Origin of the sequence: Pseudomonas defluvii (genome assembly GCF_001695625.1) — a bacterium.
In the GTDB taxonomy this organism is placed as follows: Bacteria; Pseudomonadota; Gammaproteobacteria; order Pseudomonadales; family Pseudomonadaceae; genus Aquipseudomonas; species Aquipseudomonas defluvii.
Map to the genome: position 1 here is coordinate 1 of NZ_MBPN01000029.1, position 55,210 is coordinate 55,210.

Genomic DNA, 55,210 nt, shown 5'->3' on the forward strand with positions numbered 1-55,210 from the left:
ACTTCGACGACTGAAGTCGACAGCCACGCATAAAAAAACCGGCCACTGGGGCCGGTTTTTTTATGCGTGGCGCTTACAGCTTGCCAGCATTCTCGCTCAGGTAAGCAGCAACGCCTTCTGGCGAAGCGGTCATGCCCTTGTCGCCTTTTTTCCAGTTGGCAGGGCAGACTTCGCCGTGCTCTTCGTGGAATTGCAGGGCGTCGACCAGACGCAGCAGCTCGTCCATGTTACGGCCCAGCGGCAGGTCGTTGACGATTTGCGAACGGACCACACCGTTGGTGTCGATCAGGAACGCGCCACGGAAGGCTACGCCGCCTTCGGACTCAACGTCATAGGCCTTGCAGATCTCGTGGGAGATGTCAGCGGCCAGGGTGTATTTGACCGGGCCGATACCGCCGTTGTTGACGGGGGTATTACGCCAGGCATTGTGGGTGAAATGCGAGTCGATCGAAACACCGATGACTTCGACGTTACGCGCCTGGAAGTCAGGAATACGGTGGTCCAGGGCGATCAGCTCGGACGGGCAGACGAAAGTGAAGTCCAGTGGGTAGAAGAACACCAGGCCGTACTTGCCCTTGATGGCCGAAGCCAGGTTGAAGCTGTCGACGATCTCGCCATTGCCGAGTACGGCTGGAACCGTGAAATCCGGGGCTTTTTTGCCTACGAGCACGCTCATTCGATATCTCCTGATGTAGTGGAATGGTATACACAGCAGGGCACATGGCCCACCTGGCATCGCATGGACTAACCATCATACACCGCCCAACGTGTACCGCCGAATTTAAGGACGGTGACTGACCAGGCTGCCGTCCGTCGCGGCGAACGGGACCGCTCAATAAAGTGCTTTGACAAGCATTCTCATTAACATTAAGATCCTCCGCATTGAGCCTTTAGCCACGATGGTCTCCTCTATGTATGTGTGTCTTTGTGTTGGTGTTACCGACGGACAGATCCGCGATGCAATCTACGACGGCTGCTGTAGCTACCGTGACGTACGCGAAGCGACCAATGTGGGCACTCAGTGCGGCAAATGCGCCTGCCTGGCTAAACAAGTCGTACGCGAAACCCTGACCGAGCTGCAAGTGAGCCAGGCTGCACTGCCTTATCCAGTAGAATTTACTGCAGCATAATTCAGACTTTCCAAGAACCGGACCCAGCGTCCGGTTTTTTTATGCCTGCAATTCAAGTGCTTAGGACTAAGACGCGGAACAAAAACATTCTTATTCCTATTAGTTTCTATTTATTATTCAATAACTTAGGTTTGACAGCAAAAGTTGTCCGGCCCACACTCCAGACCATTGTGCACACCTACAGGGCAGGACCCCATCATGAAAGGCGACGTTAGCGTCATCCAGCATCTCAACAAGATCCTCGGAAACGAGCTGGTCGCAATCAACCAATACTTCCTGCATGCCCGTATGTATGAAGACTGGGGCCTGGATAAGCTCGGCAAGCACGAGTACAAAGAATCCATCGATGAAATGAAACACGCTGACAAACTGATCAAGCGGATTCTGTTCCTCGAAGGCATCCCGAACGTGCAGGACCTTGGCAAACTGTTCATTGGTGAGCACACCAAGGAAATGCTCCAGTGCGACCTGAAAATCGAGCAGACAGGTCTAGCCGATCTCAAGGCCGCGATTGCCCACTGTGAAACGGTTGGCGACTTCGGTAGCCGCGAGCTGCTGGAAGACATCCTCGAAGCCGAGGAAGAGCACATCGACTGGCTGGAAACCCAACTGAGCCTGATCGACAAGGTCGGCCTGGAAAACTACCTGCAGTCGCAGATGGGCGAGTAAGCCCGTCTTTCTTGCAGCCAACAAAAAGCCCCGCAATGCGGGGCTTTTTGTTGGCTGACAAGAATCAGGCTTCGGCAGCCTTGGCCTTGGCAGCCGCTTCCTTGATCAGCGTCTGCAGTTCGCCGTTGGCAAACATCTCGGTCATGATGTCACTGCCGCCGACCAGCTCACCGGCCACCCACAATTGTGGGAAGGTTGGCCAGTTGGCGTACTTCGGCAGGTTGGCGCGAATTTCCGGGTTTTGCAGGATGTCCACGTAAGCGAACTTCTCGCCGCAACCCATTACAGCTTGCGCCGCTTTGGCGGAGAAGCCGCACTGCGGGGCATTGGGCGAGCCTTTCATGTAAAGCAGAATGGTGTTGTTGGCAATCTGCTCTTTGATTGTTTCGATGATATCCATGGAGCACCTCGGCTGAACTTTCCGACGCGGTTGTCGGCACGGTGACGCATTGTATCGGAAAGCCGAGCGTGGCGCTCGGCCTTGCCAACATCCCCCTTAGCCCACCGTCCTGGGGCAAATTTAGCGCAACTGGAGCCGTCCGGAGGGCCACGCTTGAGTGAGCAGATACCTTGCGCCGGATATGCGAATGAGCAGCTAGCCGGTGCGGTTATGCACTCAACAGCGTGAGCAGCGTTTGCCAAGCCGCTGGCAGGCAGTGTAAAACCTTGTGGCGTACACAAAAAAGCTGTTCCCCATTGGGTTATCGCAGATTCGGCAGTGCCGATGTTGCAGCCCCTCTTGGTAAGACGCGACATTTAATTATAGTATTGCGTCTCCCCCTAATTTCGTCGCCACGTGCGGCTTTCGCCGCAGGTCTCACCCGTTTTTCCAAAAACCGGCTTTAGATGATCTGCGGTCTGTTGCAAAAAGGTAGTCAATGATGAACGCAAGGCACTTTCTCTCCCTGATGGACTGCACCCCCGACGAACTGCTCGGTGTGCTCCGTCGTGGCATCGAGCTGAAGGACCTGCGTAACCGAGGCGTGTTGTTCGAACCCCTGAAGAACCGCGTACTGGGGATGATCTTCGAGAAGTCTTCGACCCGCACCCGCCTGTCATTCGAGGCTGGCATGATCCAGCTCGGCGGCCAGGCCATCTTCCTCTCGCCACGCGACACCCAGCTGGGTCGCGGTGAGCCGATCAGCGACTGCGCCATCGTCATGTCGCGCATGCTGGATGCGGTGATGATCCGTACCTTCGCCCACAGCACGCTGACCGAGTTCGCCGCCAATTCGCGGGTACCGGTGATCAACGGCCTGTCCGATGACCTGCACCCTTGCCAACTGCTGGCCGACATGCAGACATTCCTCGAACACCGCGGCTCGATCCAGGGCAAAACCGTGGCCTGGATCGGCGACGGCAACAACATGTGCAACAGCTATATAGAAGCCGCCATCCAGTTCGACTTCCAATTGCGCATCGCCTGCCCGGAAGACTACGAGCCGAACCCTCAATTCGTCGCCCAGGCCGGAGACCGCGTCACCATCGTCCGTGATCCGAAGGAGGCTGTGCGGGGCGCCCATCTGGTGAGCACCGATGTCTGGACTTCCATGGGGCAGGAGGAGGAAACTGCACGGCGTCTGAAGACGTTCGCACCTTACCAGGTAACGCGCGAGCTGCTCGACCTCGCTGCCCCCGATGTGTTGTTCATGCATTGCCTGCCCGCTCACCGCGGCGAGGAAATCAGCATGGACCTTCTCGACGACCCACGCTCGGTCGCCTGGGACCAGGCGGAAAACCGTCTGCACGCACAGAAGGCGCTTCTTGAATTCCTTGTTGAACCGGCTTACCACCACGCATGAGTCAACCTTTACTGCTCAACCTTCGCAACCTGGCCTGTGGGTACCAAGGCCAGCGCGTTGTCCAGAACCTCAACCTGCACCTGAACGCTGGCGATATCGGTTGTTTGCTCGGCTCTTCCGGGTGCGGGAAAACCACCACGCTACGCGCCATTGCCGGCTTTGAGCCCGTGCATGAGGGCGAGATACAGCTGGCCGGCGAAGTCATCTCCAAAGCAGGGTTCACCCTCGCGCCAGAAAAACGCCGAATCGGCATGGTGTTCCAGGACTATGCTCTGTTCCCTCACCTCACCGTGGCGCAGAACATCGCATTTGGCATTGGCAAACACCCACAACAGCAACACGTGGTCGAGGAAATGCTCGAACTGGTCAAGCTCGGTGGCCTTGGCCAACGCTACCCTCATGAGCTTTCTGGTGGCCAACAGCAACGGGTTGCCCTGGCCCGCGCCTTGGCGCCCGAGCCACAACTGCTGCTGCTTGACGAGCCGTTCTCGAACCTTGATGTCGAACTGCGCCGACGCCTCAGCCATGAAGTGCGTGACATTCTAAAGAGCCGTGGTACCAGCGCGATCCTGGTTACCCACGATCAGGAAGAAGCCTTTGCGGTCAGCGACCATGTCGGTGTGTTCAAGGAAGGTCGACTGGAACAGTGGGATACGCCCTACAACCTGTACCATGAGCCCCTGACCCCCTTCGTGGCCAGCTTCATTGGCCAGGGCTACTTCATTCGCGGTCAACTGACCAGCCCGGAGTCGGTACAGACTGAACTCGGCGAGCTCTGCGGAAATCGCGCCTACACCATGGCCATTGGCAGCGCAGTGGATGTACTGCTGCGGCCAGACGATATCGTCTATGCACCTGACAGCGAGCTCAAGGCACGCATTGTCGGCAAGAGCTTCCTCGGCGCGTCCACGCTGTATCGCCTGCAACTGGCAACCGGCAGCCAGCTCGAAGCGATATTCCCCAGCCACATCGACCATTTGCCTGGCAGCGAAGTCGGTATCGTGGTTGCGGCAGACCACCTGGTACTGTTTCCGGCACCCGGCAGCGTTGCCGCACAACTCCAGCCAAGCGACAACGGCGTGCGTCGTTACAGCCCGGCCGCTTGATAGCCAGGGGCGGGCTTGCCCGCCCCACACGCCTTATCGATCCACACAGCTGCTATCAGTCGCGGGCGATCTCGGCAAAGCTTGCCTGCGTGTGGGTCGCCAATACGTCAGCCGCCAACTCAACCTCAAGGCCACGCCGCCCGGCACTGACAAAAATCGTCGGCAGCGGCTGTGCAGATTGATCAATGAACGTGCGCAAGCGCTTCTTCTGCCCCAGCGGGCTGATGCCCCCCAACAGATAACCCGTGGCACGCTGAGCGGCCGCGGGGTCGGCCATCTCGCACTTCTTCACCCCGGCAGCATGGGCCAAGGCCTTGAGGTCCAGGGAACCTGCCACCGGCACCACCGCCACCAGCAACTCGCCCTTTTCACTGCAGGCCAATAGCGTCTTGAACACCCGCGCGGGCTCCAGCCCCAACTTCTCCGCAGCCTCCAGCCCATAAGAAGCCGCTTTGGGGTCATGTTCGTAACTGTGTACGCGATGTTCGGCACGAACCTTTTTCAATAGATCGAGAGCGGGGGTCATGCGGACTCCTGGCAGGCCGTAAAGACAAATTTCGTCGGCTACTTTAGGACAAAACCCACAGAGCAGCTACACAGGGGGCTACATCACGTCCAAGCACAGCCCTTGCAGCGTCCAGCACCATCCTGCAAACCAATAGTCAGATTATGAATGGCCGTTCACTTTCGACCTTTGACATAAGCGTTTCTTGTCTATATTTTTTCGATTTTGAATATAAGCCAACACCCCCAAAGCCCCTTCCAGCAGAAATTGGGGAATTTCTGCCGGAGCATGTCGAGCGCCAAAGCGCCTCACAACAACAAGAACCGAGGTAACGAATGACCATTGCCCAGCAACAACCGACACTTTCCAGCCAGTGCATGGCCGAGTTCCTGGGAACAGCCTTGTTCATATTTTTTGGCACGGGATGCGTTGCAGCGCTCAAGGTCGCCGGCGCCAGCTTCGGATTGTGGGAGATCAGCATCATCTGGGGCGTTGGCGTGAGCATGGCGATCTACCTGACCGCCGGCATCTCCGGCGCTCACCTCAACCCTGCGGTCAGCATTGCCCTGTGCCTGTTCGCAGGTTTTGAAAAACACAAACTGGCGTTCTACATCGTCGCCCAGATCGCCGGTGCTTTCTGCGGCGCTGCGCTGGTGTACACGCTCTACAGCACGCTGTTCTTCGATTACGAACAAACCCATCAGATGCTGCGCGGCACCCAAGGCAGCCTTGAGCTGGCCGCCGTGTTCTCGACCTATCCGCACCCGGCGCTCTCTACCGGCCAGGCTTTCCTGGTTGAGGTGATCATTACCGCCATCCTGATGGCGGTGATCATGGCCCTTACCGACGACAACAACGGCTTGCCACGCGGCGCGCTGGCACCCGTGCTGATCGGCCTGCTGATCGCAGTGATCGGCAGCGCGATGGGCCCGCTGACCGGTTTTGCGATGAACCCCGCACGCGATTTCGGGCCTAAACTGATGACCTACCTTACGGGCTGGGGACCAATCGCCTTCACCGGTGGCCGTGAGGTGCCCTATTTTCTGATCCCGGTAATTGCGCCGATCATAGGGGCAAGCCTTGGTGCCGCCCTGTACCGCGGCGTGTTCGCCCGCAACCTGCCCTCTGCAGCGAACATGACCGTCCAGACCGACGACAACCCTCAGGGCAAGACCCAGGCATCCTGATGCCAAACCAGCGGGCCAACGCCCGCGCTGCCCTGACTCCACCTTATTTAGTGCAAGGCCAACGACATGACAGACACCCATAACAAGAACTACATCATTGCCCTGGACCAGGGCACGACCAGTTCGCGGGCCATCATTTTCGACCGGGACGCCAACGTGGTCGGCACCTCACAGCGCGAGTTCGCACAGCACTACCCCCAGGCTGGCTGGGTCGAGCACGACCCCATGGAGATCTTCGCCACCCAGAGCGCAACCATGGTCGAAGCGCTGGCCCAGGCAGGCCTGAGCCATGATCAAGTGGCGGCCATCGGCATCACCAACCAGCGCGAAACCACCGTGGTCTGGGACAAGGAAACCGGTCGGCCGATCTACAACGCCATCGTCTGGCAGTGCCGACGCAGCACCGAAATTTGCGAACAGCTCAAGCGCGATGGCCTGCAGGACTACATTCGCGAAACCACCGGCCTGGTGACCGACCCCTACTTTTCCGGCACCAAGCTCAAATGGATCCTCGACAATGTCGAGGGTGCCCGCGAGCGCGCCGAAAAAGGCGACCTGTTGTTCGGCACAATCGATACCTGGCTGATCTGGAAGTTCTCCGGCGGCAAGGTTCACGTCACCGACTACACCAACGCCTCGCGCACCCTGCTCTTCAACATCCACACCCTGGCGTGGGACGAGAAGATGCTGCAAGTCCTGGGCATTCCTCGCCAAATGCTGCCTGAGGTTCGCGCCTCCTCCGAGGTATACGGGCACACCAAAAGCGGCATCGCCATTGCGGGTATCGCCGGCGACCAGCAGGCCGCACTGTTCGGCCAGATGTGCGTGGACGCCGGGCAGGCAAAAAACACCTATGGCACCGGCTGCTTCCTGCTGATGAACACCGGAACAAAGGCCGTCACGTCGTCTCACGGCCTGCTCACCACCATCGCCTGCGGCCCTCGCGGCGAAGTGGCTTACGCCCTGGAAGGCGCCGTGTTCAACGGTGGCTCCACCGTACAGTGGCTGCGTGACGAACTGAAAATCATCAATGACGCCCACGACACCGAGTACTTCGCCAGCAAGGTCAAGGACAGCAACGGGGTCTACCTGGTACCAGCGTTCACCGGCCTTGGCGCACCTTACTGGGACCCCTATGCCCGCGGTGCGCTGTTCGGCCTGACCCGAGGGGTCAAGGTTGACCACATTATCCGAGCGGCCCTGGAGTCGATTGCCTACCAGACCCGGGACGTACTCGACGCCATGCAGCAGGATTGCGGCGAACGCCTGAGCGCCCTTCGCGTCGATGGCGGTGCAGTCGCCAACAACTTCCTGATGCAATTCCAGGCCGATATTCTTGGCACCTGCGTTGAACGCCCACAGATGCGCGAAACCACCGCCCTCGGTGCTGCTTACCTCGCCGGCCTGGCATGCGGCTTCTGGAGTAGCCTGGACGAACTGCGCGGCAAAGCGATCATCGAACGCACGTTCACCCCGCAACTGGATGAAGTGCAGAAAGAAAAACTGTATGCCGGCTGGCTGAAAGCCGTAGACCGCACCCGTGACTGGGAACCGCACGACGAGAACTGAAACCACCGCAGTGCCCCTTGAAGGCAGCGCGAAAACGCTGGGCGTCGGCCTTGCCGGCGCCAAGGCCGCAGGTCAATGCAAGGCGTTGTGCCATCCTCCGGGCTGGCCGTAGGAGATTTCCTCCGGCATCATGGAGAAATTTGCACGGCCGCCCAAAGGACAGCCCATGAACCTGCCTCCTCGTCAGCAGCAAATCCTCGAACTGGTCCGCGAACGCGGCTATGTCAGCATTGAGGAAATGGCCCAACTGTTCGTCGTGACGCCGCAAACCATTCGGCGGGACATCAATCAACTGGCCGAAGTCAACCTGCTGCGCCGTTACCATGGCGGCGCAGCCTACGACTCCAGCATCGAAAACACCGCCTACGCGATGCGCGCCGATCAGATGCGCGACGAAAAACAACGCATCGCCGAAGCCGTCGCAGCGCATATTCCCGACCATGCTTCGCTGTTCATCAACATTGGTACCACCACCGAGTCCATTGCGCGCGCGCTGCTCAATCACAACCACCTGAAAATCATCACCAACAACCTTCACGTGGCCTCGATTCTGAGTGCAAAAGACGATTTCGAAGTACTGCTGGCCGGTGGCAACGTACGCCGCGACGGCGGTGTGGTCGGCCAAGCCAGTGTCGACTTCATCAACCAGTTCAAGGTCGACTTCGCCCTGGTTGGCATCAGCGGCATCGATGAAGATGGCAGCCTGTTGGACTTCGACTACCAGGAAGTGCGTGTATCCCAGGCCATCATTGCCAATGCACGGCAGGTCATCCTTGCGGCCGACTCCAGCAAGTTCGGGCGCAACGCGATGGTACGCCTGGGATCAATCAGCCTGGTGGACTGCCTGGTCACCGATCAGCAGCCCGTCGCCGCACTGACTCAGTTGCTCAACCAACAGAAGATCCGCCTGGAAGTCGTCTAGCCCCTCCCCTCACGGCTGCCGCCAGCGACAGCCGCCCATCATGTTCGTTATTTTTCATTTAGACCTATAGATCAGCATTTTCTATCAAGTCCGGCTAGCGGCGGCTATGCCATTGCGCTAATATTTTCGAAAATGAACATCAATGTTCACATTCAAATTCAGGAGCCGCCCGTGTCCCTCTCCCGCCAAGCGCCCACTACCCTCAATGAAACCTATGACATCGCCGTGATCGGCGGCGGTATCAATGGTGCAGGGATTGCCGCAGATGCAGCGGGGCGCGGGCTGTCCGTTTTGCTTTGCGAAAAAGACGACCTGGCCAGCCATACCTCGTCTGCCAGCAGCAAGTTGATCCATGGTGGCCTGCGCTATCTGGAGCACTATGAGTTTCGCTTGGTACGTGAAGCATTGGCAGAACGCGAAGTACTGCTGGCCAAGGCCCCGCACATCGTCAAGCCGATGCGTTTCGTACTGCCTCACCGCCCTCACCTGCGCCCGGCCTGGATGATTCGCGCGGGCCTGTTCCTCTACGACCACCTGGGTAAACGCAAACGACTCGGTGCATCGCGCAGCCTGCGCTTCGGCCCGGGTAGCCCGCTGAAGCCGGTGATCACCCGTGGTTTCGAGTATGCCGACTGTGCAGTAGACGACGCCCGCCTGGTGGTACTCAACGCCATGGCAGCGAGGGAAAACGGCGCGCACATCCTGACCCATACCCGCTGCCTCGGCGCTCATCGCGTCAACGGCCTGTGGCGTGTACAAATCGAGCGCGCCGACGGCACCCAACAGACGATCCAGGCCAGGGCACTGGTCAATGCCGCAGGCCCTTGGGTTGCCACGTTCATCAAGGATGACCTGAAGCTCGATACCTCCTACGGGATTCGCCTGATCCAGGGCAGCCACCTGATTGTGCCGAAGCTGTACGAAGGCGAGCACGCCTACATCCTGCAGAATGAAGACCAGCGCATTGTGTTTGCCATTCCGTATCTGGAGCGCTTCACCCTGATTGGCACGACAGACCGCGAGTACAATGGCGATCCCGACAAGGTGGTCATCACCGAGGAGGAAACCGACTACATGCTCAAGGTGGTCAATGACCACTTCAAACACCCGTTAAGCCGTGCCGATATCGTCAACAGTTACTCTGGTGTTCGTCCTCTGTGCAATGACGAGTCGGACAATCCATCGGCCATCACGCGCGATTACACCCTGTCCCTTTCAGCCGAGGCTGAACAAGCGCCTTTGTTGTCGGTGTTTGGCGGCAAACTGACCACTTACCGCAAGCTCGCCGAGTCGGCCATGCGTGAGCTGGCGCCATTCTTCACGCAAATGAAAGGCAGTTGGACTGCCACAGCCCCACTGCCGGGCGGCGAAGACATGAGCACACCCAAGGCGCTGAGCGAGAGCATCCAAGCCCGATACAACTGGCTGCCAGGTGCCATCGCTCAACGCTGGGCATTGACCTATGGCAGCCGTGTCTGGCGCCTGCTCGAAGGCGTCCAGGGCCCCGAAGACCTGGGCGAAGCCATGGGTGGAGGATTGTTCGCCCGCGAGGTGGATTACCTGTGCAGCGAAGAGTGGGCTACCAGCGCCGAGGATATTCTCTGGCGGCGAACCAAGCTTGGGCTGTTCACCAGCCCAGCCGAGCAAGAGAAACTAAAGCAGTACCTGCTCCGCGTCGCACTGAACCGCAGCAAGTCCGAAGCGGCCTGAGCCGTTTGACTCACAGGTGACAGCGCATAAAAAATCCGACACCAGAATCTGGTATCGGATTTCCGAGAGGCCCGCTCACGCTCATGTGCCGAACCAAACGGCACTAAGCCTGAGCGGAACTTTTCGCCCGGGTGAGACGAACCTAAACGGTTACGTTCGCCCGACTCAGGTCAAGCCTTTCGCCAGCCGTGTCCATGCTCGGCATCTTCGTCGTCATCATCACCGCCGTTGCTGGATTCAACGAAATACTGCTTCATTGCTGTGCTCATGATGCACTCCTTGTAAGTTCTCTGGCTCCGTTGCCAGCAAGGTCATACTGCTTTCTCGGCATTACCGGGAGCAGCAGGCAATGTTTCCGGGCGCCCGCCGTTTGCGGGATCAACCGCTCTCAACAACCCCGCCCTCTGGAAATCAACACCTGCACACGTACGTTTGCCACCCTAAAAGCGTTCGGCCTTCCGAACGCGCCACATGACGATGTTCGGCAAGCCGTACGAATAAGCGCCATCAAAAACCGAAAAATCAAATTAATATTCAATAAAATCATAGCGTTACAATAGATTCCGGGGCTTGGCACGACTCATGCTCTACACTCAGTACCCGAATGCGCAAACCGCTTGATTGCAGTGTTCGCTGAACGAATGAGCCCAGCAAAGGCTCCATAAAAAAAACAACGTCGAGGAAATTTTGATGCGTATCGTTCCCCACCTGTTGGGCGCCGCTATCGCGGCCGCTTTGATCAGCACGCCAGTATTTGCCGCCGATCTGACCGGCACGCTGAAGAAAATCAAGGAATCGGGCACCATTACCCTGGGGCACCGCGACGCTTCCATTCCGTTCTCCTACATCGCTGACGCATCGGGCAAACCGGTCGGTTATGCACACGACATCCAGCTGGCAATCGTCGAGGCCCTCAAGAAGGACCTGGACGCACCAAACCTTCAGGTCAAATACAACCTGGTGACCTCGCAAACCCGTATTCCGCTGGTGCAGAACGGCACAGTGGACGTCGAGTGCGGTTCGACCACCAACAACGTCGAACGCCAGCAACAGGTCGACTTCTCGGTCGGCATCTTCGAGATCGGCACCCGCCTGCTGACGAAAAAGGATTCCAAGTACAAGGACTTCCCGGACCTGGCCGGCAAGAACGTGGTCACCACCGCCGGCACCACCTCTGAGCGCATTCTCAAGGCGATGAACGCCGATAAGCAGATGAAGATGAACGTCATCTCGGCCAAGGACCACGGTGAGTCCTTCCAGATGCTCGAGTCCGGTCGTGCCGTTGCCTTCATGATGGATGACGCCCTGCTCGCTGGCGAAATGGCCAAGGCCAAGAAGCCAACCGACTGGGAAGTGACCGGCACCCCGCAGTCCTATGAGATCTACGGTTGCATGGTGCGCAAAGGCGATGCGCCCTTCAAGAAAGCCGTCGATGACGCGATCGTTGCACTCTACAAATCAGGCGAGATCAACAAGATCTACGATAAATGGTTCCAGCAGCCAATTCCGCCAAAAGGCCTGAACCTGATGTTCCCGATGAGCGACGAGCTCAAGGCGCTGATCGCCAACCCCACTGACAAAGCTGCAGACGAAAAGAAGTCCTGATCCCAGGCAGTGACTAACCTTTCATCCGAGGGCGCCCTGTGCGCACTCGGATGCTCGAAGGTGCCCGTGAAACAACTGATCTGAGGGGAGACCCCGATGAATTACAACTGGGACTGGGGCGTTTTTTTCAAGTCCACCGGCGTGGGCAGCGAGATCTATCTCGACTGGTTCATCTCCGGGCTAGGCTGGACCGTCGGCATTGCCGCTGCCGCCTGGATCATCGCGCTGTTGCTGGGTTCGGTACTCGGCGTCATGCGCACCGTCCCGAACCGTCTGGTATCGGGTATTGCCACGGCCTACGTGGAACTTTTTCGTAACGTACCGCTGCTGGTGCAACTGTTCATCTGGTACTTCCTGATACCGGACATGCTGCCCGAAGGCCTGCAAGAGTGGTACAAGCAAGACCTCAATCCGACCACCTCGGCCTTCATCAGCGTGGTGATCTGCCTGGGTCTGTTTACGGCTGCACGGGTCTGCGAGCAAGTCCGTACCGGCATCCAGGCGCTGCCACGAGGCCAGGAGTCCGCCGCGCGCGCCATGGGCTTCAGCCTGCCGCAGATCTACTGGAACGTACTGCTGCCGCAAGCGTATCGGATCATCATTCCGCCGCTCACCTCGGAATTCCTGAACGTGTTCAAGAACTCCTCGGTAGCCTCGCTGATCGGCCTGATGGAATTGCTGGCACAAACCAAGCAGACCGCCGAGTTCTCCGCAAACCTGTTTGAAGCCTTCACCCTGGCCACCCTGATCTACTTCACCCTGAACATGAGCCTGATGCTGCTCATGCGTCTGATCGAGAAGAAAGTCGCCGTGCCTGGCCTGATCTCCGTGGGAGGTAAATGATGGACTTCAGTGGAATCATTCCCGCCCTGCCGGCCCTCTGGAACGGCATGCTGATGACCCTGCAACTCATGGTCCTGGGGGTCATTGGCGGCATTGCCCTGGGTACCGTGCTGGCGCTGATGCGCTTGTCCTCCAACAAGCTGCTGGCCAATCTCGCTGGCGCCTACGTCAACTACTTCCGCTCCATTCCGCTGCTGCTGGTCATCACCTGGTTCTACCTGGCGGTACCGTTCGTGCTGCGCTGGATTACCGGCGAAGACACCCCCGTCGGGGCGTTCACCTCGTGCCTGATCGCGTTCATGATGTTCGAGGCGGCGTACTTCTGTGAGATCGTCCGTGCCGGTGTGCAGTCGATCGCCAAAGGCCAGATGGGCGCGGCTCAGGCACTGGGCATGACCTACGGTCAAACCATGCGCCTGATCATCCTGCCCCAGGCCTTTCGCAAGATGACCCCGCTGCTGCTGCAGCAGAGCATTATCCTGTTTCAAGACACCTCGCTGGTCTACACCGTCGGCCTGGTAGATTTCCTCAACTCCGCACGCGCCAGCGGCGACATCATCGGGCAAGCCAACGAGTTTCTGGTGTTCGCCGGTGCCGTGTACTTCGTTATCAGCTTCTCCGCCTCCTTCCTGGTCAAGCGTCTGCAGAAAAGGTTAACCGTATGATCTCTATCAAGAACGTCAACAAGTGGTACGGCGACTTCCAGGTACTGACCGACTGCAGCACCGAAGTCAAAAAGGGCGAAGTGGTCGTGGTCTGCGGCCCGTCGGGCTCGGGTAAATCGACCCTGATCAAATGCGTCAACGCACTGGAGCCATTCCAGAAAGGCGACATCATTGTCGACGGCACCTCGATTGCCGATCCGAAGACCAACCTGCCGAAATTGCGCTCGCGGGTGGGCATGGTGTTCCAGCATTTCGAGCTGTTTCCCCACTTGACCATCACCGAGAACCTGACCATTGCCCAGCGCAAGGTGCTAGGCCGCAGTGAAGCCGAAGCGACCAAGAAAGGCCTGGCCTTGCTGGACCGCGTTGGCCTCAGTGCCCATGCGAAAAAGCACCCGGGGCAACTCTCCGGCGGTCAACAGCAGCGTGTGGCAATCGCCCGCGCGCTGTCGATGGACCCGATCGTCATGCTGTTCGACGAACCGACCTCGGCACTGGACCCTGAGATGGTCAACGAAGTACTGGACGTCATGGTTGAACTGGCAAACGAAGGCATGACCATGATGTGCGTGACCCACGAAATGGGGTTCGCTCGCAAGGTCGCCAACCGGGTGATTTTCATGGACCAGGGCCGGATCATCGAGGACTGCCAGAAAGAGGAGTTCTTCGGTAATACCGATGCGCGCCATGAGCGCACACAGCACTTCCTCAGCAAGATCCTGCAACACTAATGCACCACTGCCGCCTGTCCGGTGTTCACCGGGCAGGCGGCGCTGGTCGTACCAAGGCCACTGTGATGAAATGCGACACTACGCTCTTTCGCCCAGCCAAGCCTGCACTTGCCGTGAAACCCCGTCTGATCCGTCACCTGTTTCTGCCACCACTGATCCTCCTGCTGATGATCGGCCTGGGTGTGGCCGGCTTTCTGATCAGCGAACACAACGGCATACGCACCTTGAGCGAAACAGGCGAACGCCAGCTTGAGCTGCATGCGCGAGCGGTCGAGAGCGAAATCAGCAAGTACACCTACCTGCCAAGCTTGCTGGAGTTGGAGCAGAGTGTCTCAAGCCTGCTGAACGAAACGGATGGCGAACATCGCCAGGCCGTCAATGAATACCTCGAGGGCCTGAACCGACGTAGCCGCAGCCGGGCGATCTATGTCCTGGATACCAGCGGCCGGGTACAGGCCACGAGCAACTGGCGCGATGTCGACAGCTACCTGGGCGAAGACCTGTCCTTCCGTGCCTACTTCCAGGATGCCGTGCGCGGCCAGCCTGGACGTTTCTATGGCATTGGCAGCACCACGGGCGAACCCGGCTATTACCTGGCACACGGCCTGGAAGAGCATGGCAAGATCATTGGCGTTGCGGTCATCAAGGTGCGCCTTGAAGCCCTCGAAGAACGCTGGCAACGGGCACGTCTGGAAGCCTTCGTCAGCGATGAGAATGGCATCATCATCCTCTCCAGCGACCCTGCGCGGCGTCTGAAGTCAGTACGACCACTGACACCGGAAACCAAGGAGCGCCTGGCACGCAGCCTGCAATACTACTGGTGGCCACTCAACGAACTGCAGCCGCTGTCGCGCGAGAAACTGGGCGACGGCGTGGAGAAGCTGAGTTTCCCGGCCAATGCCGAGCTCGGTGACAGCCACCATGAAGTCGCCTACCTGGCCCAGACTCGCCGCCTGAGTGATACCCCCTGGCACTTTACCCTGCTGACACCACTGCAGGACCTGCGCCGCGAGTCGATCGTTCAGGGGGTACTGGCGGCCGTGGCCTTCGCACTGCTGGCCATCCTCCTGATTGCCTGGAACGAGCGGCGTAAAGTGATCGCCACGCGCTTGGCCGCCAGAGAAGCCCTGGAAGAAGCCAATAGCCAACTGGAGCGCAAGATCGCCGAAAGAACAGCCGATCTGCGCGCCAGTAATGAACGCCTCAAGGGCCAGATCCGTGAACGGCGCCATGCCGAGCAGACACTGCGCCATGCTCAGGACGAACTGGTTCAGGCTGGCAAGTTGGCGGCCATCGGCCAGATGTCTACCAGCATCGCTCATGAACTCAACCAGCCGCTGGCAGCATTACGCACACTGTCCGGCAACACCGTTCGCTTCCTCGAACGCGGCGCGCTGGAAACGGCCAGTACCAACCTGCTGACCATGAACGACCTGATCGATCGCATGGGCCGCATCACCGCCAGCCTGCGCTCATTTGCACGACGTGGTGATGACGGCGGCCAAGCCTCCTTGAGCAACGCGGTGGAGGCCAGCCTGCAGGTACTCGGCAACCGTATCGCGAGCAGCCAGTTGCAGGTGCACAACGCGTTCGACGGTCAGCAACTGGCCATCGACCAGACGCGGCTGGAGCAAATTCTGGTCAACCTGATCGGCAACGCCCTCGATGCCATGGCCGCGCAGCCCCAACCACAGCTATGGCTGGAAGGCGAACTGCTGAACGACAAGTACCGTCTGCGTGTACGCGATAATGGTCATGGCATTGACGATGAAACACGTAAGCACCTGTTTGAACCCTTTTTCACCACCAAACCCGGAGAGCACGGCCTGGGCCTGGGCCTGACCTTGTCCGCCAGCCTTGCCGCCGCTGCCGGCGGCAGCCTGAGTGTCGAACATCCCGCCAGTGGCGGTACCGCGTTCATCCTCAGCCTGCCCCTGGTGTCCGCCGCCTCAGAACCTGCCGAGTCCTTATGAACCAAGCGCCACTTACCGTCCTGATCGTCGAAGATGACCCGCATGTGTTGCTCGGCTGCCAGCAGGCATTGGCACTGGAGGACATCGCCAGTGAGGGTGTCGGCAGCGCTGAAGAAGCGCTGCAGCGGATCGGCGATGACTTCGCTGGAATCGTCGTCAGTGACATTCGCCTGCCTGGCATCGACGGCCTGGAGTTGCTCAGTCGACTCAAAGCCCGCGACCCTAGCCTGCCGGTGGTACTGATCACAGGTCACGGCGACATCAATATGGCGGTGGGCGCCATGCGCAATGGCGCCTATGACTTCATGGAAAAGCCCTTCTCGCCAGAACGTTTGGTCGACGTGGTGCGTCGCGCCCTCGAACAGCGTGGCCTGGCCCGCGAAGTGTTTGCCCTGCGTCGTCAGCTGGCCGAGCAAAGCACCCTGGAAGGCCGGATCATCGGCCGCTCGCCGGCCATGCAGGAGCTACGTGAGCTGATTGCCAACGTCGCCGACACCTCGGCCAACGTGCTGATCGAAGGTGAAACAGGTACCGGCAAGGAATTGGTGGCGCGCTGCCTGCACGACTTCAGCCGACGCCAGGGTCAACCGTTCGTTGCACTCAATTGCGGTGGCCTGCCAGAGAACCTGTTTGAAAGCGAAATCTTCGGCCATGAGGCCAATGCCTTCACCGGGGCCGGCAAACGCCGGATCGGCAAGATCGAACACGCCAATGGTGGAACGCTGTTCCTCGATGAAGTCGAAAGCATGCCGATCAACCTGCAGATCAAACTGCTGCGAGTCCTTCAGGAACGCACCCTGGAGCGCTTGGGCTCGAACCAGAGCATCGCGGTCGACTGCCGGGTAATTGCCGCCACCAAAGCCGACCTCGACGCCCTCGGCCAATCCGGCCAGTTCCGCAGCGACCTGTACTACCGCTTGAACGTGGTGACGCTGGAACTCCCACCGCTGCGCGAGCGCCGTGAAGATATCCTGCAGTTGTTCGAGCACTTCCTGCTGCTGGCATCATTGCGCTTTGATCGCGAAGTACCAGCGCTCGACAGCCAGACCCTGTCACGCCTGATGGCGCACGATTGGCCGGGCAATGTCCGCGAACTGCGCAACGTTGCAGAGCGCTATGCCTTGGGCCTGCCGGCATTCAAAAAAGCCGGTTCCAGCCCTGCGCAGGGCCTGGGTTTTTCCGAAGCCGTCGAAGCCTTTGAACGCAACCTGCTCAGCGACGCCCTGCAACGCACCGGTGGCAACCTCAGCCAGGCCAGCCAGGAATTGGGCATGGCCAAAACCACGCTGTTCGACAAGGTCAAGAAATACGGCCTGGGCTGATGCCCGGGCGTGATGCCACTGGATAGAGAATCAACGTGGACCTGCTACTCAAAGCCTGCCTCGGCGCTGCTGTCGTGGTGATACTCGCGGCCCTGGCCAAAACCCGCAACTACTACATCGCCGGGCTCGTCCCGCTGTTCCCCACCTTCGCCCTGATCGCCCACTACATTGTTGGCAAGGGCCGCTCCGTGGACGACCTGAAGACCACCATCCTGTTTGGCATGTGGTCGATCATCCCCTACTTCGTCTACCTCGCCGCACTCTACCTGCTGGTAGACCGCCTGCGCCTTGAAGCCTCACTGGCCCTGGCCGCTGTCGCCTGGCTGATCGCTGCAACGGTACTGGTAAGCGTCTGGGTACGCTTTCACTAAAGCTGAGCCCAGTGGCTGAGGTCTTCGCGATGCTGACGCAGGTAAGGCAATACGGCCTCAAGCAAAGGCGCCTTGAACGGCTCCTGAAAGCGGTGCGCCAAGCCGGGAATCAAGCGTAACTGGCTGCCCTGAATATGCGCAGCCAAGTGCACACCATGCATCACCGGCAACAGCGGATCAGCCGTGCCATGCACCACCAGTGCCGGCAGCCGCAAACGGTTGAGCAGTTCGACACGGCTGGGTTCGGCTAGGATTGCCATGATCTGCCGCTTGACCCCATCAGGGTTGAACGCACGGTCGTAGGATGCCGCGGCCTGTTGCAACAACACCTGCCGGTCGTCCATCACCTGCGGGCTGCCCAAGGCGGCAAGCAGGTCAGCTTGCTGCTCAATGGCTGCATCCCGGTTCGGTGCTCCACGCCGAGCCAGTTGCTCCACCAGTGCCGGGTTCGGCGCAGGCAACCCGGAAGCGCCGGAACTGGACATGATCAGCGTCAGGCTTTCTACCCGCTGCGGCGCGAGGTCAGCCAGGTGTTGAGCGATCATCCCGCCCATGCTCACACCCAGAACATGAAAGCGCCTGACCTGCAACGCGTCCATCAACCCCAGGCCATCTTCGGCCATGTCCGTCAGGGTATAAGGCGCCGACACCGGCAGCCCGACTTTGTAGCGCAGTACTTCGTAGGTCAGGTTGGCGCTGACCGGTGGTTGATTCCAGGCCGACAACCCAACGTCGCGGTTGTCGTAGCGAATGACCCGAAAGCCTTGCTCGCACAGCGCAGCCACCACCTCATCCGGCCAATGGATAAGTTGCCCGCCCAGGCCCATGACCAACAACAGCGCAGGGTCGGAGCGACGCCCGATACTTTGATAAGCCAGGCTGACCTGCGCCAGTTCGACCCGCTCAGTTGGCACGTTGACGTCACAGCGTGACGCGGCGAACGCAGGTGCACCGCACAGCAGTGCGACAAAAAAGAAAAATGCCCGCATGACAGAAACACCAGAATGCAAATCCCCAGTAGAGCGCGAGTCTGATGACTTTCATTCGGGCGCGCTGCCACAAAACAGTGACCGTTTCATGACAATCGCCAAATGGTCAGACCTGCGGCGAACGCCGCAGGCCCATTGCCTTATGCAAGCTGGCTGCGCAACTGCCGTGCCGCCGCCACCATGTTCACCAAGGCTGCTTCGGTCTCCGGCCAGGCACGCGTCTTCAGGCCGCAATCCGGGTTCACCCAGAGGCGCTCGGCCGGAATAAGCGTGGCGGCCTTGCTGATGAGCTTGACCATCTCGGCGGTGTCCGGCACTCGTGGTGAGTGAATGTCATAGACACCAGGGCCAATGTCATTGGGGTAGTCGAACGCTTCAAAGGCCTCCAACAGCTCCATGTCCGAGCGCGATGTCTCAATGGTGATGACATCGGCGTCCATTGCCGCAATCGCCTCAATCACATCATTGAACTCGCTGTAGCACATGTGGGTATGAATCTGGGTATCGTCACGCACCCCGCTGGAACACAGCCGGAAGGCCTCCACCGCCCAGTCCAGATAGTCCTGCCATTGAGCCTGGCGCAACGGCAAACCCTCACGGAAAGCCGCCTCGTCGATCTGAACGATCTTGATGCCGGCCTTTTCCAGATCCTGCACTTCATCACGAATCGCCAACGCCAGTTGCTGCGCCTGAACCTTGCGCGAGACATCTTCACGCGGGAAGGACCACATCAACATCGTGACCGGGCCTGTCAGCATGCCTTTCATGACCTTGTCGGTCTGACGCTGAGCGTACGCGATCCAGGCCACCGTCATGGCTTGCGGCCGGCTCAGGTCGCCGTAAATGATCGCCGGTTTGACGCAACGCGAACCATAGCTCTGCACCCAGCCGAAACGGGTGAATACATAGCCATCCAGTTGCTCGGCAAAATACTCGACCATGTCGTTACGTTCGGCTTCACCATGCACCAGCACATCCAGCCCCAGGCGCTCTTGCACCTTTACCGCATGACGAATTTCGCTGTGCATGGCATCGGTGTAGTCGCTGGCCGACAGCTTGCCTTGCTTATAGGCCTGACGTGCCAGACGAATCGCCGACGTCTGCGGGAACGAGCCAATGGTGGTGGTCGGGAAGGCAGGCAACTTCAATCGCTGCCGCTGCGCTTCGATACGCTGGGCGAAAGGTGACTGACGCTGACTGTCGCGAGCACTCACCGCAGCAACCCGCGCCTGAACCTGCGGCTTGTGAATACGTGACGATTGCGCCCGGCTGTGTTTTACCGCGCGGCTGCTGCTCAAGGCGGCCTGCACGTCAGCGGCCTGCAGGTTGTTCAGCGCCTTGGCCAATACAGAAATCTCACTGCATTTCTGTACGGCAAACGCCAACCAGCCTTTCAATTCGGCATCGAGCTTGTCCTCACGCGCCAGGTCCACCGGGCTGTGCAACAGTGAGCAGGAGCCGGCGACCCAGAGGTTGCTGCCAAAGCGCTGACGCGCCTGCTGCAGTTGCTCCAGCGCCTGGTCCAGGTCGCAACGCCATACGTTACGGCCATTGACCACGCCCAACGACAGCACCTTGTAGCTCGGCAGACGATCGAGCACTGCCGGGAGTTGCTCCGGCGCACGTACCAGGTCGACATGCAGGCCATCCACCGGCAGGCTGACGGCCAACCCCAGATTGTCTTCCAGAGCACCGAAGTACGTCGCAACCAGCTTTTTCAGAGGGGAATACTGAAGAATGTGATAAGCCCGCTCAAAGGCACTCTTCCACGCCTGCGGCAGATCCAGGCACAGGATTGGCTCATCGATCTGCACCCACTCCACGCCTTGTCGAGCCAGGCGGCTGAGAATCTCACCGTACACGGGCAGCAGTCGCTCAAGCAGGTCGAGCTTGTCGAAGCCCTCACCCTTGGCCTTGCCCAACCACAAGTAGGTCAGCGGGCCGATCAGCACCGGCTTGACCGCATGGCCCAGCGCTTGCGCTTCAGCGACCTCATCGAACAATTGTTCCCAACTGAGCAGGAAACGCTGATCGGCACTGAACTCCGGCACCAGGTAGTGATAATTGGTATCGAACCACTTGGTCAGTTCCTGAGCGTATTGGGCCTGCCCCTGCGAACTAGTGCAGCAGGTCGCTGCACCACGCGCCATGGCAAACACGGTATCGAGGGTTGGCAGACCGTCATCGCCCCTGGTCGCGGCAAAGCGCTCAGGAATGGCGCCGAAGGCTACCGAGTGCGCCAGTACCTGGTCGTACCAGGCGAAGTCACCGACCGGCAGCAGTTCGATACCCGCCTCTTTCTGAACCTGCCAATGGCGTGCGCGCAACTCACGGCCTACCGCCAACAGCCCTGCCTGATCCAGGTCGCCCTTCCAATAGGCCTCCAGGGCTTTTTTCAATTCACGGTCAGCGCCGATGCGCGGAAAACCAAGGTTGTGGGCCAGTGCCATGACAAAACGTGCTCCCTGTAAAAGATGACGCTATTGTCGACAGCCGAGGCAACTTGAGACAAACTCAATAAATTCGTGTTCATCTCAAAGTTTACTCATGGAGCCTTCCGGTGCTTGAAATTCGTCACCTGAAAACCCTGCACGCCTTGCGCGAGGCCGACAGCCTGGTAGAGGCAGCAGAACGCCTGCACCTGACCCAATCGGCGCTGTCGCATCAATTCAAGGAGCTGGAAGAGCGCCTGGGTATGCAACTGTTCATGCGCAAGACCAAACCCCTGCGCTTCACCAGTGCCGGCCTGCGCCTGCTGCAGTTGGCCGACGCCACCCTGCCCTTGCTGCGCAGCGCCGAGCGCGATATTGCGCGTTTGGCCGGTGGTACTGCAGGGCGCCTGCATATGGCCATCGAATGCCATAGCTGCTTTCAGTGGCTGATGCCGACCATCGACCAGTTCCGCGATGCCTGGCCGGAGGTCGAACTTGACCTGGCCTCGGGTTTCGCCTTTGCACCGCTGCCCGCACTGGCACGTGGCGACCTGGACCTGGTGGTGACCTCCGACCCATTGGAGTTGGCCGGGATTACCTATGTTCCGCTGTTCACTTACGAGGCCATGCTGGCCGTCGCCAATCAGCACCCTCTTGCGGGCAAGAGCTATGTCGTACCCGAAGACCTGTCCAGCGAAACCCTGATTACCTACCCGGTGGAGCGCGACCGCCTGGATATCTTCACCCGCTTTCTGGAGCCGGCCGACATTGAGCCCGCACAGGTGCGTACCGCGGAGCTGACGGTGATGATGATGCAGTTGGTCGCGAGCGGCCGCGGCGTCTGCGGCATGCCACATTGGGCGCTGCACGAGTACAGCTCACGTGGTTATGTGAAGGGCAAGCGTCTGGGCGAGAAAGGCCTGTTCGCCACGCTGTACGCGGCGGTGCGTACCGATATGCTCGACGCCCCGTACATGCGCGACTTCCTGCTGACGGCCAAGGACACCTCCTTCTCCACGCTCGACGGCGTCAGCGCGGTGCGTTGAAGGATCAGGCTGGAGCGTGCGTCAACGTTCTGTAGAGCGGCAGAATCCAGTCTCGGGTCAAGGGGGCCAGTTCAAGGTTCAGGGTCGCGTTTGCATCGACCCAGACGGCCTCCTCGATCTCTGCTGCGGGCTCGACACTGGCGTCGGTATGAACCTGGAACAGTTCTGCCTGCACCTCAAACTCAGGCTCGTTGGCCGCTGGCGCGCTGAATACGCCAAGGTAGCCTGCTTTCAAGGGGTCGATCTGCAAGCCCAGTTCCTCGTGCAGCTCACGGACCAGGGCAGCGACAGGTTGCTCATGGGCTTCAATCTTGCCGCCGGGCTGCATGAAAGCCTGCGTGCCACGCTTGCGCACAAGAAGGGTTTGACCCTGCGGGTCGATCAACAGGGCAGCGGCAATGCGAATGATCTTGGTCATGGTCGGCTCTTCACGGAGAACGCGCAATGATACACGCAAGATCTCTGAACACAGACCTCACCGGGAGACCCTGGGCTGGCGTTTGAATCCTGAACCGGGCTATGGTCCAGGATTGCCCAGGCCCTGAGCCTGACCGAGCCATCGCAAGGACCCCGTATGAGCCTGTCACTTCTCAGTCGCTACGCCTTTTTTGTCTGTTGTGTACTGTTCACCCTCGCCAGCCTGCCGTTTCTTGAAAACGACTGGCTTTGGCCCTTCACCCTGACCACAGGCGTACTTAGCCTGATTGGCCTGGTTGATTTACTGCAGAATCGCCACGCCGTCAGGCGCAATTACCCGATTTTGGGCAACATCCGCTACCTGGTCGAAGGTATTCGACCGGAAATCCGCCAGTACCTGCTGGAAGCTGACAGTGATGCCCTACCCTTCTCGCGCGCGCAGCGCTCACTGGTTTATGCACGAGCCAAGAACGAGGCCTCGGACAAGCCCTTTGGCACGCTGATCGATGTCTATCAATCGGGCTTTGAGTTCATTGGCCACTCCATGCGCCCGGCGCCACTGAGCGACCCGAACAGCTTTCGAGTCATGGTCGGCGGCCCGCAATGCACACAGCCGTATTCAGCCTCGGTCTTCAACATCTCGGCCATGAGCTTTGGCGCACTCAGCGCCAATGCCATTCGTGCGCTGAACCAGGGCGCCAAACTCGGCAACTTCGCCCACGATACTGGCGAGGGCAGCATCAGCCCTTACCACCGCGAGCATGGCGGCGACCTGACCTGGGAACTGGGCAGCGGCTACTTCGGTTGCCGCACGGCGGAGGGTCGCTTCGACCCTGAGCGTTTTGCGGAACAGGCGCGCAACCCGCAAATACGGATGATCGAAATCAAGATGAGCCAAGGGGCCAAGCCCGGCCACGGTGGCATTCTGCCCAAGCACAAGGTCACCCGTGAAATCGCCGAAACCCGCGGCGTAGCCAAGGGTGAAGACTGCATCTCACCGTCACGACACAGTGCCTTCTCGACCCCGATCGAGCTGATGCAGTTCATCGCTCAATTGCGCGAACTCTCCGGCGGCAAGCCAGTAGGCTTCAAATTCTGCCTGGGCCACCCGTGGGAGTTCATGGGTATTGCCAAGGCCATGCTGGAAACCGGCATTCTCCCGGATTTTATCGTCATCGACGGCAAAGAAGGCGGCACGGGCGCGGCGCCCGTGGAGTTCACCGACCATATCGGCGTGCCGATGCGTGAAGGCCTGCTGTTCGTACACAACACACTGGTCGGGCTGAACCTGCGCGACAAAATCAAACTGGGGGCCAGCGGCAAAATCGTCAGTGCCTTCGACATTGCCAGTGTCCTGGCCATTGGTGCCGACTGGGCCAACTCGGCGCGCGGCTTCATGTTCGCCATCGGCTGCATCCAGTCGCAAAGCTGCCACACCAACAAGTGTCCAACCGGTGTCGCAACCCAGGACCCACTGCGCCAGCGCGCCTTGGTGGTACCCGACAAAGCCCAGCGGGTGTTTCACTTCCACCGCAACACCCTCAAGGCCCTGGCCGAAATGCTCGCGGCAGCTGGCCTGGATCACCCTTCACAGCTGCAGGCCAAACACCTGGTACGGCGCATGTCCGCGACCGAAATCAAACTGTTCTCGCAACTGCACGTGTTCCTCAAGCCCGGTGAACTGCTGACAGGCGAAGTCAGCGGCGAGTTCTACCAGCGTATGTGGCGCATGGCCCGGGCTGACAGTTTTGAGGCGCACACAGACGTAGCCTGATTCAACGGAAAAAACCGGCCCAGCTTGCTGTGGGATGCCGGGGCTTCGGCGGGGTGTCAGAGCCTTCGCGGAGTCTGCATCGCGGGCAAGCCCGGCTCCTACAGGTTACGCGGGGTCTGTTGGAGCTGGCTTGCCTGCGATGGCGGCGGCGCGGTGTCAGCGCCTTCGCGGCGCCTGCATCGCGGGCAAGACCCGCTCCCACAGCTGGCGCGGACGCTGTTGGAACTGGCTTGCCTGCGATGGTGTCGGTGGGGTGTCCGTGAGTTCGCGGTGGCTGCATCGCGGGCAAGCCCGGCTCCTACAGCTGGCGCGGGCTCTGTTGGAGCTGGCTTGCCTGCGATGGTGTCGGTGGGGTGCCCGTGAGTTCGCGGCGCCTGCATCGCGGGCAAGCCCGGCTCCTACAGGTTACGTGTGCTCTGTTGGAGCTGGCTTGCCTGCGATGGTGTCGGTGGGGTGTCAGTGGGTTCGCGCCGTTTGTATCGCGGGCAAGCCCGGCTCCTACAGGTTACGCGGGCTCTGTTGGAGCTGGCTTGCCTGCGATGGCGTCGGTGGGGTGTCCGTGAGTTCGCGGTGGCTGCATCGCGGGCAAGACCCGCTCCTACAGCTGGCGCGGGCTCTGTTGGAGCTGGCTTGCCTGCGATGGCGTCGGTGGGGTGCCTGCGAGCCCGCGGTGTCTGCATCGCCGGCAAGCCCGCTCCCACAGCTGGCGCGGGCTCTGTTGGAGCTGGCTTACCTGCGATGGCGTCGTTGGCTTGGAAATACAAACCCCCGCTAAAAAGCGGGGGTTCGTCAGCAGCCTGATCCATTCACTGGACCGGGTTTTCGTATCAGGACACAGAGCGCGCCACGGCCACACTGTCCTCTTTCGGGGACAGCTTGAACACGTAGTACAGTACCGTCAGCAGCACCAGGAAGGCTGGGCCGACGTACAGTGCGATACGGGTTTCCTCAAAGTACGCCATCAGGCCTACCACCAGGATCAGGAACGCCAGCGCCAGGTAGGAGCTCAACGGCCACAGCCACATGCGGAACTGCAGACGGTCACGTTCGGCCTTGGACAGGCCAGCACGGAACTTCAGTTGCGCCAGCAGGATCATGACCCAGGTCCAGATCGCACCGAAGGTAGCGATAGCGGTGACCCAGACGAACACTTTTTCCGGTACCAGGTAGTTGAGCAGTACACCCAGCAGCAATGCCGCGATCGACAGCAGCAGCGCGTTGCGCGGCACGCCGTTGCTTGAGGTGCGGGCAAAGGAGGCAGGCGCCTGGCCATTCTGCGCAAGGCTGTAGAGCATACGACCGGTACTGAAGATACCGCCGTTGCAGGACGAGAGTGCCGCAGTGATCACTACGAAGTTGATGATGCCGGCAGCGGTCTTGATGCCCAGACGTTCAAAGGTCATCACGAACGGGCTGCCCTGGCTGCCAATTTCGTTCCATGGGTAGATGGACAGGATCACGAACAGTGCGCCGACATAGAACAGCAGGATGCGCCAGAATACCGAGCCAATGGCATGCGGAATGGTCTTTTGCGGGTTACGCGCTTCGCCGGCAGTCAGACCGATCATTTCTACGCCAAGGTAGGCGAACATCACCATTTGCAGCGACATCAGCACGCCGGTCACGCCGTTAGGCATGAAGCCGCCATTGCTCCAGAGGTTGGAGATGCCCAGCGCGACGCCATCGTTACCGAAGCCAAACGCGATCACGCCGATACCGCCCAGCACCATCGCGATGATGGTGACGATCTTGATCAGGGCGAACCAGAACTCGAACTCACCAAACGCCTTGACTGCGATCAGGTTGACCCCACCCATGCTTGCCAGGGCCGCCAGGGCCCAGATCCAGCGAGGTACATCAGGGAACCAGATGCCCATGTAGATGGCCACCGCCGTGATTTCAGCAACACAGGTCACCAACCACAGGAACCAGTAGTTCCAGCCGGTCAGGAAGCCTGCCAATGGGCCGAGGTAGTCTTGCGCGTAACGGCTGAAGGAGCCGGCGACCGGGTTGTGAACGGCCATTTCACCAAGGGCACGCATGATCACCAGGATCGCCAGACCGCCAATGATGTACGACAGCATGATCGCAGGCCCGGCCATTTCAATGGCCTTGGCCGACCCCAGGAACAGGCCGACACCGATACAGGCACCCAGTGCCATCAGGCGGATGTGACGCTCTCCGAGTTCTCGCTTGAGCGGACCGCCTTGGGCGGTCTCGCCGTGAGAAGAGTGGTTGCCGACTGACATAGAAATACAACCTCATTTTGTTATTGGATATAAACCGATCGTGCAGACCTGGCACCGCCGATAGGCAGGTACGAAGCCTTGCCGGGCCAACCTTTTGGGTGAACCCGTCAACCCGCAAAACACCACGCAGGCTGAGCAAAAGGGGCGAGCAGTATAAAAAGGCCATCGCAGGTCTTTTCACTATAAAAACCAGGATCTTTGGCGAGAAGTCTCGGCAAAATCCGCTTATACGGAGTGGCATTCCCCGCGTTTACCCCTCCCTCAAAAACAGGGCGGGTAAAATAGCACCAAACCAGGGCATTACAACCACAACCAAAGGCGCATGCTCCGATTACGCTCCGAGAAATGCCCTACAAGCTTCTACAAATTTTTCACCTAAGCTGCTCAGCGTCTAAGCTTCAGGCAAGCAAGACGAATACACGTAGCCGGGCTAAAGACTATGGGCGCACTGTGGCAATCGGAACCAACAACGGCTGAAGCCCCTTCTGAACGTCTGGAAGACGTGCCTCCACCCAAAAGCCCTCGCAAGCGTCGCGTCTGGTGGCGGCTGCTGTGGCCCTTGTGGTTATTGCTACTGATCGCCCTCATCGCTCTGGGCTTGGCTATCGCCGAAGAAATGCAGACGTCACGTGTGCAGTCACGTGAATTCAGCCACTTTGCAGCAACCCTCAGTTACTCGATGCACAAAGGCCCGAGCGACGCGATCATGTATCCGGGCGATGGCCCGTTCGATAAGCGCCTGGGCTACAGCGCACTCGGTGACTTCCTGCCTCGCCTGCTCAAGCGCGACTATCTGGTCAGCGAGCAGACTCGCTTTTCCCCCGAACTGATGAACTATGCCAAGCATGGTTTCTTCGTGCCTTACACCGAAAAAATCCAGGCGGGTTTGTCGATTACTGACTGTAAAGGCGAGGCCCTGTATCAGTATCACTATCCGCAGCACCTCTACTCCGACTTTGCTTCGATCCCGCCGGTGATCGTTCACAGTTTGCTGTTCATCGAAAACCGCGACCTGCTTGACCCCAATGATCCCAATGCAAACCCGGCAGTCGACTGGCCACGCTTCGCCAAGGCGGCCTATACCCAGGTCGCCAAGTACCTGGCCCTTCCGGGCCAATCGGCAGGTGGCAGTACCCTGGCCACTCAACTGGAAAAATACCGGCACTCCCCTGACGGGCTGACCGTGTCTGGCAGCGAAAAAATACGGCAGATGATTTCGGCCAGTGTCCGTGCCTATCAGAACGGCCCACAAACCCTGGAAGCCCGGCAACGTATCGTGCGCGACTACCTCAACAGTGTGCCGCTGTCGGCCGTCCCCGGGCATGGCGAGGTGCATGGTATGGCCGAAGGCTTGAGGGTCTGGTACGGCGCGGACTTCGCCCAGGTCAATCAGTCGTTGTTGTCCACCGACAACGACCCGGCCAGCCTTGCCGCACGAGGGTTGGCACTGCGTCAGGTGCTCTCGCTGATGATCGCGCAGCGTCGGCCATCGTATTTCCTGTCCAAAGGCCGCAATGATCTGGCCGAACTGGCCGACAGTCACGTGCGCCTGCTCGCGGCCAACAACATCATCGATCGATCACTGGCTGACGCCGCGCTGGCCAGCAAAGCGACCTACCGTGACTGGGTTGCCCAGCCGACCATTGTCCCCATCGTCACCAACAAGGGCATCAGCCTGGCCCGTGCGCGGCTCTCGGCGATGCTCAACCGCCCCCTGTACGACCTGGACCGCCTTGATCTTTCAGTCACCAGTACGCTGCAGTCCAGCCTGCAAGACCAGATCAGCGAATACCTCAAAAATCTAGCGGACCCGGCCTTTGCAGAAAAAACCGGGCTGTTCGGTGAACGCCTGCTGACCCCGACCACCACAACCCAGGTACGCTACAGCTTCACCCTCTTTGAGCGCACCCCGGACGGTGCACGGGTACGGGTGCAAACCGACAGCACCGATCAACCCTTCGACATCAACGAAGGCAGCAAGTTGGAACTGGGTTCAACCGCCAAACTGCGGGTACTGACCACCTACCTGGAGATCATCGCCGAACTGCATGATCACTATGCCGACAAAAGCCCGGCCGAGCTGAAAAAAGTCGAGGTGCCCGAGCTGGACCGCATTACCGGCTGGGCGGTGGATTACCTGATTCAGAACAAGGACCGCAACCTCAGCGCGATGCTTGATGCGGCACTGGAGCGCAAGTACTCGGCCAACCCCGGCGAAGCCTTCTTCACGGGTGGAGGCTTGCACGTCTTCAACAACTTCCGCCGCGAAGACAATGGACGCCTGCCGACACTGAAGGATGCCCTGCGCGAATCGATCAACCTCCCCTTCATTCGCCTGATGCGTGATCTGGTGCGCTACAGCACGTACCAGTCACCGAACAACAGCGGCCAACTGCTCAAGGACGATGCAGACCCACGTCGCCAGGAGTATCTGGCACGTTTCGCCGACCGCGAAGGCACCGACTATCTCAAGCGATTCTGGAAAAAGTACCAACGCAAGACATCCCAGGAGCGCCTCGACACCTTTCTCGACAGCCTGAATGTCACACCGATCCGTTTGGCTGCCGTACACCGGTACCTGTTTCCCGAAGCCGATCAGGCAACCTTCAATGCCTTTGTCCAGGCCCACTTGAAAAAGGACACTTCAGCCGACAAGCGCAAGAAAGACGCGTTGACCGAAAAACGGCTGGAGGAGATGTACATGAACTACGGCCCGGGCCGCTACGACCTGCCCGACCAAGGCTATATCGCCCGGGTTCACCCACTGGACTTGTGGCTGCTGGGCTACTTGCTGAAAAACCCCGGAGCACAATTCAAGGACGCAGTTACGGCCAGCCATTTCGAACGTCAGGAAGTTTACAGTTGGCTGTTCAAGAGCCGGCACAAAGGCGCCCGCGATAGCCGTATTCGGACACTGGTGGAAATCGAAGCCTTTCTCGACATCCATCAACGCTGGAAACGTGTCGGTTATCCCTTCGACCATCTGGTGCCATCGCTGGCCACCGCCATCGGCAGTTCTGGTGACCGCCCCGCCGCCCTGGCCGAACTCATGGGCATCATCTTGAACGACGGCGTACGCATGCCCACCCTGCGCATCGACACCCTGCACTTCGCGGCCGACACCCCTTATGAAACGCGCCTGATCAGTGACCCTGACCGCGGCGAACGGGTGTTGCCGGCGGAGGTCGCCAAGGCCCTGCGCGGTGCACTTTCACAAGTGGTTGATGCCGGTACGGCACGTCGGGTGTCGGGTAGCTTCAAACTGCCTGACGGCACGCCACTGGTCATGGGCGGCAAGACCGGCACCGGCGACAACCGCATCGAAAGCTTCGGGGCAGGCGGACGCATCCTCGGATCACGGTCACTGAACCGTACTGCGACATTCGTGTTCTACATCGGCGACAGCCATTTCGGCACCCTGACCGCCTTCGTTCCAGGGCGAGCCGCCGAATCGTTCAAGTTCACCTCAGCATTGCCGGTACAAGTGCTCAAGGGCATGGCGCCACTTCTGATGCCCTACCTTGTGCCAGGCACCCATACGTTGTGCAACATACCCACGCTCACCGCTCAGCGAGGCGCAACGGTTCAATGACCGTGAAAGCGCTTGGCCGTGGTGAAGCTATTGCGCCAGTAACGATTGCTTAACGAATCGATACGAATCGCCTTGCCGCTACGGGGTGCATGAATGAATTGCCCCTCGCCGATGTACAACCCGACATGGCCAATACGACCTTGGCCGTTGCGGTTAAAGAACACCGCATCACCGCGCTTGAGTTGCGGCGGGCTTATGGTCTTTCCCTGCCCCTTGAGCATGGATGATGTGGTGCGCGGCAAGCTGATACCCACCTCACTACGGTACAGATAGACCAACAAGCCACTGCAATCAAAACCGCTCTTTTCCGACATTCCGCCCCAACGGTAAGGCACGCCGATGAGCTCATGGGCGCGTTCGACCAGCCGGTCGAGGTTTGCCTCGAGTTCCTGGCGGGCCACGTAGTCGTGCCCACCCTTAGGGGTAACCAAATGAACATTCGCCTGGGCAAAAAATGAAAGGCCCCAGAGCAAGCCTACACGCAAGAAAAAACCAACCACGTCATATACCCCCTGAAGGGTGAAGGAAACGCGGCAGATCTTAGAGTTGACGGGGGCAAGCAGGAATAAAGGGAATCCGAGGGTTATGTAAGAAAAAACCTAGGGCAACGCCCACGACGCCTCTTGCCGTAAACCACACCCGCACACCGAGCGCTTGCCTTAAGATATATCTTAAGTAATATCTAAATAAGTATCTCAAGATATATCTCAGACCCAAAGGCAGCCCTAATGCGCGATCATCCTTCACACCACGAGTACAGCGACCGTCATGACGGCTTTGAACGTCGCAGTGGCCGCGAACGAGGCCCGCGAATCTTTGCCCCGGGCGACCTGAAGCTGCTGCTGCTGTCGATGCTCGCCGAACAGCCTTGTCACGGCTATGACCTGATTCGACGCATCGAAGCCCTGTTCGACGGGCGCTACAGCCCAAGCCCAGGCGTCATCTACCCCACCCTGACCTTTCTTGAAGAAAGCGAGTGGATCATCGGCCAGGCCGAAGGCAGCAAGAAGCGTTACAGCGCCACAGCAGCGGGCCTCCAGGCCTTGGCCGAACAGGCCATCGCCCTGGACGGCGTGCGCATGCGCCTTGAGGTCAGCAAGCGCTCTATCGGCGTGCATGACCGCCCGCAGGAAATCCACGAAGCCGTACACAACCTGCGCCATGCGCTGCAAATGCACAGCGGGCGCTGGAACCCCGAAGAAATCGTACGGGTGCGCAACCTGCTCAATGACACCGCCAGAGCCATTGTTGCCGGCCCGGCAACGACCCTTCAGGAGAAAACCGAATGACGGTTAACGACACCACCACGATTCACCGCGTCAACCATGAGATCAAACGCCGTTGCCTGCAGGTACTGCGCGTCACCGATCTGACCCCGCGTATGCGCCGGATCACCTTGGGCGGCCCTGAACTAAAGGGCTTTCTGAGCCTGGGCAGTGATGACCACATCAAACTGCTGTTTGCCTGCTCGCCGCAAGAACAGGCCGCACTGGACAACCCGGGAAAGGACCTGGACGGCGTCAAACCGACCCTGCGCGAATACACGCCGCGCCGTATCGACGAAGTGGCGGGCGAGCTGGATATCGACTTCGTACTGCATGGCGACGGCCCGGCCTCTACCTGGGCGGCTCAGGCAACAGTGGGCCAGACGCTGAACATCGCGGGGCCGCGCAGCTCAATGGTGGTGCCGGACATGTTCGACAGCTACCTGTTGATCGGTGACGAAACCGCCATTCCGGCAATTGCCCGACGCCTTGAAGAACTGTCGGCCACGCGTAACGCGCTAGTGGTCATTGAAGTGGAAAATGCGCTGGAACAACAACCACTGGCAAGCCTGGCAAACGTACAGGTCATCTGGGTTCAGCGTCACCAGCAAGACCTGCTTGAGGTACTGAAACAGCTGCCCCTGCCCGCTGGTGAGCTGTACACCTGGGTTGCCCTGGAAAAGACACTGACCCGCCAGGCCAAACGCCTGCTGCTGGAAGACAAGGGCGTTCAGGAGGACCGGCTCAAAGCGGTCGCCTATTGGCGCCTGGGCGAAGACGACAACCACAACGCGTAACACCGTGGCATCAGGGCTGCGCTCTGGCGGCTGCCAGACGCCTGCCCTGCCATTGATCGAGGCTGATCAACAGCAGCCCTAGTGCAACAAAACCCACCAGGATAGCCAGCGCATTGAGCATCACCTGCGCATACCCCAGTGTGGCGACATCAATGAACGGGTAGGGATAGACGCCAATTTCGTGCCCACGCAGCAGCACATAGGCAAAGTAACCCAGCGGGTAAAGCAACCACGGTAAAATCTGTATTGCCCGCAAACTGCCCTTGGGTACACAGCACCACCAATACCCCAGGTACAACAGCGGCATGACGTCATGCAGCAGTTCATCGACCAGCCATTGCCAGCCTTGCGGCTGCCACAGGTGGCGTAACAACAGGCTGTATGCCACCCCCACCAGCGAAATGCTGACTGCAACCGCAGAACTCACCGAGGGCCGCAGAAAAAACTGCCGCGCCGGGCCTTCTCGGCCAAACGCCGCCTGACTGAGCACTACAGCAACCAGGGTGTTACTGAGTACGGTGAAGTAGCTGAAGACATTCACCAGCCCGCCTATCAGGCTGGCCTGCGCCTGCCAGCGCGCCCACAACACCAGGTACATCTGAATGGCCAGTGCAGCCCACCCCAGGCAGGCCAGCAGCCCTACCCAAGGCACCCGCTGCTCCAGACGCATCAGTTAGCGACCCCGTTGCATCTTGACGTACAACTGCTCGACCCTTTCCCGCGCCCACGGCGTACGTCGCAGGAATGTCAGGCTCGATTTGATACTCGGATCGCTCTTGAAACAGCGCAAATCAATACGCTGCGCCAGCCCTTCCCATTGGTAACGCGCAACAAGGGCATTGAGGATCTGTTCCAGGGTCACGCCATGCAGAGGATTTTGATTACCGGCAGTCATGCCTGTGCTCCAGCCAACGAAAGGTGCGCACCTTAGCCGAGCCTTGGCTCCACGTCTGCTTTTTCAGCAACGCCATGCACTCGGATCTCGACCTGTTTCCGACAGTCTAGTGTGCCCGAGCGTTCTGGCGCACGTCGTAACAGGCTCAGCCAGCGAGGTGCAGCATCGAAGTCGGCCTGAACACCACCTTTGCCCCCTGCTGAAGGACTGTTACAGAAGCGGCAACAGTGCCTCACGTTGATTGGACTTTTTTTCTTACACATTCATCTATATCCTGCCCGCCGCACGCTGAAACGCTTCACTTTCCCTAATTAGCAGTTTTGTCTCCGGTGATAGAGCACATTCGGAGGCGTTGCCGTTTTTCCAACAATCAAAAGATAGCGCTATCTCATGCCTCAGTTTTCACCCTCCCGTCGTTCTTCCTCCGTACTGCTGACAGGTTTGACACTTGCCGCAATTGCCCCGCACACCTGCGCCGCGATGCTGGACAGTGACGCCCCCTGGATGCTTGGCGACTGGGGCGGCACCCGCACAGAACTGGCCGAGCGCGGCTACGACTTCACCCTGGGTTACGTCGGCGAGATGGGCAGCAACTTGCACGGCGGCTACGACCACGACAAGACCGCACGCTACAGCGACCAGTTCACGCTCGGTACGCACCTGGACCTGCAGAAGATCCTCGGCTGGCATGCCACCGAGTTTCAACTGACCGTCACCGAACGCCACGGTGACAACATCAGCAACGACCGCATCAATGATCCTCGCGTAGGTGGTTTCACCTCTGCGCAGGAGGTCTGGGGTCGCGGCGAAACCTGGCGACTGACCCAGCTATGGATCAAGCAGCAGTATTTCGATGGCGCACTGGATGTGAAGATCGGCCGCTTCGGTGAAGGCGAAGACTTCAACAGCTTCCCCTGCGACTTCCAGAACCTGGCCTTCTGTGGCTCACAGGTCGGCAACTGGGTGGGCGGCATCTGGTACAACTGGCCCGTCAGCCAGTGGGCGATGCGGGTCAAGTACCGGCTCAGCCCTGAGCTCTATGCGCAGGTCGGCGCTTACGAGCAGAACCCCTCCAACCTTGAAAGTGGCAATGGTTTCAAGCTCAGCGGCAGCGGCACCCAAGGTGCAGTACTGCCGATAGAACTGGTCTGGACCCCCACTTTCAGCGGCCTGAAAGGGGAATATCGCGCCGGTTACTACTACAGTAGTGCCAAGGCAACCGATGTTTATAAAGACAGCAACGATCAACCGGCAGCACTCAGCGGCCAGGCCTATCGCAGCAGTTCGAGCAAGCATGGCTTCTGGCTGGGTGCGCAGCAACAGGTGACGTCGCTGGCCAGCGACCACTCCCGCGGCCTGAGCGTTTTCGCCAACGCCACGCTGCATGACAAGAAGACCAATGCCATCGACAACTATGTTCAGGCAGGTGTGGTGTACAAGGGCCCGTTTGATGCCCGTGCCAAGGACGATATCGGTTTCGCCCTGGCACGCGTGCATGCCAACCCCGCCTACCGCAAGAACGCCCAGGCCAGCAATGCGGCCCAGGGCCTGGATGACTACGACAACCCCGCCTTCCTGCCGGTCCAGGACACCGAGTACAGCGCCGAGCTGTACTACGGCATTCACTTGGCCAACTGGCTCACCGTGCGCCCGAACCTGCAGTACATCCGCCACCCAGGCGGTGTCGGGCAGGTCGACGACGCGCTGATCGGCGGCCTGAAAATCCAGAGCAGCTTCTAAACATGAACCACCCCGAATTTTATCCGAGCTGCGGCTCGAACTGTTTCAACTGTACGGAGAACACACGATGAGCACTGACGGTGCCTTGAGTAGAACCCGCTGGCTGCCGAGACTGCTCGGCATTCTGCTGTTGCTGATGGGCCTGGCACTGCTGGCCGGCGGCATAAAGCTAAGCCAGCTTGGCGGCTCGCTGTATTACCTGATTGCCGGTATCGGTTTTGCCCTGTCGGGCATCCTGCTGCTGGCGTTACGCCGCAATGCCCTCGGCCTGTACGGTCTGGTTCTGCTGGGCAGCACCCTCTGGGCGCTGTGGGAAGTGGGCCTGGACTGGTGGCAACTGGTGCCCCGTCTGGCCCTGTGGTTCGCCCTGGGCGTTGTCCTGCTGCTGCCATGGGCACGCCGCCCACTGCGCGGCCAACCGAGCAAAGTGAACACCGGCCTGCTGAGCCTGGCCGTCGTGTTGTCGGGTGCTACAGCCATCGCCAGCCAGTTCACTCACCCAGGTGAAATCAATGGCAAGCTGGGCCGCGACAGCAGTGACATGGCCAGCACCGCGCCGCAAATGCCGGACGGTGAATGGCAGGCCTATGGCCGCACTGAGTATGGTGACCGTTACTCGCCCCTACGCCAGATCACGCCCTACAACATTCACAAGTTGCAAGAAGCCTGGCGTATCCGTACAGGCGATCTGCCAACTGACAACGACCCGGTGGAGCTGACCAACCAGAACACCCCGCTGAAAGCCAACGGCATGCTCTATGCCTGCACCGCGCACAGCAAAGTACTGGCATTGGACCCGGACACCGGCGCGGAAATCTGGCGTTTCGATCCGCAGATCAAAAGCCCGGTCGGCTTCAAGGGCTTCGCCCACATGACCTGCCGGGGGGTGTCGTATTACGACGAGAACAACTACGTCAACATGGACGGCAGCCCGGCCCCAAAAATCTCCGAAGCCGGCATGGCGGTGCTCCGCGCCTGCCCTCGCCGCCTCTACCTGCCAACCGCTGATGCGCGCCTGATCGCACTGAACGCTGATAACGGCAAAATCTGTGAAGGCTTCGGCAATCAGGGTGTCATCGACCTGACCACCGGTATCGGCCCATTCACCGCTGGCGGCTACTACTCAACCTCGCCTGCGGCCATTACCCGCCAACTGGTGATCATTGGCGGCCACGTCACCGACAACGAATCGACCAACGAGCCGTCCGGTGTCATCCGCGCTTACGACGTACACGACGGGCACCTGGTCTGGAACTGGGACGCCGGCAACCCTGAGGCCACCGCACCGCTGGCAGCGGGCAAGTTCTACACCCGCAACTCCCCCAATATGTGGTCGTTGGCCAGCGTCGATGAAAAGCTCAACATGGTCTACCTGCCACTGGGCAACCAGACGCCAGACCAATGGGGCGCCGACCGCACCCCCGGCGCAGAGAAATTCAGCGCCGGCATCGTGGCCCTGGACCTGACCACCGGCAAGGTGCGCTGGAATTACCAGTTCACCCACCATGACCTGTGGGACATGGACGTCGGCAGCCAGCCGACCCTGCTTGACATGGCCACCGTCGATGGCGCGAAACCGGCCCTGATCGCACCGACCAAACAGGGCAGCCTGTACGTCCTCGATCGTCGTGATGGCACGCCGATCATTCCGATCCAGGAAGTCCCGGTACCTCAGGGCGCGGTCGAAGGCGATCACACTTCGCCGACCCAGGCACGCTCGGACCTCAACCTGCTAGGCCCGGACCTGACCGAACAAGCCATGTGGGGCGCCAGCCCGTTTGACCAGATGCTCTGCCGCATCCAGTTCCGCGAACTGCGCTACGAAGGCCAGTACACCCCGCCATCGCTGCAAGGCAGCCTGATTTACCCAGGCAACGTCGGCGTATTCAACTGGGGCAGCGTCTCGGTTGATCCGGTTCGCCAACTGCTGTTCACCAGCCCGAACTACATGGCCTTCGTCTCCAAGCTGGTGCCGCGCGCCGATGTTGCCGCAGGCAGCAAGCGTGAAAGCGAAACCAGCGGCGTACAACCCAATAGCGGTGCGCCCTATGCCGTGACCATGCATCCGTTCATGTCGCCGCTCGGCATACCGTGCCAGGCCCCCGCCTGGGGTTACGTTGCTGGTATTGACCTGAACAAAGGCAAAGTGGTGTGGAAACACAAGAACGGTACCAGCCGCGACAGCTCACCGCTGCCGATTGGCCTGCCGATCGGTGTACCGAGCATGGGCGGTTCAATTGTGACGGCCTCCGGCCTGGGCTTCCTCAGCGGCACACTCGACCAGTACCTGCGCGCCTACGACGTAAACACCGGCAAAGAGTTGTGGAAGTCGCGCCTGCCGGCAGGTGGCCAGGCAACCCCGATGACCTACACCGGCAAGGACGGCAAACAGTACGTGCTGGTGACGGCTGGCGGCCATGGCTCGCTGGGCACCAAAATGGGTGACTACGTAATTGCTTACAAATTGGCTGACTGATGCCAACTGAGAGCGCCCCGCGCAAACCGGGCGCTTTCATGTGATTGAACGGCTACCCTTTAGGTGGCCGTTTTTTTTGCATGGCGTGGGCACAACCTTTGCCATTGAAACAGCCTTTCACCCGCCCCATTTAAGCACCATAGTCATTTACGCAGGTGCCCCATGAGCGACCAGCAGGATCTCCCGGAAACGCCAAAGGAACAGGCCGAAGTCGAACATATTGAAGCCAGCCACAGTGGCCGTACCCACCTGGCATTGCCCGGCCAGCAACTGCCGGACAAGGTCTATATCATCCCGATTCACAACCGGCCGTTCTTCCCGGCGCAAGTGTTGCCGGTCATCGTCAATGAAGAACCCTGGGCAGAAACCCTCGATCTGGTGGCCAAGACACCGCACCATGCCTTGGCGCTGTTCTTCATGGACACTCCGCCTGACGACCCTCGGCACTTTGATACATCGACGCTGCCAACCTACGGCACCCTGGTCAAGGTCCACCACGCCAGCCGCGAAAACGGCAAACTGCAATTCGTTGCCCAAGGCCTGAGCCGTGTGCGTATCCGCGGCTGGCTCAAGCACCATCGACCGCCCTATCTGGTCGAGGTTGATTATCCGCATCAGCCCAGCGAGCCCACCGACGAGGTGAAGGCCTATGGCATGGCGCTGATCAACGCGATCAAGGAGCTGCTGCCGCTCAACCCGCTGTACAGCGAAGAACTGAAAAACTACTTAAACCGGTTCAGCCCAAACGACCCGTCCCCCCTCACCGACTTCGCCGCCGCACTGACCTCGGCCACCGGTAGCCAACTGCAGGAAGTGCTCGACTGTGTGCCCATGCTCAAGCGCATGGAGAAGGTCCTGCCGATGTTGCGCAAGGAGGTCGAGGTCGCACGCCTGCAGAACGAGATTTCTGCCGAAGTGAACCGGCAGATCGGTGAGCATCAGCGTGAGTTTTTCCTCAAGGAACAACTCAAAGTCATCCAACAGGAACTGGGGCTGACCAAGGACGACCGCAGTGCCGATCTGGAACAGTTCAAGCAGCGCCTGGAAGGCAAAACTCTGCCAAGCGCCACGCAGAAACGTATCGATGAAGAACTGGGCAAGCTGTCGATTCTTGAGACCGGCTCACCGGAGTATGCCGTCACCCGCAACTACCTGGACTGGGCAACCGCCCTGCCCTGGGGCGTTTACGGCAAAGACAAGCTTGACCTCAAGCATGCGCGCAAGGTGCTGGACCTTCACCATGCCGGCCTCGACGACATCAAGGAGCGAATCCTTGAGTTTCTTGCGGTGGGTGCCTACAAGGGCGAAATAAGCGGTTCGATTGTCCTGCTCGTAGGCCCGCCAGGCGTCGGCAAGACCAGCATCGGCAAATCCATTGCCGAATCCCTGGGACGGCCGTTCTACCGCTTCAGTGTTGGCGGCATGCGCGACGAAGCCGAGATCAAGGGGCACCGGCGCACCTACATCGGCGCCCAACCGGGCAAACTGGTGCAGGCCTTGAAGGACGTCGGCGTAATGAACCCGGTCATCATGCTCGACGAGATCGACAAGATGGGCCAGAGCTACCAGGGCGACCCCGCCTCGGCGCTGCTGGAGACCCTCGACCCGGAACAGAACGTCGACTTCCTCGACCATTACCTGGACCTGCGCCTGGACTTGTCCAAAGTGTTGTTCGTCTGCACCGCCAACACCCTCGACTCGATTCCCGGGCCATTGCTCGACCGCATGGAAGTGATCCGCCTTTCCGGCTACATCACCGAAGAGAAACTGGCTATCGCCAAGCGCCATTTGTGGCCCAAGCAACTGCAGAAAGCCGGGGTGGCCAAAACCAGCCTGAGTATCACCGACAGCGCCCTGCGCGCGGTCATCGAAGGCTATGCGCGCGAAGCTGGCGTACGTCAGCTTGAGAAGCAGTTGGGCAAGCTGGTGCGCAAAGCCGTGGTGCAGTTACTGGAGCACCCCGACACAACCATCAAGATTGGCACGAAGGACCTTGAAGCCTCCCTGGGCATGCCGGTGTTTCGCAGTGAACAGGTGCTGGCAGGAAAAGGCGTCATCACCGGCCTGGCCTGGACCAGCATGGGCGGCGCGACCTTGCCAATCGAGGCGACACTGATCCACACCCTGAACCGCGGCTTCAAACTGACCGGTCAGTTGGGCGATGTCATGAAGGAATCTGCCGAGATCGCCTACAGCTATGTCAGCTCGCACCTGAAGCAGTTCGGTGGCGACCCGAGCTTCTTCAACGAGGCCTTTATCCACCTGCATGTGCCGGAAGGAGCAACGCCCAAGGACGGCCCGAGTGCCGGCGTGACCATGGCCAGTGCCTTGCTATCGCTGGCCCGCGACCAGGCGCCGAAGAAAGGCGTGGCCATGACTGGCGAGCTGACACTGACCGGGCATGTGCTGCCGATTGGCGGCGTACGCGAGAAGGTGATTGCCGCACGCCGACAGAAAATCTTCGAGCTGATCCTGCCTGAGGCCAACCGCGGCGATTTTGAAGAGCTGCCGGACTACCTCAAACAAGGCTTGAACGTGCACTTTGCCAAGCGTTTCAGCGACGTTGCCAACGTATTGTTCTGACTACTGCGGCGGCTGTGAGAGCCAGCCTTGCGGGCGATGCGCGTGATGCCATGGCGCATCGCCCGCAGTGCCTGCATCGCGGGTGAGGCCGACGCCTACATGTGCGAGCGCTTCGGTTATGCTGCGTCTTCGTCGTTCATTCGGAGCCATCATGACCATTGCCCGCCTGCTCGTTCCCGTGAGCCTCGCCCTGCTCAGCGCCTGTGCCCAACAACCGCGGCAGAACATCAATCTGGAAAAAACGGCAGACTGCCCCGTCCAGTTGCGAAATGATCAAACCCTCACCCTGACGCTGCCCAGCAACCCCACCACGGGCTACCGCTGGTTATTGCAAAACCCTGCCGCCAGTATCCTGCGCAGCCTTGGCCCGGAGGTCTACAGCAACCCCGAAGGTACAGGGCTGGTCGGTAGCGCCGGGCAATCGGTATGGCGCTTCCAGGCGAAGACCGCTGGCGAGGGTCACTTGATACTGGTCTATCAACAACCCTGGGCACCGGAAGTCCCCCCGGCACAGACCTTTGATTGTGCAATTACGGTGAAGTAAGCCGCACTTGTCAGCCGGCCATGCATCCCGCTGCCAGTTTGGCTAAAATGCCGACCCTTTACCGCTGAACGCCTGGACTGCCCGTGAGCAAAGAACCCGACCGCCTATTCGCCCAGCCGCTTGGCCAGGTGCCCGACTTCGCCTTCAACGAAGACGTGGTCCGAGTGTTCCCGGACATGATCAAGCGTTCAGTACCCGGCTACCCGACCATTGTCGAGAACCTCGGCGTACTGGCTGCGCAGTTTGCTCAGCCGCACACCGCCCTGTACGACCTGGGCAGCTCGTTGGGTGCTGTCACCCAGGCACTGCGCCGGCATGTACGCCAGGACGGCTGCCGCGTTATCGCTGTGGACAACTCCGCAGCCATGGTCGAGCGTTGCCGCCAGTACCTCACGGCCCAAGACTCAATGTTCCAGGAGCTGCTGCCGGTCGAAGTGATCGAAGGCGACATCCTCGCCCTTGAGTTCCAGCCTGCCTCGGTGGTGGCGATGAACTTCACCCTGCAGTTCATTGCCCCAGAGCAGCGCCTGGCACTGCTGTCGCGTATTCGCCAGGCCCTGCTGCCCGGCGGCGCCCTGATCCTCTCGGAAAAACTGCGCTTCAACGACCCACAGGAACACGCCCTGCTCACCGACCTGCATGTCGCGTTCAAGCGCGCCAATGGCTACAGCGAACTGGAAATTGCCCAGAAACGCAGTGCCATCGAGAACGTGATGAAACCCGACAGCCTGGAAGAACACCGTGAGCGTCTACTCGCAGCGGGCTTCTCCAAGGTCGTGCCGTGGTTCCAGTGCCTTAATTTCGCCTCACTGATTGCCCTGCCATGATTGATCTTTCCCCTCTTGTTCGCCGCCTGGCGGGCACCCCTCTGGCTGAATGGTCCCAGGGCCTGCAGGCACAACTCGATGCCAAGCTGGAAAAAGGCCATGGCGACCTCGAACGTTGGCAAGCGGCGCTCGATGCCCTGCCCGCGCTCACCCCCGAGCACGTCGACCTGCTCAACGGTCTGCGCCTGGACTGCGACTGCGAGCCTGCCACGCGTGAACAGATGCGCACGGCACTGATGGGCTTGTCGCCCTGGCGCAAGGGGCCTTTCGACCTGTTCGGGGTTCACGTCGACACCGAATGGCGTTCGGACTGGAAATGGGAGCGGGTCGCGCCGCACCTGGACTTGCGCGGCAAGCGTGTACTGGACGTCGGCTGCGGCAATGGCTACTACCAGTGGCGCATGCTCGGTGCCGGTGCCGACAGCGTCATTGGCGTAGACCCCAACTGGCTGTTCTTCTGCCAGTTCCAGGCCGTGCAACGTTACCTGCCAGAACTGCCGGCCTGGCACTTGCCGTTCGCCCTGGAAGACCTACCAGCGAACCTCGAAGGCTTCGACACCGTATTCTCCATGGGCGTCTTCTACCATCGGCGCTCGCCAATCGAGCACCTGCTGGCGCTCAAGGACTGCCTGGTCAAGGGTGGCGAGTTGGTGTTGGAAACGTTGGTCATCGACGGTGATGAACAGCAGGTATTGGTACCTGAAGACCGCTACGCACAAATGCGCAACGTCTGGTTCCTGCCCTCGGTACCTGCGCTGGAGCGCTGGCTGCGTCGCGCCGGATTCAGTGACGTGCGCTGCGTCGATGTCAGCGTCACCAGCATCGAGGAACAACGCAGCACCGAGTGGATGCGTTATCAGTCGCTCAGCGACTTCCTCGACCCCAACGATCACAGCCGCACCATCGAAGGTTTGCCAGCACCACGCCGTGCGGTGCTGGTCGCGCGCAAGTAATGCTCAATGCTAAGCCGCCGACCAGGTATCACCTCGTCTGGCGGCATACATGAGTGACCTATTGCTCAGCCGCGGCTGGCCGCCAGAATCAGAGACTTCATCTCGGCCACTGCCGACTTGAAGCCGACGAACAGGGCATGGGCAACCAGTGCATGCCCGATGTTCAGCTCGTTGATGCCCTTGATTGCCGCGACTGCTTCCACGTTGTGATAGTGCAAGCCGTGCCCGGCGTTTACGATCAGGCCCTGAGCGACGCCAAAGGCCACGCCGTCGGCGACGCGCTTGAGCTCTTCAGCCACGTCAGCGGGTGTTTCGGCATCAGCGTAACGACCGGTATGCAGTTCGATAGCCGGAGCCCCAACACGGCGAGACGCCTCGATCTGGCGCTCGTCAGCATCGATGAACAAGGACACTTCCGAGCCGAGGCGCGACAGGCGCTCGACTGCCGCCTTGATCCGCGCTTCCTGGCCAGCCACATCCAGGCCGCCCTCGGTGGTCAGCTCCTGACGTGTTTCCGGTACCAGGCAGATATGTGCCGGGCGAATACGCTCGGCAAACGCCATCATTTCCTCGGTGACGCCCATCTCGAAGTTCATCCGCGTTTGCAGCACATCCTTGAGCAGCAGCACGTCGCGCTCCTGAATATGCCGGCGGTCTTCACGCAGGTGGACGGTGATGCCATCGGCACCGGCTTCCTCGGCATCCAGCGCGGCCTTGACCGGGTCCGGGTAACGCGTGCCACGGGCCTGGCGCAGGGTCGCCACGTGGTCGATGTTCACGCCGAGAAGAATGCGGTTGCTGTGGGTCACGAAGAAGCTCTCCTGAAAATTGAGCCTCACAGCATACGACGAGCTTACGGCTTGCGAAACAGTTCGCGACTGACCAATGGCCTTCCGCCCAAATGAACAGCCAGCGCCTGACGCATCAAACGCTTGGCCGCGCTCAAGGCACCGGGCACACTCCAGTCGGCTTCGGCCATGGCTGTCAGCTCAACGCCATTGAACACACCCGGCTGAAGCAGGTAAACCCGCTCCAGGCCTGCATCCACCTGCAACCGATACAGGCCATCGGCGGCCAGCGGTTCCCCCGCAAGATCCCGATCCAACTCGAAGGCATACCCCAGCTCATCCAGCAGGCGCCACTCGAACGAGCGCAGCAACGGCTCCAGCGCGCGCCCGGCGGCCAATGCCTGCAAGGTTGCGGTGTAATGTTCAAACAACCGGGGGTGCGGGTCCTCGAGGGGCAGCAGTCGGGTCATCAACTCGTTAAGGTAGAGGCCACTGAACAGTGCATCACCGTTCAGCCAGATACCGACACCATTGCTTTCCATGCGCCCGACGTTTTTCAGTTCACCACGGCCACGGAACTCGACTTCCAGCGCAACGAAGGGACGCGCCAGCGTTCCGGCCTTACCCCGTGCACGACGTAACACCGCACGCAGCCGGCCCTGAGGCGTGAGGAAGTCCACCAGTGCACTGGTTTCGCGGTAGGCCCGACTGTGCAAGACGTAAGCCGGTTGGCCGACGGGTAGTTCCATGAGTTGAACTTCAGAAAGGAGTCGGCCCGACACCGGACGGTATCGGGCCTGGAGGCTTACAGGTCGCCGTAACCCAAGGAGCGCAGGGCACGCTCATCATCAGACCAGCCACCTTTGACCTTGACCCAGAGGTTGAGCATGATCTTGGCGTCGAACAGCAACTCCATGTCCTTGCGTGCCTCGGAACCAATGCGTTTGATCCGCTCGCCCTTGTCGCCAATGATGATCTTCTTCTGACCATCACGCTCGACCAGGATCAAGGCATGGATATGCAGGATCTTGCCCTGCTGCTTGAACTCTTCGATCTCCACGGTGATCTGGTACGGCAGCTCGGCACCGAGTTGACGCATGATCTTCTCGCGCACCAGTTCAGCGGCCAGGAAACGGCTGCTGCGGTCGGTGATCTGGTCTTCCGGGAAAAAGTGTTCGTTTTCCGGCAGGTGCTTGGCGATCAGTGCTTCCAGTGCATCGAGGTTATGCCCCTGCTGCGCGGAAATCGGCACGATCTCGGCATTCGGCAGTTGCTCCTGCAACCATTGCAGGTGCGGGATCAACTCGGCCTTCTCTTCGATACGGTCGGTCTTGTTGATGGCCAGGATCACCGGGCCTTGCACGTACTGCACGCGCTCCAGCACCAGTTGGTCCTCATCGGTCCAGCGGGTGCGATCGACAACGAAGATAACCACGTCGACGTCTTTCAAGGCCGCCGAAGCGGTCTTGTTCATGTAGCGGTTGAGCGCCTTCTCGTTGCTCTTGTGCATACCGGGGGTATCGACGTAGATCGCCTGGATATCGCCCTCGGTCTTGATCCCAAGCATGTTGTGACGTGTGGTCTGCGGCTTGCGCGAGGTAATCGCCAGCTTCTGCCCGAGGATGTGGTTAAGCAACGTCGATTTGCCCACGTTGGGGCGGCCGACGATGGCGACATAGCCGCAACGGGTAGTATTCGTATCAGTCATTGCCATTCTCCACGCCCAGGGCGATCAGGGCTGCCGCCGCGGCGACCTGCTCGGCAATACGCCGGCTAACACCCTGCCCTCGGCTTTTTTCAGTCAACAGGGCCACTTCGCATTCGACGAAAAACGTCCGGCAATGCGGTTCACCCTGAATATCCACCACTTCATAGCGGGGCAGTTCGCAGGCCCGTGACTGCAGGAATTCCTGCAAACGGGTTTTCGGGTCCTTGTTGGTATCGACCAGCGTCAGGCTCTCGAACTCACCAGTCAGCCAGTCCAGCACGCGATCACGCGCGGTGTGCATGTCCGAGTCGAGGTAAATCGCACCGATAAGCGCTTCAAGGGCGTCGGCCAGAATCGACTCGCGACGGAAACCGCCGCTTTTCAATTCGCCAGAGCCCAGACGCAGGTACTCGCCGAGGTCGAACCCACGCGCCAGTACGGCCAGGGTCTCGCCCTTGACCAGCCGCGCACGCAGGCGTGACAACTGACCCTCACGGGCTTGCGGAAAACGCTCGAACAGCGCCTCACCGGCAACAAAGTTGAGAATCGCATCGCCCAGAAATTCCAGGCGCTCGTTGTTACGCCCGGCGTAACTGCGATGCGTGAGGGCCAGCAGCATCAGCTCCTGGTTCTTGAAGGTGTAGCCGAGCTTGCGCTCGAGGCGGCTCAAGGAAACGCTCACAGTGTACCCACGCTCGGTTTATGGCCGATTTTTTGCGCCTGGGACTCAGCCCAGCGCCCACACTTATCGGATTGGCTCGTGGCCGTCAGGTTTAACGCGTTGTTCAAATCCGGATCCTGAAAGACTATTTGGCTTCATGCCCTTCCGACCCAGTGATTCGGGGACATCCACAGACACCCTGAACACAGCCTATGCCAGAAAAGCATTCGGCGCTGTCCCAAGACAGCGCCGTTTAGGTGTTACTTGATCAGCCCAACCCGCGAAAGGCTCGGCAGGTGACTCAATTTCGGCTCTGGCCAACTCATCCAGACAGCGAAGGCCTTGCCGACGATGTTCTTGTCCGGAACCATGCCGTGCAGCTCTTTTGGAATGTTGGGGTCATCCCAGTATCGGCTGTCGTTGGAGTTGTCGCGGTTGTCGCCCATCATGAAATAGTGCCCAGCCGGGACTACCCACTGTTGGTCCGGCGGCATCCGGTAGCGGCCCATTTCCTTACGGATCAGGTGTTCCACCTCGCCCAGTTTTTCCTTGTACAGCTCGGCGCTGCCCAGGGTGCCTGGCTCGGTACCCACCAGTTGCTCGGCAATCAGCTGACCGTTGACGAACAACTTCTTGTCGCTGGTGTAACGGATCTGGTCACCTGGCAGGCCAACCACCCGCTTGATGTAGTTCACGTTCGGATCGCTCGGGTAGCGGAACACCATTACATCACCCCGCTTAGGGTCACCAACCTCAATGACCTTCTTGTCGATCACCGGCAAACGAATGCCATAGGAGAACTTGTTCACCAGAATGAAATCGCCCACTTCAAGGGTCGGCTTCATCGACCCCGAAGGGATCTGGAACGGCTCTACCAGGAACGAGCGCAGCACCAGCACGATGAACAGCACCGGAAAGAACGACTTGCCGTATTCAACCAGCAGCGGTTCCTTGTTGAGCTGCTCAAGTACCGACATATCAGGCTGGCTGACGCTGCCCTGATAGTTACTGATCGCTGCCCGCCGGCGTGGCGCCAGAAACAGCAGATCAAGCAAGGCCAGCAGACCGCAAACGGCAACGGCGATGACTAACAACAGCGGGAAATTTAGCGACATAGGACCTAGCTATCCAACCTGAGCACGGCCAGGAAGGCTTCTTGTGGAATTTCCACGTTGCCGACCTGCTTCATGCGTTTCTTACCGGCCTTCTGTTTTTCCAACAGCTTGCGCTTACGGCTCACGTCGCCACCGTAACATTTAGCCAGTACGTTCTTTCTGAGCGCCTTGACAGTGGTTCGCGCGACGATCTGCCCGCCAATGGCGGCCTGGATGGCCACATCGAACATCTGCCGAGGAATCAGTTCCTTCATCTTCTCGGTCAATGCGCGACCTTTATAGTGCGCATTGTCACGGTGCACGATCAGGGCCAGGGCATCGACCTTGTCGCCGTTGATCAGCACGTCGAGTTTTACCAGATTCGCCGACTGATAACGGTCGAAATGGTAGTCCAGCGACGCATAACCACGGCTGGTGGACTTCAAGCGGTCGAAGAAGTCCAGAACCACTTCGTTCATCGGCAGATCGTAGCGCACTTGTACTTGCGAACCGAGGAACTGCATGTCGCGCTGTACGCCGCGCTTCTCGATGCACAGGGTGATGACGTTACCCAGGTGCTCTTGAGGCACGAGGATGGTCGCCTGCACGATCGGCTCACGGAAATCCTCGACTGCAGAGATATCCGGCAGCTTCGATGGGTTATCGACGTAGATCGTTTCGCCCGTCTTGAGTTTGACCTCGAAGATTACGCTTGGCGCGGTGGTGATCAGGTCCAGGTCGTATTCGCGCTCCAGGCGCTCCTGGATGATCTCCATGTGCAGCATGCCGAGGAAGCCGCAACGGAAGCCGAAGCCCAGTGCGTCGGAGCTTTCCGGCGAGTACTGCAACGACGAGTCGTTCAGGGTCAGCTTCTGCAATGCATCACGAAAATCTTCGAAATCATCGGAGCTGACCGGGAAAAGACCGGCATAAACCTGTGGCTGAACCCGTTTGAAACCTGGCAGCACCTCAACCTCAGGGGTTGAGCTCAGAGTCAGGGTGTCGCCCACTGGCGCACCATGAATGTCCTTGATGCTGGCAATGATGAAGCCCACTTCACCGGCCTTGAGGTCGACGGTCTGGGTATGTTTCGGGGTAAATACACCGACGCTGTCCACCAGGTGGACCTTGCCGGTGGACTTGACCAGAATCTTGTCGCCTTTCTTCACGCGACCGTGGCGTACACGCACCAGGGACACAACGCCCAGGTAGTTGTCGAACCAGGAGTCGATGATCAGGGCTTGCAGCGGCGCTTCGATATCACCGGTCGGTGCAGGAATGGTGTGCACCAGGCGCTCAAGCACCTCTTCCACACCCAAGCCGCTCTTGGCGCTGCAGGCAACGGCATCGGTAGCGTCGATACCGATGATCTTCTCGATTTCTTCCTTGACCCGCTCCGGGTCGGCCTGGGGCAGGTCCATCTTGTTCAGGACCGGCATGACCTCAAGGCCTTGCTCGATGGCGGTGTAGCAGTTGGCAACCGACTGAGCCTCGACGCCCTGGCCAGCATCGACCACCAGCAAGGCACCTTCACAGGCGGCCAGCGAGCGGCTGACTTCATAGGTGAAGTCAACGTGACCTGGGGTATCAATGAAGTTCAACTGGTAGGTGACACCGTCCTTTGCCTTGTAGTGCAAGGTGACGCTGTGAGCCTTGATGGTGATCCCGCGCTCGCGCTCCAGGTCCATGGAATCGAGTACCTGGGCTTCCATCTCACGCGCGGACAGGCCGCCGCACATTTGAATGAAGCGGTCGGCCAGCGTCGACTTGCCATGGTCAATGTGGGCGATGATGGAGAAATTGCGGATATGACTCAAATCACTCACGGGTCAACACTCAAAAAGGCTGCGGAACGAGGCCCGCCGAAAAATAGCCGGGAATTGTACCTGATGCTCAGCGTGGGCGTCACGTGAACAACGATTTCGCGCCGTAGGAACATCCCCTGCCGACTGTGCGATTCACCCACAGCAGGCGCTTACAGAGCGCTCTGCGCTCATCAAAAGACACAAAAAAGGGCGGCCATGGCCGCCCTCTTCGATCAACCCGGCTTATTCAGCCAGCTTGAAGGTGATGAAACTGGCACGGCCCTGACGCAGCACACGCATCGACACCGAACGGTTCTTCGGCAGGTCCTTGGCAATTTCAGTGAAGCTCTTGGCCGAAATGATCGCCTGGTTGTTCAGATGAGTAATCACATCACCTGGCCGCAGGCCAATCATTGCAGCCGGGCCATCCTGAACTTCCTTGATGACGACACCGCCCTTCAGCTCCAGCGCCTTCTTCTGCTCGGCATTCAGGTCCGCCACGGAAACGCCCAGGCGGTTGCTGCTGCGCTCGATACCACCGTTGGCACTGGCTACGATTTCCTGGTCATCATCCGGCAGTGAACCGATGGTGACATCCAGCGTACGACGCTTGCCTTCACGGACCACTTCCAGGCTGGCTTTGGCACCCTCTTTCAGGCCACCCACCAAATGAGGCAGATCAGCGGACATGATGATCGGCTGACCGTTCAGGCTCAGGATAACGTCTCCCACCTGCAGGCCACCCTTGGCCGCCGGGCCATCCTCGAGCACCTGGGCGACCAGCGCACCGGCCGGTTTGTCCAGGCCGAACGACTCTGCCAGGTCCTTGTTGACTTCCTGAATGACCACACCCAGCCAGCCACGGCTGACCTTGCCGTCTTTCTTCAGTTGGTTGGAGACATCCAATGCCACATCGATCGGGATAGCGAACGACAGGCCCATGAAGCCACCGGAACGGGTGAAGATCTGCGAGTTGATCCCGACCACCTCACCGTTCATGTTGAACAGCGGGCCACCGGAGTTACCCGGGTTGATGGCCACGTCCGTCTGAATGAACGGCACATAGGTGTCGTTAGGCAGTGTACGGCCCTTGGCACTGACGATGCCTTTCGTCACCGAATGATCGAAGCCGAACGGCGAGCCGATAGCCAGCACCCATTCACCGACCTTGAGTTTCTCCGAGTCGCCCAGCTTGACGGTAGGCAGGTTCTTGCCATCGATTTTCAAGAGCGCAACATCGGTGCGCGGGTCAGTGCCCACCACTTTGGCCTGGAACTCACTACGATCCGACAGGCGGACCATGATCTCGTCGGCATCAGCCACTACGTGATTGTTGGTCAGCACGTAGCCATCACTGGAAATGATAAACCCCGAGCCCAGCGACTGCGCCTCGCGCTGGCGATCACCACGCGGCGAGCGGGGCCCTTGAGGCATGTTGCGCTCAAAGAAGTCCCGGAACATCGGTGGCAAGCCTTCCAGGTCAGGCATCTGCCCACCCGCGAGCTGGCGATCTGGCATTTTCTGCCGGGTACTGATGTTCACCACGGCCGGCGAAGCTTGCTCGACCAGCGTAGTGAAGTCCGGCAAGGCTTCAGCCTGTGCGGTGACCACCTGACCGAGCATCAGCACGGCGGCGAACAACGTTAGATACGATTTCAAGCGTGGTATTGACATACGGCTCCCGTCACAACAAGCGTGGTTAAGCAGTAGGGACCTGCGAACGCAAGAAGCCCGGCGGCACCCGTGAAGGCGACAAACAGGCTGGATGCATAGGCATTCTTGATGCTGCAACAGCAGAAAAGGCCAGACCCCGAAAGGCCTGACCTATAGAAAATTCCATTAGATTTTGCAAACCGCAAAGCTTACCAATCATGTCTGTCCCTGGTCGGCGTGCCTGTCATCCGTGCACCTCTTAAACGACAATCACTGTTTAGCCTGAGCATCTTGCGCCCGCATCGACAGTGCAACGCGCTCAGCCGTGCCGATCGGAATTTCACCAACAACGGTCACCGCCATATCCCCTTTGGGCGTCGTCAAGCGTCGCGAAACTGCAACGGTCGGCCCAAGCTGGGTACGCGTATCGACAGCGCCCCCCTCGCCAGAGGGCTCGACAAACACAGAGAAGCGCGCCAGCCCATCATCGTACATGAGGCTACTGACAGTTCTTTTTCCGTCCTTGCTTTGGCGAATCGAGCTGTTGACCAGCTCAAACCCTGGCGGCAACCAATCTGAACGCCAACCTGTCACGTGCTGTGCAGCCGCTTCAGAAGCCTGGACAACCGCCTTGCAGTTATCGCCAGGCTGCAACTGGGCGTCACTCGGCACATTGGCAGTGTCCAGATGCGTGAACTGGAATCGCTCCAGTAATTGCCCCTTGTCATTGATCATCAATGACTTGAGCGGCAAGCCGGTTTCGCGATCCAGATGAAGTTCAAACGCATAACGATGCTGGTCGCGCGGGCTGAGGGTAACAATGGTGACGTCATGGCCGGCGACACGCGAACGGCCGGCAATACCCAGGTCATACCAGTTCATCAGTTTCAGCGGATCAAGTACCCGACCGGGAACGGCCGGTACACTGCTCACCTCCGCCAACAAGGCTCCGCTCACGCAGCGGGTAATACCGTCAACACGCACGACCTCCTGAGCCGCCCCATCGAGCTGCACCAAACGCTCGCTGATCTTGCCATCCTGAACGCGATGCCAGACTTCGTGAGTGGAGAAACTGCCGTTACGCTCGTAAACGAAAGTACCCTGATAGCTTTGCTGTTGCTCGGCTTTTGCCAGACGACTGAGCCAGTCAGTAGCTTCAGTGGAGGAATTGGCGGCTAAGGCAGGGCCCGTCAACCATACACCGAGCAAAAGCGGTATGAGAGGTAGCGTGCGCATGATCCTCCTTACTTAGCGATTTTCCAGGCTGGCCGCACGGGCATAAGGCAAAGCGCTTTCAGTACCTTTCAGGGCTGCTTCCTGAGCATGCTGACGCAAGTATCCTGGCAAACGTTGATCCTGCCAGCCTGCTTGCCCCTGCAGCACACCATTGGCCATCGGCCCTGGCTGATCGGCACTTTCACTATAGCCTGCCAAAACAGCAGGGCCCTGCACTTGTGGCACAGAAAGGCCTTGCTGAGGCTGCTGGGCTGCCAGTTGAGCGCCAGTGATCTCATTCTGGTTGTACAGGCGAACGCCTGCCAATACCGCAACCGTTACCGAGGCAGCAACCGCCAGACGCCCCAGGCTACGCCATGACCGAGGGGCAGCCTTCACCGGAGTCGCTTCATCGGCCAGCGCTGCCGACACGGCAGCAGCGATGTCCAGCTGCGGCACCAACAGCTCTTTGTGCATGGCTGCACGCGCAATCTGATAACGCGACCAGGTTGCACGGGCTTCAGAATCGTCGACGGCATTCAATACCCGACGCAATTCCAATTCGTCCGCTTCGTTATCCATTACCGCGGACAGCGATTCCTGCAAAGCTTCACGACTCATGGCGGTTCCTCTCTTGGCTGTCGCCGCTGTCTCAGGTTTCCTGCAACAAGGGCTGCAGGGCTTTATCTATGGCCTCCCGAGCGCGGAAGATTCGGGAGCGCACGGTACCCACCGGACACTGCATGACGCTTGCAATGTCCTCGTAACTCAGACCATCGAATTCGCGCAAAGTTAACGCTGTACGCAAATCTTCTGGCAGTTGCTGAATGGTTCGATGAACAGTGTCTTCGATCTCATCACGCAACAACGAGCGTTCTGGGGACTCGAGATCCTTGAGACCATGATCGCCGTCGTAAAATTCCGCATCCTCGGAACTTACATCGCTGTCTGGTGGCCGCCGACCGCGCGACACCAGGTAATTCTTTGCCGTGTTGATGGCAATGCGGTAAAGCCAGGTGTAAAACGCACTGTCACCACGAAAATTGCCCAGAGCCCGGTAGGCCTTGATGAACGCTTCCTGGGCCACATCCTGGGCTTCATGGGTGTCGTGCACAAAACGCACGATCAACCCGAGAATCTTGTGCTGATACTTCAGCACCAACAGATCGAAGGCTCGCCTGTCGCCGCGCTGTACGCGCTCGACAAGTTGCTGATCCTCTTCCTGGGTTAGCATGAATACTCCTCGGTGAACCTGGAGGAGTGCTGCAACAGCCATCGCTCAGGCTTGCAAACATAGACTCGGGCTTTTCGCAAAAGTTCTCCCCCTCCAAGCAAGTTTCCTGCAGCCTGTCGTCAGCCCGCACGAAAAAACGCAGCACGGTCGTCGCCGGCTGCGTCGATAGTCTGGTCATCGAAGGCATGGGCAGAGCGGCTAACACAAGCCCCGGCTGCCATCGACGCGGCGTCCTGTGATGCAGGCAGCCTTCTATGGATATCCGAAATTCAAGGAAAGTTCCCGCTGCCGACAGGGATACCTCATACGCAAAATCGGCAGATAGCATGGAAATACCGGGTATTGGGCTGTTATAAAGACTACCCATTTCGATTCACGATAGTTTCACAATGCCATAAAAGCCTGACTATTGTGCCGATCCCCCCCTTTATATACTAGGGGGCACCTACGCCCTCTTGGTCGCCCCGCGCGGAAGTTCCAGACATGAGCCAACAGTTTCAACATGACGTCCTAGTGATTGGCAGCGGCGCTGCCGGCCTGAGCCTGGCCCTCACCTTGCCAGAGCACTTGCGCATTGCCGTTCTCAGTAAAGGCGAGCTCGCCAACGGTTCAACGTTCTGGGCTCAAGGTGGTGTAGCAGCCGTACTCGACGACACCGATACCGTGCAGTCTCATGTCGAGGACACGCTCAACGCAGGCGGCGGGCTTTGCCATGAAGATGCCGTGCGCTTCACGGTCGAACACAGCCGAGAAGCCATCCAGTGGTTGATCGACCAGGGCGTACCGTTTACACGCGATGAACATGCCAGCGTCGACGACGGCAGTTTTGAGTTCCATTTGACCCGTGAGGGTGGCCACAGTCATCGACGCATCATTCATGCTGCCGACGCCACTGGCGCGGCGATCTTTACCACCCTGCTCGCCCAGGCTCGAAAGCGCCCTAACATCGAACTGCTTGAGCAGCGGGTTGCGGTCGACCTGATCACCGAGCGGCGCCTGGGCCAGGAGGGTGAGCGCTGCCTGGGTGCCTACGTTCTGAACCGCTCGACAGGCGAAGTCGACACCTACGGCGCACGCTTCACCGTACTGGCTACCGGAGGGGCCGCCAAGGTCTACCTCTACACCAGCAACCCCGACGGGGCCTGCGGCGACGGTATCGCCATGGCCTGGCGAGCAGGCTGCCGGGTCGCCAACCTGGAGTTCAACCAGTTTCACCCGACCTGCCTGTATCACCCGCAGGCCAAGAGCTTCCTGATTACCGAAGCACTGCGCGGCGAAGGCGCACTGCTCAAACTGCCGAACGGCGAGCGTTTCATGCCGCGCTTCGATCCGCGCGCAGAACTGGCACCACGGGACATCGTCGCCCGCGCCATCGACCACGAGATGAAGCGCCTCGGGGCAGACTGTGTCTACCTGGACATCAGCCACAAGCCCGCCGAATTCGTCAAAAGCCACTTCCCGACCGTTTACGAACGCTGCCTGACCTTTGGCATCGACATCACCACCCAGGCAATCCCGGTAGTGCCGGCCGCTCATTACACCTGCGGCGGCGTAGTGGTCGACGAACAGGGCCATACTGATGTGCCCGGCCTCTATGCCATTGGCGAGACCAGCTTCACCGGCCTGCACGGTGCCAACCGCATGGCCAGTAACTCGCTGCTTGAGTGCTTCGTGTATGGGCGCTCCGCTGCTGCCGACATCATCAGCAAGCTGGACCAGGTAAGCATGCCCGCAACATTGCCATGCTGGGATGCCAGCCAGGTCACCGACTCGGACGAAGACGTGATCATTGCGCACAACTGGGACGAACTGCGGCGATTCATGTGGGACTATGTCGGCATCGTGCGCACCAACAAGCGCTTGCAGCGTGCCGAACACCGGGTACGCCTGCTGCTCGACGAAATCGACGAGTTCTACAGCAACTACAAGGTCAGCCGCGACCTGATCGAGCTGCGCAACCTGGCCCAGGTCGCGGAACTGATGATACGTTCAGCCATGCAACGCAAGGAAAGTCGCGGGCTGCATTACACGCTGGACTACCCACAGATGCTGAAAGAGGCCCGCGACACTATTCTGCTGCCGCCCACCTACGCCGACTGAACTTCAACCGCACGCGCAGGCGCCGGTGCTGCACCGGCTCCAGCGCGTCGAAGGGAATGCACAGGCTTTCCGTCCAGCGTCGCCCAGCGCGCCTGAAGCGCAGCAGTACCAGGCCAGGCAACGCCAGGCTGTCACGACACAACTGCACCGACTGCCAGCCCTGCGCAGGGCTCCACAGATGCCAGCCCTGGGCGTCTCTACGCAACCGGGTGAACGCACGGGGATGAGTCAATACGATATGCCGCGGCAACATCCAGGCGCCA

The 55,210-nt window shown here is 59.6% G+C and carries 48 protein-coding genes; 27 read left to right on the top strand and 21 right to left on the bottom strand.

Translation table 11 applies throughout. The features are described from left to right. Window positions 1-73: 73 nt before the first annotated feature. Complete coding sequence (locus EKA13_RS10460) at window positions 74-676, bottom strand: peroxiredoxin (RefSeq protein ID WP_065759316.1); 603 nt, start codon at window positions 674-676, stop codon at window positions 74-76. Between the two features lie 235 nt (window positions 677-911). On the opposite strand from EKA13_RS10460, the gene EKA13_RS10465 reads away from it, so the two are divergent. Together EKA13_RS10465 and bfr are read left to right on the top strand one after the other, a co-directional pair. Continuing rightward, on the top strand, window positions 912-1,130 hold the full coding sequence (locus EKA13_RS10465) for a bacterioferritin-associated ferredoxin (protein WP_065759317.1): 219 nt from the start codon (window positions 912-914) through the stop codon (window positions 1,128-1,130). Window positions 1,131-1,328: 198 nt separating this feature from the next. Further along, a complete protein-coding gene (gene bfr / locus EKA13_RS10470) occupies window positions 1,329-1,799 on the top strand; it encodes a bacterioferritin (protein ID WP_065759318.1) in 471 nt (156 codons plus the stop codon). A 64-nt stretch (window positions 1,800-1,863) separates the two neighbouring features. Here the strand turns inward: bfr and grxD are convergent, their stop codons facing one another. After that, window positions 1,864-2,199, bottom strand: a complete 336-nt coding sequence (grxD, locus tag EKA13_RS10475; RefSeq protein WP_065759319.1) for a Grx4 family monothiol glutaredoxin — start codon at window positions 2,197-2,199, stop codon at window positions 1,864-1,866. 481 nt (window positions 2,200-2,680) lie between these two features. Between grxD and argF the strand changes: the two genes are divergently transcribed. Both argF and EKA13_RS10485 read left to right on the top strand, forming a co-directional pair. Next, window positions 2,681-3,601, top strand: a complete 921-nt coding sequence (argF, locus tag EKA13_RS10480; RefSeq protein WP_065759320.1) for an ornithine carbamoyltransferase — start codon at window positions 2,681-2,683, stop codon at window positions 3,599-3,601. Further along, a complete protein-coding gene (locus EKA13_RS10485) occupies window positions 3,598-4,707 on the top strand; it encodes an ABC transporter ATP-binding protein (RefSeq protein WP_065759321.1) in 1,110 nt (369 codons plus the stop codon). The genes argF and EKA13_RS10485 overlap by 4 nt, the downstream gene beginning before the upstream one ends. 55 nt (window positions 4,708-4,762) lie before the next feature. Here EKA13_RS10485 and ybaK read toward each other — a convergent pair whose 3' ends face one another. Then, window positions 4,763-5,233, bottom strand: a complete 471-nt coding sequence (gene ybaK, locus EKA13_RS10490; RefSeq protein ID WP_065759322.1) for a Cys-tRNA(Pro) deacylase — start codon at window positions 5,231-5,233, stop codon at window positions 4,763-4,765. Window positions 5,234-5,547: 314 nt separating this feature from the next. Here ybaK and EKA13_RS10495 point away from each other — a divergent pair, with 314 nt between their 5' ends. The 11 genes from EKA13_RS10495 (at window position 5,548) to EKA13_RS10545 (ending at window position 18,110) form a co-directional block, all read left to right on the top strand. Continuing rightward, a complete protein-coding gene (locus EKA13_RS10495; protein ID WP_065759323.1) occupies window positions 5,548-6,399 on the top strand; it encodes an MIP/aquaporin family protein in 852 nt (283 codons plus the stop codon). Between the two features lie 66 nt (window positions 6,400-6,465). Continuing rightward, complete coding sequence (glpK, locus tag EKA13_RS10500) at window positions 6,466-7,968, top strand: glycerol kinase GlpK (protein WP_065759324.1); 1,503 nt, start codon at window positions 6,466-6,468, stop codon at window positions 7,966-7,968. Between the two features lie 166 nt (window positions 7,969-8,134). After that, window positions 8,135-8,890: a DeoR/GlpR family transcriptional regulator gene (locus EKA13_RS10505; protein ID WP_065759325.1), complete on the top strand. Its 756-nt coding sequence runs from the start codon at window positions 8,135-8,137 to the stop codon at window positions 8,888-8,890. A 132-nt stretch (window positions 8,891-9,022) separates the two neighbouring features. Next, on the top strand, window positions 9,023-10,600 hold the full coding sequence (glpD, locus tag EKA13_RS10510; protein ID WP_100250132.1) for a glycerol-3-phosphate dehydrogenase: 1,578 nt from the start codon (window positions 9,023-9,025) through the stop codon (window positions 10,598-10,600). Window positions 10,601-11,290: 690 nt separating this feature from the next. Next, window positions 11,291-12,205 carry a glutamate/aspartate ABC transporter substrate-binding protein gene (locus EKA13_RS10515; protein WP_065759327.1) on the top strand — a complete coding sequence of 305 codons (915 nt, stop codon included), beginning with the start codon at window positions 11,291-11,293 and terminating at the stop codon, window positions 12,203-12,205. Between the two features lie 96 nt (window positions 12,206-12,301). Then, window positions 12,302-13,048 carry an amino acid ABC transporter permease gene (locus EKA13_RS10520; protein ID WP_065759328.1) on the top strand — a complete coding sequence of 249 codons (747 nt, stop codon included), beginning with the start codon at window positions 12,302-12,304 and terminating at the stop codon, window positions 13,046-13,048. Next, window positions 13,045-13,713, top strand: coding sequence for an amino acid ABC transporter permease (locus EKA13_RS10525; RefSeq protein WP_065759329.1), 669 nt, complete (start codon window positions 13,045-13,047; stop codon window positions 13,711-13,713). The genes EKA13_RS10520 and EKA13_RS10525 overlap by 4 nt, the downstream gene beginning before the upstream one ends. After that, window positions 13,710-14,444, top strand: a complete 735-nt coding sequence (locus EKA13_RS10530) for an amino acid ABC transporter ATP-binding protein (protein ID WP_065759330.1) — start codon at window positions 13,710-13,712, stop codon at window positions 14,442-14,444. Before EKA13_RS10525 ends, EKA13_RS10530 begins: the two co-directional genes overlap by 4 nt. 65 nt (window positions 14,445-14,509) lie before the next feature. Continuing rightward, complete coding sequence (gene aauS / locus EKA13_RS10535; protein ID WP_065759362.1) at window positions 14,510-16,417, top strand: two-component sensor histidine kinase AauS; 1,908 nt, start codon at window positions 14,510-14,512, stop codon at window positions 16,415-16,417. Further along, window positions 16,414-17,739, top strand: a complete 1,326-nt coding sequence (aauR, locus tag EKA13_RS10540; protein WP_065759331.1) for a two-component response regulator AauR — start codon at window positions 16,414-16,416, stop codon at window positions 17,737-17,739. Before aauS ends, aauR begins: the two co-directional genes overlap by 4 nt. 35 nt (window positions 17,740-17,774) lie before the next feature. Further along, entirely contained in the window at window positions 17,775-18,110 is a 336-nt protein-coding gene (locus tag EKA13_RS10545; RefSeq protein WP_065759332.1) for a GlpM family protein, read from the top strand. Here the strand turns inward: EKA13_RS10545 and EKA13_RS10550 are convergent. Together EKA13_RS10550 and metE are read right to left on the bottom strand one after the other, a co-directional pair. After that, window positions 18,107-19,099 carry an alpha/beta fold hydrolase gene (locus tag EKA13_RS10550; protein WP_065759333.1) on the bottom strand — a complete coding sequence of 331 codons (993 nt, stop codon included), beginning with the start codon at window positions 19,097-19,099 and terminating at the stop codon, window positions 18,107-18,109. The two genes, EKA13_RS10545 and EKA13_RS10550, sit on opposite strands and share 4 nt — an antisense overlap. A gap of 140 nt (window positions 19,100-19,239) precedes the next feature. Then, window positions 19,240-21,549, bottom strand: a complete 2,310-nt coding sequence (metE, locus tag EKA13_RS10555) for a 5-methyltetrahydropteroyltriglutamate--homocysteine S-methyltransferase (protein WP_065759334.1) — start codon at window positions 21,547-21,549, stop codon at window positions 19,240-19,242. 110 nt (window positions 21,550-21,659) lie between these two features. Between metE and metR the strand changes: the two genes are divergently transcribed. Further along, window positions 21,660-22,577 carry a transcriptional regulator MetR gene (gene metR / locus EKA13_RS10560; RefSeq protein ID WP_065759335.1) on the top strand — a complete coding sequence of 306 codons (918 nt, stop codon included), beginning with the start codon at window positions 21,660-21,662 and terminating at the stop codon, window positions 22,575-22,577. A gap of 4 nt (window positions 22,578-22,581) precedes the next feature. Here the strand turns inward: metR and EKA13_RS10565 are convergent, their stop codons facing one another. Continuing rightward, on the bottom strand, window positions 22,582-22,995 hold the full coding sequence (locus tag EKA13_RS10565) for an NUDIX hydrolase (RefSeq protein ID WP_065759336.1): 414 nt from the start codon (window positions 22,993-22,995) through the stop codon (window positions 22,582-22,584). A 156-nt stretch (window positions 22,996-23,151) separates the two neighbouring features. Between EKA13_RS10565 and EKA13_RS10570 the strand changes: the two genes are divergently transcribed. Continuing rightward, window positions 23,152-24,768 (top strand): FMN-binding glutamate synthase family protein, encoded by a 1,617-nt coding sequence (locus EKA13_RS10570; RefSeq protein WP_065759337.1) that lies wholly within the window; start codon window positions 23,152-23,154, stop codon window positions 24,766-24,768. An 827-nt stretch (window positions 24,769-25,595) separates the two neighbouring features. Here the strand turns inward: EKA13_RS10570 and EKA13_RS10575 are convergent. Then, complete coding sequence (locus tag EKA13_RS10575) at window positions 25,596-27,017, bottom strand: amino acid permease (RefSeq protein WP_065759338.1); 1,422 nt, start codon at window positions 27,015-27,017, stop codon at window positions 25,596-25,598. A gap of 439 nt (window positions 27,018-27,456) precedes the next feature. Here EKA13_RS10575 and EKA13_RS10580 point away from each other — a divergent pair, with 439 nt between their 5' ends. Then, window positions 27,457-30,609, top strand: coding sequence for a transglycosylase domain-containing protein (locus tag EKA13_RS10580; RefSeq protein WP_065759339.1), 3,153 nt, complete (start codon window positions 27,457-27,459; stop codon window positions 30,607-30,609). On the opposite strand, the gene EKA13_RS10585 is transcribed toward EKA13_RS10580, so the two are convergent. Further along, the gene (locus EKA13_RS10585) at window positions 30,603-31,040 is read right to left on the bottom strand and encodes a C40 family peptidase (RefSeq protein ID WP_245704320.1); all 438 of its coding nucleotides are present in this window, start codon (window positions 31,038-31,040) and stop codon (window positions 30,603-30,605) included. The two genes, EKA13_RS10580 and EKA13_RS10585, sit on opposite strands and share 7 nt — an antisense overlap. Before the next feature lie 297 nt (window positions 31,041-31,337). On the opposite strand from EKA13_RS10585, the gene EKA13_RS10590 reads away from it, so the two are divergent. After that, window positions 31,338-31,898, top strand: a complete 561-nt coding sequence (locus EKA13_RS10590; protein ID WP_065759341.1) for a PadR family transcriptional regulator — start codon at window positions 31,338-31,340, stop codon at window positions 31,896-31,898. Next, complete coding sequence (locus EKA13_RS10595; protein ID WP_065759342.1) at window positions 31,895-32,671, top strand: siderophore-interacting protein; 777 nt, start codon at window positions 31,895-31,897, stop codon at window positions 32,669-32,671. The genes EKA13_RS10590 and EKA13_RS10595 overlap by 4 nt, the downstream gene beginning before the upstream one ends. Window positions 32,672-32,681: 10 nt before the next feature. Here EKA13_RS10595 and EKA13_RS10600 read toward each other — a convergent pair whose 3' ends face one another. Together EKA13_RS10600 and EKA13_RS10605 are read right to left on the bottom strand one after the other, a co-directional pair. Beyond that, window positions 32,682-33,341 (bottom strand): Pr6Pr family membrane protein, encoded by a 660-nt coding sequence (locus EKA13_RS10600; protein WP_065759343.1) that lies wholly within the window; start codon window positions 33,339-33,341, stop codon window positions 32,682-32,684. A 3-nt stretch (window positions 33,342-33,344) separates the two neighbouring features. Then, window positions 33,345-33,566, bottom strand: coding sequence for a VF530 family protein (locus tag EKA13_RS10605; RefSeq protein ID WP_065759344.1), 222 nt, complete (start codon window positions 33,564-33,566; stop codon window positions 33,345-33,347). A 390-nt stretch (window positions 33,567-33,956) separates the two neighbouring features. Here EKA13_RS10605 and EKA13_RS10610 point away from each other — a divergent pair, with 390 nt between their 5' ends. The 6 genes from EKA13_RS10610 to cmoB all read left to right on the top strand — a co-directional run bounded on the left by EKA13_RS10610 (window position 33,957) and on the right by cmoB (window position 42,689). Next, window positions 33,957-35,306 carry a carbohydrate porin gene (locus EKA13_RS10610; protein WP_065759345.1) on the top strand — a complete coding sequence of 450 codons (1,350 nt, stop codon included), beginning with the start codon at window positions 33,957-33,959 and terminating at the stop codon, window positions 35,304-35,306. Between the two features lie 67 nt (window positions 35,307-35,373). Beyond that, window positions 35,374-37,782: a glucose/quinate/shikimate family membrane-bound PQQ-dependent dehydrogenase gene (locus tag EKA13_RS10615; protein ID WP_065759346.1), complete on the top strand. Its 2,409-nt coding sequence runs from the start codon at window positions 35,374-35,376 to the stop codon at window positions 37,780-37,782. A 162-nt stretch (window positions 37,783-37,944) separates the two neighbouring features. Then, window positions 37,945-40,365 (top strand): endopeptidase La, encoded by a 2,421-nt coding sequence (gene lon / locus EKA13_RS10620; RefSeq protein ID WP_065759347.1) that lies wholly within the window; start codon window positions 37,945-37,947, stop codon window positions 40,363-40,365. Window positions 40,366-40,516: 151 nt separating this feature from the next. Then, a complete protein-coding gene (locus EKA13_RS10625; protein WP_065759348.1) occupies window positions 40,517-40,909 on the top strand; it encodes a protease inhibitor I42 family protein in 393 nt (130 codons plus the stop codon). A gap of 83 nt (window positions 40,910-40,992) precedes the next feature. Beyond that, window positions 40,993-41,736: a carboxy-S-adenosyl-L-methionine synthase CmoA gene (cmoA, locus tag EKA13_RS10630; RefSeq protein ID WP_065759349.1), complete on the top strand. Its 744-nt coding sequence runs from the start codon at window positions 40,993-40,995 to the stop codon at window positions 41,734-41,736. Then, the gene (gene cmoB, locus EKA13_RS10635; RefSeq protein ID WP_065759350.1) at window positions 41,733-42,689 is read left to right on the top strand and encodes a tRNA 5-methoxyuridine(34)/uridine 5-oxyacetic acid(34) synthase CmoB; all 957 of its coding nucleotides are present in this window, start codon (window positions 41,733-41,735) and stop codon (window positions 42,687-42,689) included. Before cmoA ends, cmoB begins: the two co-directional genes overlap by 4 nt. Before the next feature lie 65 nt (window positions 42,690-42,754). Here cmoB and pdxJ read toward each other — a convergent pair whose 3' ends face one another. From pdxJ to rpoE, 10 genes are all read right to left on the bottom strand, one after another. After that, a complete protein-coding gene (gene pdxJ, locus EKA13_RS10640) occupies window positions 42,755-43,498 on the bottom strand; it encodes a pyridoxine 5'-phosphate synthase (RefSeq protein WP_065759351.1) in 744 nt (247 codons plus the stop codon). Window positions 43,499-43,542: 44 nt separating this feature from the next. After that, window positions 43,543-44,226: a DNA repair protein RecO gene (gene recO, locus EKA13_RS10645; protein WP_065759352.1), complete on the bottom strand. Its 684-nt coding sequence runs from the start codon at window positions 44,224-44,226 to the stop codon at window positions 43,543-43,545. Window positions 44,227-44,282: 56 nt separating this feature from the next. Next, entirely contained in the window at window positions 44,283-45,185 is a 903-nt protein-coding gene (era, locus tag EKA13_RS10650) for a GTPase Era (protein ID WP_065759353.1), read from the bottom strand. Next, window positions 45,178-45,867 (bottom strand): ribonuclease III, encoded by a 690-nt coding sequence (gene rnc / locus EKA13_RS10655; RefSeq protein WP_065759354.1) that lies wholly within the window; start codon window positions 45,865-45,867, stop codon window positions 45,178-45,180. The genes era and rnc overlap by 8 nt, the downstream gene beginning before the upstream one ends. A gap of 239 nt (window positions 45,868-46,106) precedes the next feature. Beyond that, window positions 46,107-46,961 carry a signal peptidase I gene (lepB, locus tag EKA13_RS10660; RefSeq protein ID WP_065759355.1) on the bottom strand — a complete coding sequence of 285 codons (855 nt, stop codon included), beginning with the start codon at window positions 46,959-46,961 and terminating at the stop codon, window positions 46,107-46,109. Between the two features lie 5 nt (window positions 46,962-46,966). Then, window positions 46,967-48,766, bottom strand: a complete 1,800-nt coding sequence (gene lepA / locus EKA13_RS10665; RefSeq protein WP_065759356.1) for a translation elongation factor 4 — start codon at window positions 48,764-48,766, stop codon at window positions 46,967-46,969. A gap of 222 nt (window positions 48,767-48,988) precedes the next feature. Further along, window positions 48,989-50,368, bottom strand: coding sequence for a DegQ family serine endoprotease (locus EKA13_RS10670; RefSeq protein ID WP_425415170.1), 1,380 nt, complete (start codon window positions 50,366-50,368; stop codon window positions 48,989-48,991). Window positions 50,369-50,668: 300 nt separating this feature from the next. Continuing rightward, complete coding sequence (locus EKA13_RS10675; RefSeq protein ID WP_065759358.1) at window positions 50,669-51,634, bottom strand: MucB/RseB C-terminal domain-containing protein; 966 nt, start codon at window positions 51,632-51,634, stop codon at window positions 50,669-50,671. Window positions 51,635-51,646: 12 nt separating this feature from the next. Next, complete coding sequence (locus EKA13_RS10680; RefSeq protein ID WP_065759359.1) at window positions 51,647-52,234, bottom strand: RseA family anti-sigma factor; 588 nt, start codon at window positions 52,232-52,234, stop codon at window positions 51,647-51,649. A gap of 31 nt (window positions 52,235-52,265) precedes the next feature. Further along, complete coding sequence (rpoE, locus tag EKA13_RS10685; protein ID WP_065759360.1) at window positions 52,266-52,847, bottom strand: RNA polymerase sigma factor RpoE/AlgU; 582 nt, start codon at window positions 52,845-52,847, stop codon at window positions 52,266-52,268. Window positions 52,848-53,330: 483 nt separating this feature from the next. On the opposite strand from rpoE, the gene nadB reads away from it, so the two are divergent. After that, the gene (gene nadB / locus EKA13_RS10690) at window positions 53,331-54,947 is read left to right on the top strand and encodes an L-aspartate oxidase (RefSeq protein ID WP_065759361.1); all 1,617 of its coding nucleotides are present in this window, start codon (window positions 53,331-53,333) and stop codon (window positions 54,945-54,947) included. Here the strand turns inward: nadB and EKA13_RS10695 are convergent. Then, a partial coding sequence (locus EKA13_RS10695) for a protein YgfX (RefSeq protein ID WP_342671850.1) occupies window positions 54,916-55,210 on the bottom strand: 295 nt, incomplete at its 5' end. The two genes, nadB and EKA13_RS10695, sit on opposite strands and share 32 nt — an antisense overlap.

Bases quoted from the DNA above. Each gene is read 5' to 3' on its own strand.
- EKA13_RS10460 (WP_065759316.1), bottom strand. From the start codon at position 676: ATGAGCGTGCTCGTAGGCAAAAAAGCCCCGGATTTCACGGTTCCAGCC.
- EKA13_RS10465 (WP_065759317.1), top strand. From the start codon at position 912: ATGTATGTGTGTCTTTGTGTTGGTGTTACCGACGGACAGATCCGCGAT.
- bfr (WP_065759318.1), top strand. From the start codon at position 1,329: ATGAAAGGCGACGTTAGCGTCATCCAGCATCTCAACAAGATCCTCGGA.
- grxD (WP_065759319.1), bottom strand. From the start codon at position 2,199: ATGGATATCATCGAAACAATCAAAGAGCAGATTGCCAACAACACCATT.
- argF (WP_065759320.1), top strand. From the start codon at position 2,681: ATGAACGCAAGGCACTTTCTCTCCCTGATGGACTGCACCCCCGACGAA.
- EKA13_RS10485 (WP_065759321.1), top strand. From the start codon at position 3,598: ATGAGTCAACCTTTACTGCTCAACCTTCGCAACCTGGCCTGTGGGTAC.
- ybaK (WP_065759322.1), bottom strand. From the start codon at position 5,233: ATGACCCCCGCTCTCGATCTATTGAAAAAGGTTCGTGCCGAACATCGC.
- EKA13_RS10495 (WP_065759323.1), top strand. From the start codon at position 5,548: ATGACCATTGCCCAGCAACAACCGACACTTTCCAGCCAGTGCATGGCC.
- glpK (WP_065759324.1), top strand. From the start codon at position 6,466: ATGACAGACACCCATAACAAGAACTACATCATTGCCCTGGACCAGGGC.
- EKA13_RS10505 (WP_065759325.1), top strand. From the start codon at position 8,135: ATGAACCTGCCTCCTCGTCAGCAGCAAATCCTCGAACTGGTCCGCGAA.
- glpD (WP_100250132.1), top strand. From the start codon at position 9,023: ATGAACATCAATGTTCACATTCAAATTCAGGAGCCGCCCGTGTCCCTC.
- EKA13_RS10515 (WP_065759327.1), top strand. From the start codon at position 11,291: ATGCGTATCGTTCCCCACCTGTTGGGCGCCGCTATCGCGGCCGCTTTG.
- EKA13_RS10520 (WP_065759328.1), top strand. From the start codon at position 12,302: ATGAATTACAACTGGGACTGGGGCGTTTTTTTCAAGTCCACCGGCGTG.
- EKA13_RS10525 (WP_065759329.1), top strand. From the start codon at position 13,045: ATGATGGACTTCAGTGGAATCATTCCCGCCCTGCCGGCCCTCTGGAAC.
- EKA13_RS10530 (WP_065759330.1), top strand. From the start codon at position 13,710: ATGATCTCTATCAAGAACGTCAACAAGTGGTACGGCGACTTCCAGGTA.
- aauS (WP_065759362.1), top strand. From the start codon at position 14,510: ATGAAATGCGACACTACGCTCTTTCGCCCAGCCAAGCCTGCACTTGCC.
- aauR (WP_065759331.1), top strand. From the start codon at position 16,414: ATGAACCAAGCGCCACTTACCGTCCTGATCGTCGAAGATGACCCGCAT.
- EKA13_RS10550 (WP_065759333.1), bottom strand. From the start codon at position 19,099: ATGCGGGCATTTTTCTTTTTTGTCGCACTGCTGTGCGGTGCACCTGCG.
- metE (WP_065759334.1), bottom strand. From the start codon at position 21,549: ATGGCACTGGCCCACAACCTTGGTTTTCCGCGCATCGGCGCTGACCGT.
- EKA13_RS10565 (WP_065759336.1), bottom strand. From the start codon at position 22,995: ATGACCAAGATCATTCGCATTGCCGCTGCCCTGTTGATCGACCCGCAG.
- EKA13_RS10570 (WP_065759337.1), top strand. From the start codon at position 23,152: ATGAGCCTGTCACTTCTCAGTCGCTACGCCTTTTTTGTCTGTTGTGTA.
- EKA13_RS10575 (WP_065759338.1), bottom strand. From the start codon at position 27,017: ATGTCAGTCGGCAACCACTCTTCTCACGGCGAGACCGCCCAAGGCGGT.
- EKA13_RS10580 (WP_065759339.1), top strand. From the start codon at position 27,457: ATGGGCGCACTGTGGCAATCGGAACCAACAACGGCTGAAGCCCCTTCT.
- EKA13_RS10590 (WP_065759341.1), top strand. From the start codon at position 31,338: ATGCGCGATCATCCTTCACACCACGAGTACAGCGACCGTCATGACGGC.
- EKA13_RS10595 (WP_065759342.1), top strand. From the start codon at position 31,895: ATGACGGTTAACGACACCACCACGATTCACCGCGTCAACCATGAGATC.
- EKA13_RS10600 (WP_065759343.1), bottom strand. From the start codon at position 33,341: ATGCGTCTGGAGCAGCGGGTGCCTTGGGTAGGGCTGCTGGCCTGCCTG.
- EKA13_RS10605 (WP_065759344.1), bottom strand. From the start codon at position 33,566: ATGACTGCCGGTAATCAAAATCCTCTGCATGGCGTGACCCTGGAACAG.
- EKA13_RS10610 (WP_065759345.1), top strand. From the start codon at position 33,957: ATGCCTCAGTTTTCACCCTCCCGTCGTTCTTCCTCCGTACTGCTGACA.
- EKA13_RS10615 (WP_065759346.1), top strand. From the start codon at position 35,374: ATGAGCACTGACGGTGCCTTGAGTAGAACCCGCTGGCTGCCGAGACTG.
- lon (WP_065759347.1), top strand. From the start codon at position 37,945: ATGAGCGACCAGCAGGATCTCCCGGAAACGCCAAAGGAACAGGCCGAA.
- EKA13_RS10625 (WP_065759348.1), top strand. From the start codon at position 40,517: ATGACCATTGCCCGCCTGCTCGTTCCCGTGAGCCTCGCCCTGCTCAGC.
- cmoB (WP_065759350.1), top strand. From the start codon at position 41,733: ATGATTGATCTTTCCCCTCTTGTTCGCCGCCTGGCGGGCACCCCTCTG.
- recO (WP_065759352.1), bottom strand. From the start codon at position 44,226: ATGGAACTACCCGTCGGCCAACCGGCTTACGTCTTGCACAGTCGGGCC.
- era (WP_065759353.1), bottom strand. From the start codon at position 45,185: ATGACTGATACGAATACTACCCGTTGCGGCTATGTCGCCATCGTCGGC.
- lepB (WP_065759355.1), bottom strand. From the start codon at position 46,961: ATGTCGCTAAATTTCCCGCTGTTGTTAGTCATCGCCGTTGCCGTTTGC.
- EKA13_RS10670 (WP_425415170.1), bottom strand. From the start codon at position 50,368: ATGCTCGGTCAGGTGGTCACCGCACAGGCTGAAGCCTTGCCGGACTTC.
- EKA13_RS10675 (WP_065759358.1), bottom strand. From the start codon at position 51,634: ATGCGCACGCTACCTCTCATACCGCTTTTGCTCGGTGTATGGTTGACG.
- EKA13_RS10680 (WP_065759359.1), bottom strand. From the start codon at position 52,234: ATGAGTCGTGAAGCTTTGCAGGAATCGCTGTCCGCGGTAATGGATAAC.
- rpoE (WP_065759360.1), bottom strand. From the start codon at position 52,847: ATGCTAACCCAGGAAGAGGATCAGCAACTTGTCGAGCGCGTACAGCGC.
- nadB (WP_065759361.1), top strand. From the start codon at position 53,331: ATGAGCCAACAGTTTCAACATGACGTCCTAGTGATTGGCAGCGGCGCT.